Annotated in this window: 62 protein-coding genes (2 of these 62 only partly in view); 37 read left to right on the top strand and 25 right to left on the bottom strand. The window is 42.5% G+C overall.

The features are described from left to right. On the top strand, positions 1-1,068 hold the 3' end of the coding sequence (gene fdhF / locus HUS26_RS08100; protein WP_173916673.1) for a formate dehydrogenase subunit alpha. Its footprint begins 1,884 nt before the window's first position; the window shows 1,068 of its 2,952 coding nt (coding positions 1,885-2,952); the start codon falls outside the window, past its left edge; its stop codon occupies positions 1,066-1,068. Continuing rightward, positions 1,061-1,528, top strand: coding sequence for a DUF1641 domain-containing protein (locus HUS26_RS08095; protein ID WP_173916672.1), 468 nt, complete (start codon positions 1,061-1,063; stop codon positions 1,526-1,528). The genes fdhF and HUS26_RS08095 overlap by 8 nt, the downstream gene beginning before the upstream one ends. A gap of 225 nt (positions 1,529-1,753) precedes the next feature. Here HUS26_RS08095 and HUS26_RS08090 read toward each other — a convergent pair whose 3' ends face one another. The 4 genes from HUS26_RS08090 to nfsA form a co-directional block, all read right to left on the bottom strand. Then, complete coding sequence (locus HUS26_RS08090) at positions 1,754-2,236, bottom strand: DUF456 domain-containing protein (protein ID WP_173916671.1); 483 nt, start codon at positions 2,234-2,236, stop codon at positions 1,754-1,756. An 87-nt stretch (positions 2,237-2,323) separates the two neighbouring features. Next, on the bottom strand, positions 2,324-3,325 hold the full coding sequence (locus HUS26_RS08085) for an aldo/keto reductase (RefSeq protein ID WP_173916670.1): 1,002 nt from the start codon (positions 3,323-3,325) through the stop codon (positions 2,324-2,326). A gap of 75 nt (positions 3,326-3,400) precedes the next feature. Then, on the bottom strand, positions 3,401-4,132 hold the full coding sequence (locus HUS26_RS08080; protein WP_173916669.1) for an NAD-dependent protein deacylase: 732 nt from the start codon (positions 4,130-4,132) through the stop codon (positions 3,401-3,403). 15 nt (positions 4,133-4,147) lie between these two features. Next, complete coding sequence (nfsA, locus tag HUS26_RS08075) at positions 4,148-4,879, bottom strand: oxygen-insensitive NADPH nitroreductase (RefSeq protein ID WP_173916668.1); 732 nt, start codon at positions 4,877-4,879, stop codon at positions 4,148-4,150. A gap of 175 nt (positions 4,880-5,054) precedes the next feature. On the opposite strand from nfsA, the gene HUS26_RS08070 reads away from it, so the two are divergent. From HUS26_RS08070 to rsgA, 3 genes are all read left to right on the top strand, one after another. After that, the gene (locus HUS26_RS08070; RefSeq protein ID WP_173916667.1) at positions 5,055-5,402 is read left to right on the top strand and encodes a hypothetical protein; all 348 of its coding nucleotides are present in this window, start codon (positions 5,055-5,057) and stop codon (positions 5,400-5,402) included. A 100-nt stretch (positions 5,403-5,502) separates the two neighbouring features. After that, positions 5,503-7,521: a penicillin-binding transpeptidase domain-containing protein gene (locus tag HUS26_RS08065; RefSeq protein WP_173916666.1), complete on the top strand. Its 2,019-nt coding sequence runs from the start codon at positions 5,503-5,505 to the stop codon at positions 7,519-7,521. A gap of 239 nt (positions 7,522-7,760) precedes the next feature. Beyond that, on the top strand, positions 7,761-8,759 hold the full coding sequence (gene rsgA / locus HUS26_RS08060; protein ID WP_254434151.1) for a ribosome small subunit-dependent GTPase A: 999 nt from the start codon (positions 7,761-7,763) through the stop codon (positions 8,757-8,759). Between the two features lie 44 nt (positions 8,760-8,803). Here the strand turns inward: rsgA and HUS26_RS08055 are convergent, their stop codons facing one another. Then, a complete protein-coding gene (locus tag HUS26_RS08055; protein ID WP_173916665.1) occupies positions 8,804-9,940 on the bottom strand; it encodes an alcohol dehydrogenase catalytic domain-containing protein in 1,137 nt (378 codons plus the stop codon). A 165-nt stretch (positions 9,941-10,105) separates the two neighbouring features. Between HUS26_RS08055 and HUS26_RS08050 the strand changes: the two genes are divergently transcribed. Beyond that, positions 10,106-11,035 carry a manganese-dependent inorganic pyrophosphatase gene (locus tag HUS26_RS08050; protein ID WP_173916664.1) on the top strand — a complete coding sequence of 310 codons (930 nt, stop codon included), beginning with the start codon at positions 10,106-10,108 and terminating at the stop codon, positions 11,033-11,035. Between the two features lie 53 nt (positions 11,036-11,088). Here HUS26_RS08050 and HUS26_RS08045 read toward each other — a convergent pair whose 3' ends face one another. Continuing rightward, on the bottom strand, positions 11,089-11,694 hold the full coding sequence (locus HUS26_RS08045) for a GNAT family N-acetyltransferase (RefSeq protein WP_173916663.1): 606 nt from the start codon (positions 11,692-11,694) through the stop codon (positions 11,089-11,091). Positions 11,695-11,824: 130 nt separating this feature from the next. Between HUS26_RS08045 and corA the strand changes: the two genes are divergently transcribed. Continuing rightward, positions 11,825-12,775, top strand: a complete 951-nt coding sequence (gene corA, locus HUS26_RS08040; RefSeq protein ID WP_173916662.1) for a magnesium/cobalt transporter CorA — start codon at positions 11,825-11,827, stop codon at positions 12,773-12,775. 182 nt (positions 12,776-12,957) lie between these two features. Here the strand turns inward: corA and HUS26_RS08035 are convergent, their stop codons facing one another. From HUS26_RS08035 to HUS26_RS08025, 3 genes are all read right to left on the bottom strand, one after another. Continuing rightward, the gene (locus HUS26_RS08035; RefSeq protein ID WP_173916661.1) at positions 12,958-13,518 is read right to left on the bottom strand and encodes an FAD-dependent oxidoreductase; all 561 of its coding nucleotides are present in this window, start codon (positions 13,516-13,518) and stop codon (positions 12,958-12,960) included. Between the two features lie 111 nt (positions 13,519-13,629). After that, a complete protein-coding gene (locus tag HUS26_RS08030; protein WP_173916660.1) occupies positions 13,630-13,962 on the bottom strand; it encodes a hypothetical protein in 333 nt (110 codons plus the stop codon). 74 nt (positions 13,963-14,036) lie between these two features. Continuing rightward, positions 14,037-14,783, bottom strand: a complete 747-nt coding sequence (locus HUS26_RS08025; RefSeq protein WP_173916659.1) for an SDR family oxidoreductase — start codon at positions 14,781-14,783, stop codon at positions 14,037-14,039. Positions 14,784-14,917: 134 nt separating this feature from the next. On the opposite strand from HUS26_RS08025, the gene HUS26_RS08020 reads away from it, so the two are divergent. The 6 genes from HUS26_RS08020 to HUS26_RS07995 all read left to right on the top strand — a co-directional run bounded on the left by HUS26_RS08020 (position 14,918) and on the right by HUS26_RS07995 (position 20,021). After that, positions 14,918-15,436, top strand: coding sequence for an HD domain-containing protein (locus HUS26_RS08020; RefSeq protein WP_173916658.1), 519 nt, complete (start codon positions 14,918-14,920; stop codon positions 15,434-15,436). A gap of 93 nt (positions 15,437-15,529) precedes the next feature. Then, entirely contained in the window at positions 15,530-15,667 is a 138-nt protein-coding gene (locus tag HUS26_RS08015; RefSeq protein WP_173916657.1) for a hypothetical protein, read from the top strand. A gap of 107 nt (positions 15,668-15,774) precedes the next feature. Beyond that, positions 15,775-17,049: a gephyrin-like molybdotransferase Glp gene (glp, locus tag HUS26_RS08010; RefSeq protein WP_173916656.1), complete on the top strand. Its 1,275-nt coding sequence runs from the start codon at positions 15,775-15,777 to the stop codon at positions 17,047-17,049. 16 nt (positions 17,050-17,065) lie between these two features. After that, positions 17,066-18,076 (top strand): GTP 3',8-cyclase MoaA, encoded by a 1,011-nt coding sequence (gene moaA, locus HUS26_RS08005; RefSeq protein ID WP_173916655.1) that lies wholly within the window; start codon positions 17,066-17,068, stop codon positions 18,074-18,076. A 108-nt stretch (positions 18,077-18,184) separates the two neighbouring features. Then, positions 18,185-18,610: a YwpF-like family protein gene (locus HUS26_RS08000; protein WP_173916654.1), complete on the top strand. Its 426-nt coding sequence runs from the start codon at positions 18,185-18,187 to the stop codon at positions 18,608-18,610. 52 nt (positions 18,611-18,662) lie between these two features. After that, positions 18,663-20,021, top strand: a complete 1,359-nt coding sequence (locus HUS26_RS07995) for a TrkH family potassium uptake protein (protein ID WP_173916653.1) — start codon at positions 18,663-18,665, stop codon at positions 20,019-20,021. A 385-nt stretch (positions 20,022-20,406) separates the two neighbouring features. On the opposite strand, the gene HUS26_RS07990 is transcribed toward HUS26_RS07995, so the two are convergent. After that, the gene (locus tag HUS26_RS07990) at positions 20,407-20,526 is read right to left on the bottom strand and encodes a YjcZ family sporulation protein (RefSeq protein WP_173918784.1); all 120 of its coding nucleotides are present in this window, start codon (positions 20,524-20,526) and stop codon (positions 20,407-20,409) included. Positions 20,527-20,825: 299 nt separating this feature from the next. Here HUS26_RS07990 and HUS26_RS07985 point away from each other — a divergent pair, with 299 nt between their 5' ends. Genes HUS26_RS07985 through HUS26_RS07975 form a run of 3 tightly spaced genes read left to right on the top strand, consistent with a single transcriptional unit; the run spans position 20,826 to position 24,620 of the window. Continuing rightward, complete coding sequence (locus tag HUS26_RS07985; RefSeq protein WP_173916652.1) at positions 20,826-22,310, top strand: NAD(P)/FAD-dependent oxidoreductase; 1,485 nt, start codon at positions 20,826-20,828, stop codon at positions 22,308-22,310. Continuing rightward, on the top strand, positions 22,307-23,782 hold the full coding sequence (locus HUS26_RS07980; protein WP_173916651.1) for an NAD(P)/FAD-dependent oxidoreductase: 1,476 nt from the start codon (positions 22,307-22,309) through the stop codon (positions 23,780-23,782). The genes HUS26_RS07985 and HUS26_RS07980 overlap by 4 nt, the downstream gene beginning before the upstream one ends. A gap of 1 nt (position 23,783) precedes the next feature. Further along, entirely contained in the window at positions 23,784-24,620 is an 837-nt protein-coding gene (locus HUS26_RS07975; RefSeq protein ID WP_173916650.1) for a phytoene/squalene synthase family protein, read from the top strand. Between the two features lie 11 nt (positions 24,621-24,631). Here the strand turns inward: HUS26_RS07975 and HUS26_RS07970 are convergent, their stop codons facing one another. The 5 genes from HUS26_RS07970 to HUS26_RS07950 all read right to left on the bottom strand — a co-directional run bounded on the left by HUS26_RS07970 (position 24,632) and on the right by HUS26_RS07950 (position 29,360). Further along, positions 24,632-26,101 (bottom strand): NAD(P)/FAD-dependent oxidoreductase, encoded by a 1,470-nt coding sequence (locus HUS26_RS07970; RefSeq protein WP_173916649.1) that lies wholly within the window; start codon positions 26,099-26,101, stop codon positions 24,632-24,634. After that, entirely contained in the window at positions 26,098-27,213 is a 1,116-nt protein-coding gene (locus HUS26_RS07965; protein WP_173916648.1) for a glycosyltransferase family 2 protein, read from the bottom strand. Before HUS26_RS07965 ends, HUS26_RS07970 begins: the two co-directional genes overlap by 4 nt. Further along, complete coding sequence (locus tag HUS26_RS07960; protein WP_173916647.1) at positions 27,213-27,884, bottom strand: lysophospholipid acyltransferase family protein; 672 nt, start codon at positions 27,882-27,884, stop codon at positions 27,213-27,215. The genes HUS26_RS07965 and HUS26_RS07960 overlap by 1 nt, the downstream gene beginning before the upstream one ends. Next, entirely contained in the window at positions 27,862-28,638 is a 777-nt protein-coding gene (locus HUS26_RS07955; protein WP_173916646.1) for a carotenoid biosynthesis protein, read from the bottom strand. The genes HUS26_RS07960 and HUS26_RS07955 overlap by 23 nt, the downstream gene beginning before the upstream one ends. Before the next feature lie 221 nt (positions 28,639-28,859). Next, entirely contained in the window at positions 28,860-29,360 is a 501-nt protein-coding gene (locus tag HUS26_RS07950; protein WP_173916645.1) for a DoxX family membrane protein, read from the bottom strand. A 509-nt stretch (positions 29,361-29,869) separates the two neighbouring features. On the opposite strand from HUS26_RS07950, the gene HUS26_RS07945 reads away from it, so the two are divergent. From HUS26_RS07945 to HUS26_RS07935, 3 genes are all read left to right on the top strand, one after another. Next, on the top strand, positions 29,870-30,094 hold the full coding sequence (locus HUS26_RS07945) for a DUF1659 domain-containing protein (protein ID WP_173916644.1): 225 nt from the start codon (positions 29,870-29,872) through the stop codon (positions 30,092-30,094). A gap of 35 nt (positions 30,095-30,129) precedes the next feature. Beyond that, complete coding sequence (locus HUS26_RS07940; RefSeq protein WP_173916643.1) at positions 30,130-30,342, top strand: DUF2922 domain-containing protein; 213 nt, start codon at positions 30,130-30,132, stop codon at positions 30,340-30,342. A gap of 280 nt (positions 30,343-30,622) precedes the next feature. Further along, complete coding sequence (locus HUS26_RS07935; protein WP_082234349.1) at positions 30,623-30,754, top strand: YvrJ family protein; 132 nt, start codon at positions 30,623-30,625, stop codon at positions 30,752-30,754. Between the two features lie 39 nt (positions 30,755-30,793). Here the strand turns inward: HUS26_RS07935 and lepB are convergent, their stop codons facing one another. Continuing rightward, positions 30,794-31,315 carry a signal peptidase I gene (gene lepB, locus HUS26_RS07930; protein WP_173916642.1) on the bottom strand — a complete coding sequence of 174 codons (522 nt, stop codon included), beginning with the start codon at positions 31,313-31,315 and terminating at the stop codon, positions 30,794-30,796. 106 nt (positions 31,316-31,421) lie between these two features. Beyond that, positions 31,422-32,579 carry an aminotransferase A gene (locus HUS26_RS07925; RefSeq protein WP_173916641.1) on the bottom strand — a complete coding sequence of 386 codons (1,158 nt, stop codon included), beginning with the start codon at positions 32,577-32,579 and terminating at the stop codon, positions 31,422-31,424. Positions 32,580-32,681: 102 nt separating this feature from the next. On the opposite strand from HUS26_RS07925, the gene HUS26_RS07920 reads away from it, so the two are divergent. From HUS26_RS07920 to HUS26_RS07905, 4 genes are all read left to right on the top strand, one after another. Then, positions 32,682-32,828 (top strand): FbpB family small basic protein, encoded by a 147-nt coding sequence (locus HUS26_RS07920; protein ID WP_173916640.1) that lies wholly within the window; start codon positions 32,682-32,684, stop codon positions 32,826-32,828. Positions 32,829-33,146: 318 nt separating this feature from the next. After that, positions 33,147-33,290: a DNA alkylation repair protein gene (locus tag HUS26_RS07915; RefSeq protein ID WP_173916639.1), complete on the top strand. Its 144-nt coding sequence runs from the start codon at positions 33,147-33,149 to the stop codon at positions 33,288-33,290. Between the two features lie 53 nt (positions 33,291-33,343). Continuing rightward, positions 33,344-33,478 carry a DNA alkylation repair protein gene (locus HUS26_RS20205; RefSeq protein WP_173918783.1) on the top strand — a complete coding sequence of 45 codons (135 nt, stop codon included), beginning with the start codon at positions 33,344-33,346 and terminating at the stop codon, positions 33,476-33,478. 99 nt (positions 33,479-33,577) lie between these two features. Further along, entirely contained in the window at positions 33,578-33,970 is a 393-nt protein-coding gene (locus HUS26_RS07905; RefSeq protein ID WP_173916638.1) for a hypothetical protein, read from the top strand. Positions 33,971-34,062: 92 nt separating this feature from the next. Here HUS26_RS07905 and HUS26_RS07900 read toward each other — a convergent pair whose 3' ends face one another. The 4 genes from HUS26_RS07900 to HUS26_RS07885 form a co-directional block, all read right to left on the bottom strand. Beyond that, positions 34,063-34,278, bottom strand: a complete 216-nt coding sequence (locus HUS26_RS07900) for a hypothetical protein (protein ID WP_173916637.1) — start codon at positions 34,276-34,278, stop codon at positions 34,063-34,065. A 64-nt stretch (positions 34,279-34,342) separates the two neighbouring features. Further along, a complete protein-coding gene (locus tag HUS26_RS07895) occupies positions 34,343-34,810 on the bottom strand; it encodes a YkyB family protein (protein WP_173916636.1) in 468 nt (155 codons plus the stop codon). 72 nt (positions 34,811-34,882) lie between these two features. Continuing rightward, positions 34,883-35,452, bottom strand: a complete 570-nt coding sequence (locus HUS26_RS07890) for an SCO family protein (protein ID WP_173916635.1) — start codon at positions 35,450-35,452, stop codon at positions 34,883-34,885. Positions 35,453-35,537: 85 nt separating this feature from the next. Further along, positions 35,538-36,395: a metallophosphoesterase gene (locus HUS26_RS07885; protein ID WP_173916634.1), complete on the bottom strand. Its 858-nt coding sequence runs from the start codon at positions 36,393-36,395 to the stop codon at positions 35,538-35,540. Between the two features lie 234 nt (positions 36,396-36,629). Between HUS26_RS07885 and fadH the strand changes: the two genes are divergently transcribed. After that, positions 36,630-37,397, top strand: coding sequence for a 2,4-dienoyl-CoA reductase (fadH, locus tag HUS26_RS07880; protein ID WP_173916633.1), 768 nt, complete (start codon positions 36,630-36,632; stop codon positions 37,395-37,397). 244 nt (positions 37,398-37,641) lie between these two features. Here fadH and HUS26_RS07875 read toward each other — a convergent pair whose 3' ends face one another. Next, complete coding sequence (locus HUS26_RS07875) at positions 37,642-38,277, bottom strand: hemolysin III family protein (protein ID WP_173916632.1); 636 nt, start codon at positions 38,275-38,277, stop codon at positions 37,642-37,644. Between the two features lie 252 nt (positions 38,278-38,529). Between HUS26_RS07875 and cbpB the strand changes: the two genes are divergently transcribed. From cbpB to HUS26_RS07855, 4 genes are all read left to right on the top strand, one after another. Next, complete coding sequence (cbpB, locus tag HUS26_RS07870) at positions 38,530-38,979, top strand: cyclic-di-AMP-binding protein CbpB (protein ID WP_173918782.1); 450 nt, start codon at positions 38,530-38,532, stop codon at positions 38,977-38,979. A 172-nt stretch (positions 38,980-39,151) separates the two neighbouring features. Beyond that, positions 39,152-40,606 carry an MDR family MFS transporter gene (locus HUS26_RS07865; RefSeq protein WP_173916631.1) on the top strand — a complete coding sequence of 485 codons (1,455 nt, stop codon included), beginning with the start codon at positions 39,152-39,154 and terminating at the stop codon, positions 40,604-40,606. Positions 40,607-40,671: 65 nt separating this feature from the next. After that, positions 40,672-41,391, top strand: a complete 720-nt coding sequence (gene dapD / locus HUS26_RS07860) for a 2,3,4,5-tetrahydropyridine-2,6-dicarboxylate N-acetyltransferase (protein WP_173916630.1) — start codon at positions 40,672-40,674, stop codon at positions 41,389-41,391. Between the two features lie 62 nt (positions 41,392-41,453). Next, positions 41,454-42,569, top strand: coding sequence for an N-acetyldiaminopimelate deacetylase (locus HUS26_RS07855; RefSeq protein WP_173916629.1), 1,116 nt, complete (start codon positions 41,454-41,456; stop codon positions 42,567-42,569). Between the two features lie 38 nt (positions 42,570-42,607). Here the strand turns inward: HUS26_RS07855 and HUS26_RS07850 are convergent, their stop codons facing one another. After that, positions 42,608-43,450 carry a mechanosensitive ion channel family protein gene (locus HUS26_RS07850; protein ID WP_173916628.1) on the bottom strand — a complete coding sequence of 281 codons (843 nt, stop codon included), beginning with the start codon at positions 43,448-43,450 and terminating at the stop codon, positions 42,608-42,610. A gap of 407 nt (positions 43,451-43,857) precedes the next feature. Here HUS26_RS07850 and HUS26_RS07845 point away from each other — a divergent pair, with 407 nt between their 5' ends. From HUS26_RS07845 to HUS26_RS07810, 8 genes are all read left to right on the top strand, one after another. After that, the gene (locus HUS26_RS07845) at positions 43,858-44,400 is read left to right on the top strand and encodes a peroxiredoxin (RefSeq protein ID WP_173916627.1); all 543 of its coding nucleotides are present in this window, start codon (positions 43,858-43,860) and stop codon (positions 44,398-44,400) included. Between the two features lie 91 nt (positions 44,401-44,491). Next, a complete protein-coding gene (locus tag HUS26_RS07840; protein WP_173916626.1) occupies positions 44,492-44,944 on the top strand; it encodes a redoxin domain-containing protein in 453 nt (150 codons plus the stop codon). 332 nt (positions 44,945-45,276) lie between these two features. Further along, positions 45,277-47,031 carry an ABC transporter ATP-binding protein gene (locus HUS26_RS07835; protein WP_173916625.1) on the top strand — a complete coding sequence of 585 codons (1,755 nt, stop codon included), beginning with the start codon at positions 45,277-45,279 and terminating at the stop codon, positions 47,029-47,031. A gap of 18 nt (positions 47,032-47,049) precedes the next feature. Continuing rightward, positions 47,050-48,882 carry an ABC transporter ATP-binding protein gene (locus HUS26_RS07830; RefSeq protein WP_173916624.1) on the top strand — a complete coding sequence of 611 codons (1,833 nt, stop codon included), beginning with the start codon at positions 47,050-47,052 and terminating at the stop codon, positions 48,880-48,882. A gap of 228 nt (positions 48,883-49,110) precedes the next feature. Beyond that, positions 49,111-50,472, top strand: a complete 1,362-nt coding sequence (locus HUS26_RS07825) for a cytochrome ubiquinol oxidase subunit I (RefSeq protein ID WP_173916623.1) — start codon at positions 49,111-49,113, stop codon at positions 50,470-50,472. Beyond that, positions 50,472-51,485 carry a cytochrome d ubiquinol oxidase subunit II gene (locus HUS26_RS07820; RefSeq protein ID WP_173916622.1) on the top strand — a complete coding sequence of 338 codons (1,014 nt, stop codon included), beginning with the start codon at positions 50,472-50,474 and terminating at the stop codon, positions 51,483-51,485. The genes HUS26_RS07825 and HUS26_RS07820 overlap by 1 nt, the downstream gene beginning before the upstream one ends. A gap of 101 nt (positions 51,486-51,586) precedes the next feature. Next, the gene (locus HUS26_RS07815; RefSeq protein ID WP_173916621.1) at positions 51,587-52,252 is read left to right on the top strand and encodes a TrkA family potassium uptake protein; all 666 of its coding nucleotides are present in this window, start codon (positions 51,587-51,589) and stop codon (positions 52,250-52,252) included. Between the two features lie 486 nt (positions 52,253-52,738). Beyond that, positions 52,739-54,460, top strand: coding sequence for a pyruvate oxidase (locus HUS26_RS07810; RefSeq protein ID WP_173916620.1), 1,722 nt, complete (start codon positions 52,739-52,741; stop codon positions 54,458-54,460). Between the two features lie 49 nt (positions 54,461-54,509). Here HUS26_RS07810 and rnjA read toward each other — a convergent pair whose 3' ends face one another. Continuing rightward, positions 54,510-56,177, bottom strand: a complete 1,668-nt coding sequence (gene rnjA, locus HUS26_RS07805) for a ribonuclease J1 (protein ID WP_173916619.1) — start codon at positions 56,175-56,177, stop codon at positions 54,510-54,512. A gap of 3 nt (positions 56,178-56,180) precedes the next feature. Continuing rightward, the gene (locus HUS26_RS07800; protein WP_173916618.1) at positions 56,181-56,390 is read right to left on the bottom strand and encodes a DNA-dependent RNA polymerase subunit epsilon; all 210 of its coding nucleotides are present in this window, start codon (positions 56,388-56,390) and stop codon (positions 56,181-56,183) included. A 420-nt stretch (positions 56,391-56,810) separates the two neighbouring features. Between HUS26_RS07800 and HUS26_RS07795 the strand changes: the two genes are divergently transcribed. Then, positions 56,811-57,000, top strand: the beginning of a protein-coding gene (locus HUS26_RS07795) for a Cof-type HAD-IIB family hydrolase (protein WP_173916617.1). It continues 584 nt past the right edge of the window; only the first 190 of its 774 coding nucleotides appear in the window; its start codon is at positions 56,811-56,813; its stop codon lies beyond the right edge, outside the window.

Here is a 57,000-nt window from a genome sequence, read left to right as displayed (position 1 = left end):
CCAAAAGAGCCCGGTAAAGATAATCACCAGATGATTGAAGCCATTCATGCGGGCAACTTGAGTGCTATGTATGTGAAAGGCGAAGATACAGGAATTGTAGATGCCAATATTAATTATGTTACAGACGCCCTGGCAAAACTTGAGTTCTTTGTCGTTCAGGATTTATTTTTAACAAGAACTGCTCAATTTGCAGATGTTGTGCTTCCGGCTTCTCCGGCTTTAGAGAAGGAAGGAACGTTTACTAATACGGAACGGCGTTTTCAAAGGCTTTATAGAGCGCTTGACCCGCTTCCTGGAACGAAGCCGGACTGGGAGATCATTCAGTTAATTGCCCAGGAAATGGGAGCTGGCTGGAATTATCGTCACCCTGGAGAAATCATGAAGGAAGCTGCAGAGCTGACGCCATTATTTGCGGGTGTTACGTATGAAAGACTAGAAGGCTATGAGTCCCTTCAATGGCCGGTTGCTGAAGATGGAACCGATACGCCGCTGCTGTTTGTAGATGGATTTCCTTTTAAAGATGGGAAGGCCAAATTCTTCCCGCTGGAGTTTGAACTTGAATATGATACGTCTGAAGAATACGATTTGCACGTAAACAATGGTCGTCTGCTTGAGCACTTCCACGAAGGAAATATGACCTACAAAGTGGAGGGAATTAAAAGAAAAACTCCTTATCCATTTGTCGAAGTTTCTAAAGAACTTGCTAAAGAACGAGGAATTAGCGAAGGTGCTAAAATTAAGTTAATTTCAGAAGCTGGTGAGGCCGATGGAACAGTAAACGTTTCTGATAGAGTAAGAGGCAAAGAACTGTTCATACCGATGAGTGCTGACGGGAAATCCGCCGTTAACTTATTGACAGATAACCGGGTTGATAAGGATACCAATACCCCGGCGTTTAAAGAAGTCGCCGTCCGCATGGAGGTCGTTAAAAAAGAAGGGAAGTCTCCTATCCCTCCGAACAACCACCGAAGAGGGAACCCAGTCCCGCAGGCTGGTGTATTTGTTGAAGGAAAATGGCAGAGAGATGATTACGAATTCCCAGGAGATCAGGTGAGAAAAGATGGGTAAAGCGATAACGAATATTAAAAGGCTGGAAGTCTCTAAAGAGGAACAGTTGGAAAAAGATTATCAGGAAGTGAAGCAGGCTCTCGCAGAGAATAAAGACGCAATCATAAAAGGAATTGACCTGCTAAAAGCGCTCGAGGAAGGCGGGACTTTGAACACCCTTCAGGCCGTTTCCCGCTCTAAAAAGAAGGCGCTTGGTTACTTTGTAAATGAAATCAGCAAAGAGACATATAGTCCTTTGCTGGAGAATCTGCCACAGCTTTTCTTCCTTTTAGTCGAGCTTGATGTAAAATCCATCAGGGAAGTCACTTCAAGATTAAACGAAGGAGTGAAGCAGATGAACGAAGCGGACGTTCATGATAAAACCTCAGTATTTGATATGGCTAAAGCTTTAAAAGATCCGGAAATCAACCGAAGTATTACGATGCTTATGCAGTTCCTAAAAGGAATGGGAAGAGAATAATAAAAAGGACTGGCGTAACATAATTTAATTCTTAATTTTTATTAGAAAGGCGGGAAAACAACTCGCTTTTTCGCGGATGACCGGCCGAGCCTTATGATCAACAAATGGCTGAAACCACTTCCTGCTATAAAAAAATCCCCCGGAGCATTTATTTTATCCGGGGGATTACTAACGTTATAAAGTCTTTTAGGACAGTCCTTTTTTTGTTATCGGGCTGTTTACTATTTAAGCCAAAACTTCGACTAAGAACCAGATGATCATAAACAGCTGGATAATTATTTTAGCAGCCGTTCCGCTTAAAAAGCCGAGAAGTGAGCCAACTGCTGCCAGCAGAGCTTTATCCGGTGAGCGTTTTTGGAACAATTCAACGGAAAGAACAATCATAAAAGGAATGATGATGATGCCAAAAGGCGGAATGAGGAATGATCCGACAATCACGCCAATGGCGGCTGACCGCTCTCCCCATTTGCTGCCACCGTATTTTTTTACCCAATAACTGTTCGCTATTACATCTGCGACAAAAAGAGAGAGGGTTAGAATAATCATAACTCCCCAAAAGAAGATCGTTAATTCTGTATGGTCGAGTATAAAATGATACGCTAAAAATCCGAGCCAAAGCACGAGGGCGCCCGGTATGATCGGAAATATCAAACTAGCAAAGCTTGCAATAAATAAAAGAATAATAAGAATCCACACTAAAATATCCACTTTGTATTCCTCCCAGTCAGATTCTGCTTTTTATAGTGTAGCAAAAAAATAAGAACCGGGCTTCTTTTATGCACCCGGTTCTTACAATTAAATTCCCAAAGACTGTTTATCAGGGGGTGCCATAAAATCCGGTCCTACGGGTTCTCTCACATTTCTAGCTAAAATTTCATCAATTTCTTTCATCGACTCCTCATCGATTTCAAAATCGTGAACCTCCTTTACAGCGTTGAGCTGCTCCGGACGTCTGCCCCCCATTAAAGCAATGCCTGATCCTGGCTGCTGAAGCACCCATCGAATGGCTAAATGGATTACACCCTTATCAAACTTATCCTGTGCCAGCTCATCAAGCTCTTTCACAGCTGCTAAATATTGATCAATTCGCGGCTGCTGGAACTTCGGATCATCTTTTCGCAGATCGTCATCGTTAAACGAGCGGTCCGCTGTCATTTTACCGGATAATAACCCGCGGCATAACGCTCCGTAGGTAATGGAAGTCAGTTCATGTTTCTGAGAATAGGGCAGCACGTCATTTTCGGCTTCGCGTTCGAACAAATTATAGGGTGGCTGAACGGTATGAAGCGGTGCTGCTTCGCGGAAGCTGTCCATTTGCTCCGGGGAAAAATTGCTTACCCCAATGGCGCGGATTTTGCCTTGATTATATAAATAGTTTAATGCTTCTGCAGTTTCATGAAGCGGAGTTATAGGATCCGGCCAGTGGACTTGATAAACGTCGATATAATCAGTTTTAAGCCTCGTTAAGGAATCCTCAACCTCTTTATGAATTCTTTCTTTCGTGCCGTTTCGAAAAGGCTGTTCACCTTTCCAGTCGAGCGCTGACTTAGTAGCTAATATCAAATCTTCCCGCTTTCCGGACTGTTCCACTGCTTTACCGACAATTTCCTCCGAGCGGCCAAATCCGTAAACAGGTGCGGTATCTATAAAATTAATGCCCTGATCGATGGCAGCGTGAATCGTTTTCAACGACTGTTTTTCATCGGTTCCGCCCCATTTCCAGCCGCCGATGGCCCATGTCCCAAGACCAATGCGGCTTGCGTTTAAACCGGTCGAACTTATTTTAACTTTTTCCATCATATACACCTCCAACTACTCCTCTGTGTACCCGGGATTATTTTCGGTTAATCTTCTGAAAATGCTAAACGTATTTCAGCGGGCTATACGGCTTTTTAAATCTTTGACGACGGCTGATAAATCTCCCAGGATTACCTCATCAAAAAGGTAGTCTTTAATAGTCGGTTCATTATTAATGAGAACAGAGTAAATGTCACGGCTTACGGCGTATTCCGGCAGAAAGTTAAATGGTGTTACTTGAAGGGAAGTCCCAAGAACCAGTAGTAATTCCGCACGGTCAATCGCTGCTTCGGCTGCATCGTGTTCTGTTATCAAATCGCCAAAAAGTACGACATTTGGCTTGATTGGGGAGGAGCAGTCGATGCACGAAGGAACCTCATGTTGTAAAACGTATTCGATATCATAAGAACGTCCGCAGCTTGGACAGTCGGCTTTATCAAGAGAACCGTGATATTCAATAATGGAGCTGCTTCCGGCTTTTTCATGAAGGCCGTCGACATTCTGGGTGATGACAGATACTTTTTTCTTAACTGCTTCTAATTCCTGAATAAATTTGTGGACTTCATTAGGTTCATATTGCTGTAACAGCTTGATCCTAAAAATGTCCTTATACTTTTTCCAAAAGTCTTCTGGGTTTGCAGAAAAATAGTGATTGGACATGTATTCTTCTCGGGAACGGTCTTCAGTCCATACCCCTTCGCTTGAACGGAAGTCTGGGATGCCGCTGGCAGTCGATACACCGGCTCCTGTAAGAACCACGATATGTTCTGCATTTTCAATTTGCTTTGCCACATTCTTAAGCTGCATCGTCCTTCTCACTCCTCAGCGTTTGTTGTACCCTTTTTTCTGAACAAGATCGGTGACGTCCATACGAATGGTCTTTGAAAATCTTCTGTGCATCTGCTCTGTCCATGTGTCCGCGCGGCTGTTTGAAGAACGGGATTGATAGTAATCTGCGATTTCTTTGTCAAATGCTTCAACAGCTTTCTCATGCTTCTTATATTCGTTTTCAAAGTAAACAGCTTCAAGGGGAAGGCGCGGCTTTCGCTCGGGCTGGTGGGCCGGTTCGCCAATCGCCATTCCAAATAACGGGATCACGTGCTGTGGCAGGGCAAGTAGCTCGTCCACTTTGGCCAGGTTATTGCGCAAGCTTCCTAAATAACAGATCCCAAGACCAAGTGATTCAGCTGCAATGGCCGCATTTTGCGCAGCAAGCGCCGCATCTATTGCAGATGCGAGAAAGTGTTCGCTATTTCCTAGATTCTCTTTCATCTCTTCGAAGTTTTCGGACGTGTGTGTCGGCCGGTGAAGATCAGCACAAAAAACGAGTAAATGCCCGTTATCTTTTACATATGGCTGACCGCTGATTTCTGCCAGGGCTGCCTTTTTCTCTTCATCAGTTATTCCAATTATTGTGTAAGCCATCATATAGCTTGAAGTTGACGCCTGCTGGGCGGATTGTAAGATCGTGCGAAGCTGTTCGTTTGTCAGCTTCGTATCTTTAAACTTTCGAATGCTTCTATGATTTAAAATCGTTTCGATAGTTGAGTTCATAAGCTTCCTCCTAAGTCCACTATAATTTGTAGTTAGAATAACATACCTCTTCATAAAATGACCCGGACCATGCTTGCACCTCTTTAGTAAAATATTTAGAAAAATGCTGAAAAAGGAAAGGGATATGTCGATAGCTGTAGAATTATTAAATAAAAGATTATAAGGGAGGAGTTATATGACGGATGTATTTGATTTCAGAAGCTACAAAACGAGAAAGGAAATAAAGCAGATCAGCCAGAGAAACAGAATTTATGAGATTTACCTGACTACGATTGAATATGTCCACAAACATCGTTCCCCCGACTACACCCCGCCCGGAGACTACTTGAGTACATCAGCCGATTTACATGCAGTTTTCAATGGAGAAAGCTGCCGGTTTGCCAGAGCTTTTTCTGAGCTTGTCGAGTACTGGAATATTGAGATTAATCCTGTCGAAGACTATCCACTAGGAAGTGAGTTCGAACATTTTCCTACTGTCGGTCATTTATGTGAATTTATAGAAAGAAGATTACGCCGCTCTTAAAAGCCGCTTACATTCTCTCTTTCACCAATATTTGATATAATTTTAGACACACGGTCCTAATAATGGGATCACAGTTTATGAAGTAATAGGAGAGGTGAAAATGAAACAGCTCAGTGTCATCCTATCTTTGATCCTGCTTGGTCTTATAGCAGGATGTTCAAATCAACCAAAACCGGAATCTGCCATGGAAAAATATGTAGAAGCCTGGCAGAATGAAAATTTTGAAGAAATGTACAGCTTGCTTAGTGAAAGTTCAAAAGAAGTGATCAGCGAAGAAGAATTTAAAGAAAGATATACTGCTATTTATGATGGTATTCAAATGAGTGACTTGGAAGTTACATATGATGCCCCAGAGGAAGATCAGGAATACGTAGAAGACGATCGTCCCTCCTTTGGTTATCAGATAAAAATGAATACGCTGGCTGGAGAGATTGAGGACGGGAATGAAGCTGAATTTGTCTTTGAAGAAACAGAAGACAGCGGCCGCTGGGCACTGCGCTGGAATTCATCAATGATCTTCTCTGAAATGGAGGAAGGAGATACAGTTAGAGCTCAGACTCTTCCTGCTGAAAGAGGAGAAATTTTTGATGTTAATGGAAATGAGCTAGCCATTAATGGAATCGTCCAGCAAGTAGGATTAGTACCGGTGAGAATGCCTGAAGATCCAGAGGAAGTAAAAGAAACCTTAGCTAAAAAGCTGAATATATCCGTCGAGTATATTGACGAACAGTTAAATCAGTCTTGGGTAGAGGAAAGTTCCTTTGTTCCGCTTGCTTCTGTTGCCGATGACGACGAAGAAAGGATTGAGACAATCAGAGACTTAAACGGCACTCAGTTCCAGGATAAAAAAGCACGTGTTTATCCGCTGGGAGAAGCTGCTGCGCATCTTACCGGCTATGTAGGAGCAATTACCGCTGAACAGCTCGAAGAATTAGGCGGTCAAGGGTACTCGGCATCCTCAGTGATCGGGCAGACTGGTCTTGAGAATGTACTAGAAGAAGAACTTAGAGGACAGCCAGGTGGAAAAGTTGCGATTCTGGACGCAGATGGCAATGAAAAAGCCGTACTAGCTGAGAGAGAGGCACAGGAAGGTCAGAATTTCAATCTTACGGTTAATGCTGACGTTCAAAAGACCATGTATGAACAGATGGAAGACGATGCAGGAGCAGCGGCTGCCATTAACCCATCAACCGGCGAAGTCAGTGCGCTTGTAAGCTCACCTGCATACGACCCGAACGAATTTATTTTAGGTATGAGCAGTGAACGAAGAAATGAACTGCAGGAAAACGAAAAACGCCCGCTTACTAATAAATTTACGGCCAATTATTCTCCGGGTTCCACCTTTAAGCCGATAACAGCAGCGATCGGATTAGAGACAGGAGACATTAATCCAGAGGAAGAAATGTCAATTCCAGAGAAAACTTATACAAAAGACGGATGGGGAGACTATTCGGTAACAAGAGTGGACGGTGCGAATGAAGATAAATCGGTAAATCTAAGAGATGCGCTCGTCCGTTCTGATAATATTTACTTTGCCCGGACAATTTTAGAAATCGGCGGCGAAACTTTCTTGGAAAAAGCTGCGGATTTTGGCTTTTCTGAAGAAATTCCATTTCCTTATCCAATCAGCAGTTCACAGATTTTAAATGACGAAGAATTCGGAGATCAGGAAGTCCTGCTGGCGGATACGGGTTATGGGCAGGGACAGGTGCAGATGAGCCCGCTTCACCTTGCCATGACATATACACCTTTTATAACTAACGGTACAATGCTTGAGCCTGTACTATATAAAGATCAGAAAACAGGCAAAGCGTGGCACAAAGATGTAGTCAGTGAAGAGACGGCTGCAATCATACGCGAGGATTTAACTGCCGTTGTAGAAGACCCGGCAGGCTCTGCTCATGAACCACAGCTTGAAGGAATTCAGCTGGCAGGTAAGACAGGAACCGCCGAATTAAAACAGTCCCTGGATGATGAAAATGCCCAGGAAAACGGATGGTTCATCGGCTGGGATACAGAAGAAGAGGACCTGCTCGTCTCAATGATGATCGAGGACGTAGAGGAAGGAAGTTCCTATGTCGTAGAGAAAGTAAAAAATGTATTTCAAGAATTGGAGTAAATGAGTAAAATAGACTGTCAGAAGCTTCACAATTCCAGAGACAAGGATGAGAATGCACTGATCTTACAAAAATAAAGTTACCAGCCGCATATTTTTAAGATATAATAAAAGGACTAATCATTAAGGAGCTGATGTCTTATGGCAAAATATAATAATAAGATCCAATCCACCCATATACAATCAACTGGAGGATCCATCAGCTAGTTCGGTATCCTCCGCAAATTTTGAGGAGGAATTCAGTGAAAAACAGTGAACAGTTAATTATTAATGAAGAAAAACGGGTGGGACGTGTTGCGCGTTCAGCATCAGACCAATTTTTAATCTGGGGCGAGGACAAAGTTTATCAGGCACAGGCTGCCGGAAAGCTCCGCTACAGCTCGACGTTATGGCCGGCTACTGGAGACTGGGTCGTCTATGAGCCTTATGATGAAGTGAAAGCGATCATACATCAGGTGCTGGAACGAAAGACGGTATTATCGCGAAAAGAAGCAGGAACTCGTCACCAGGAACAAGTGATTGCGGCTAATATTCATACCGTATTTATCATAACTTCACTTACAGATGAGCTTAATATCCCGCGGTTAGAACGTTATGTAACACAGGTGTACGACAGTGGAGCCAGCCCGGTTATTATTTGTACGAAAAAGGATTTATGTGATGATCCAGCGGAACTTGTGTGGAGGGTGGAGAATCATATTCCTGCCGTTCCTGTTTATACAGTAAGCAGTATTTCCGGAGAAGGAATGGATGCCATTATCGAGCGTCTGGATGAGAATGAAACGATAGCATTCGTTGGCTCTTCAGGAGTTGGGAAGTCCACCCTTATAAACCGTCTGCTAGGCAGAGACCTTCAGGAAACGAAGCAAGTCAGGGAACAGGACGGAAAAGGACGTCATACGACGACGCATAGGGAAATGTTCAAACTGCCTAACGGAACAATCGTCATCGATACGCCAGGGATAAGGGAATTGCAGCTGTGGGGAGATGCTTCAAGTTTGGAAGGTGCTTTCTCAGATATTGAAGAAAAAGCCGCATCCTGTAAATTCCGCGACTGCCGGCATGAGCAGGAACCTGGATGTGCCGTTCAAAAAGCGATAAATGAAGGAATGATTCCCAGCGAGCGTTTGAGAAACTATAAGAAATTGCTGAGGGAATTAGAAAGGCTTGATTTAAAAGACAAATATGGCACACACCGGACCAACCGGCTGCTGCACAGTCCAAATACTAAGCTCTATTAAATGAAAAACCTGTGATCGATTTTCGATCACAGGTTTTTATTCATTTATGGCTTTAACACAACTTTAATATTGCCGTCTTCTTTTTTATCAAAAATATCATAGCCTCGTGCGGCATCTTCCAGGTTAATGGAATGAGTAATAATATCGGTCGGATCGAATTCCTGATTTTCTATCATATCGTACAGCTTCGGCATTAAATGAATAACAGGAGCCTGACCCATTTTCAAGGAAACATTCCGGCTGAAGAAATCACCGAGCGGGAATGCATTTGCTTCTGTGCCGTATACACCGGTCAATTGTACTGTCCCGAATTTACGGACAGACTGGGAAGCTGTGATGATCGGGCTGATCGTGCCGAATTGGTTGTCGTGTTCAGATCCGAACTCTTCTCCAGGGGACACGGTGCCGTCCATTCCGACACAGTCGATCACAACATCAGCGCCGCCGTTCGTTTCATCAAAAAGCACGGAGCCGATCTCACTGTTGTTGTTAAAATTAAATGTTTCTACATTGTTTGTTTTCTTCCCGTGTTTTAAACGGTGCTCTACCTGGTCGCAAGCGATGACCCTTTTAGCGCCTTTCATCCAGGCGAACTTCTGCGTCATAAGGCCGATCGGACCGCTGCCAAGGACAATAACCGTATCTCCCTCTTTCATACCGCTGTGCTCTACACTCCAGTAAGCGGTAGGAACGACATCGGATAAAAAGAGGACACTTTCATCTTTTAACTCGCTTGAGTCGGGGACTTTAAAAGAAGTGAAGTCGGCATAAGGAACCCTTAAGTATTCCGCTTGTCCTCCTGGGTAGCCTCCGAAGGGTTCTGTAAATCCAAATAAGCCTCCAGCATCACTGTGGGGATTGGAGTTGTCGCACTGGCTTTCCATCTGGTTGCTGCAAAAAAAGCAATCCCCACAGCCGATATTAAACGGAATCACGACTCGATCGCCTTTTTTAAGGCTTTTGACCTCAGGACCGACTTCTTCTACAATCCCCATCGGTTCGTGTCCGACAATATAATCTTCCTGCTGCGGCTCAAGGCCGCCTTTGTATAAGTGAAGATCAGACCCGCAGATCCCGCTCGCTGTAATGCGGACAATCATATCATCATTCTTTTGAATCGACGGTGCTTCTACATCTTTAACGACCATTCTTTCTTTTCCCTGATATGTTACAGCTTTCATGATATCCCATCCTTTAGTCTCGATTACAAGACTATTTCCAATATTTTGCTATGTTAAACTAACAAATCGTCCGGTCCCTTGCAGCCAGTGATAGACGTATAGTGTTATATCCCTTATAATCGGTACTGAAGTCCATTACATACTAGTAAAGAAGGAGAGAATAACATGGCGAAAAAGTTAGTATTCGGGCATAAGAATCCTGATACGGATACGATTTGTTCAGCTATTGTCTATGCTGAGCTTAAGATTAAGCTTGGAGAAGAAGCGGAAGCTGTTCGTCTTGGCGAAGTAGGCAGCGAAACTCAGTACGCGCTGGATTACTTTAACGTAGAGGCGCCAAGGTTCGTAGAAAAGGTTGCCGCTGAAGCAGACCAGGTCATCCTTGTTGACCATAACGAGCGTCAGCAGAGTGCGAACGATATTGAGGATGTACAAGTAACAGAGGTTATTGACCATCACCGTATTGCGAATTTTGAAACAAGCGGCCCGCTTTATTACCGTGCGGAACCGGTTGGATGTACGGCAACTATTTTAACGAAGATGTTCAAAGAAAAGAATCAGGAAATTACGAAACCTCTGGCTGGCCTTATGCTTTCTTCCATAATTTCAGATTCTCTATTATTTAAATCACCAACCTGCACGGATGAAGATGTACAAGCAGCAAATGAGCTTGCAGAGATTGCTGGCGTCGACGCGGAATCTTACGGCCTTGAAATGTTAAAAGCCGGTGCAGATATCAGCGGCCTGACTGCTGATGAGCTTCTCACTTTAGATGCAAAAGAATTCTCAATGGGAGATTCCAAAGTGGTGATTGCTCAGGTTAATACCGTCGATACGGATGAAGTTCTTGAGCGTAAAGCAGAGATTCTTCAAGCGATCGACAATACAGTGTCAGAGCGAAGTCTTGATTTGTTTGTTTTCGTCATCACAGATATCCTGACTAATGACTCCACAGCGCTTACTGCAGGAACGAAAGCGGATGCTGTATCTGAAGCCTTTAATGTAAAAGTTGAAGACAATCAAGCGGTGCTTAAAGGTGTTGTTTCCCGTAAGAAACAAATCGTACCTCCACTTACCGAGCAGTTATCCAAATAAAAAGTGTTTATTTTTAAATATTGAACTGTATCGAAAAAAGGGATCTTGCCGAGTTAATGGTAAGATCCCTTTTTTACTGGTGTTCTATTTCTTTTCAACTGCCATTCTTCTCTAAGAATTCCCATTCGGATGGAATCATAATATTTCCCTTCGTAAATCCGGCATTTTCTCATTCTGCCCTCTAGCTTCATCCCCAGTTTTTTTCCGACTTTCATCATTCGTTCATTCTTAGACCATGTGGTTAAGCCTACTCGGGCTAAAGGAAGTTCATGAAACAGATGATCAATCCACAGCTCAAGCGCTTCAGACCCATAGCCTCCACCCCAGTACTCTTTAGAATAAATACCGATTCCTACTTCAAGCCAGAGGGAGGCCTTATGCTCCCAGTAGTAGGAGACGGTACCGATAATTTCACCGTCTACTTCGATAAGTAACCGGGAGTCCGGCTCTGTTTCCTTCAACCTTTCTTTTCTTGCGCTCTCATGACTGCGGTACGTATCAACCGTATGAGGTTCTAGTGGATAATAAGGAGCATCCCACTTCTTCCATTCAGGATCTTTCGGTTTATATATCAGTTCCCAAAGCCGGGGAATATCGTCGTCCTTAATACTTCTTAAGACGACATGGTCACCTGTCAGCCGTGTTTCAAGTGCGCTCATTGGAAGTCACCTCGCTATTTTTTCCTGCTACTTTTTCATACTATCACAGGTTTATATCTTTCATACGTTTTAGAAGAATATTACAGGGTATTTGAAAGAGAGAAAGTGATGAAGGTTAGGGTGATGCAGGATGCTTAGAATTTATGGCTCTTCTAAAAAATACGGTATAGAGAAGTTCGACAGGGTAGAAGAGTTAGCCGGCCGGTCCTTTGACTGGTACTGGGTGGACTTTGGGTCTCCTTCAGAGGAAGAAGCCCAATACTTAGATACTTTTTTTCAGTTTCATCCGCTGGCCATAGAAGATTGTTTACATGAACTGCAGCGGCCGAAGCTCGATTATTATGATGACCACACCTTCTTTGTCTTTCATTCGATCGATCCAGACACTTTGAAAAAAAGAGAAAAGAATTTATTTCTTGGAGATGGATATGTGGTTACGTATCATAAAGAGCCTTCTAAAGAAATTGATGCGGTTGAAGCAGCTATTAAAAACGCGAAGAACATAGAGGAATTGGATGAGTTTTTCGTGCTCTATGAGCTGCTCGATCAAGTCGTCGATCGATATTTTCCAATTGTTTATGAAATCGAAGACCATATCAATCAAATTGAAGACAATACGAGAGACTTGTCGATGGAACAGCTATTGGATGAGCTGTTTGACAGGCGCGGCGAACTGCTGAGGATCAGGCAGACTGTGCATCCGATGAGAGATCTGCTGTACCGGATATTGAATACACATCATCTCGATGGTGTGAGAGAGCGGAGGGAGTACTTTGCTGATATTTATGACCATCTCCTTAAGGTTGCTGAAATGGTAGCATCCAATAGGGAGATGACTCAGGACATCAGAGACAGCTACTTATCCTTAAACTCACATCAGACCAACCGGACGATGCAGATTCTTACCGTTATTTCCGTAATTTTTATGCCGCTGACATTTATTGTTGGAGTTTATGGCATGAACTTTGTTAATATGCCGGAGCTTGAAACACAATATGGATATTTTCTTGTCTGGTTTATTATGATTGGGATGGTGGTCAGCATGTACCTGTGGTTTAAGTCTAAAGGATGGTTCGATTGAACATTTGAAGGCTGTCGAGAAAATATCTCGACAGCTTTATTAGTGTTGATTTACGTATGAAATAGAAAAGTTGAGCGTAGCTGTGCTCATTTATCATATTCCACTGGAAAGAGAAGGGTATTCTCTAAAGCAAGGGGTTCTCTGCAATCTGTGAAAAAACCTGAAGCACGTGTTCTTTAGCTTTATTTTAGGATATCGTGGTCTACATACCGCTTGCCATTTAATTCACTAATGATATTAACAGCTACTCTTGCACCATCTCCAGCTGTAATAATGGTATGAACACTTACACCGGCAACAGTTCCGGCCGCCCATACACCAGGTTTTTCTGTCCGGCCCTCTTCATTGGTTTGAATAATTTTAGCAACCCGAGGCTCGGTGCCGTCAACCACGTTTAATTCAAAAGCTTCAGCAAGTTTCGTAGACATCCCAGTTGCAAATAAAATATGCTGAGCCTCAAATTTTCCTTCATTCGTCTTTATGGAATAGCCGCTGTCAGTCTGTTCCATAGAGGAAACCTCTGTTTTTACAAGCTGTGCCCCGTGTTCAACTGCCTGTTTCTGTCCGGTGTTTAATAAATCAGGTCCTTTAATGCCTTCAACTCCGTAGTGGTTTTCCACCCAGGCTTTTGAGGTGATACTTTTGTCATGGTCAAAGAACACAACATTTTTGCCTGCTTTCGCTGCAAACAGTGCAGCGCTTGCGCCGGCAGGGCCGGCTCCAATAATTGCTAAATCAAACAATCTAACACCCTCCTAATATCTAATACTAATTATTATACTGAAAATTGTGAACATAAACAAAGAAAGCCGCAACTGTTAGGCTGGGCTTTCTACTAATAGCTATAGAATTTTCTACACAGAAATGGAAGTGTTGCGGCTGATCTGTCCCTCATTGTAGGAAGAACGTTCACTAACCTCTACAATGCAGTCGCCGCAGTCGTCTTGTATCGACTGAAGCATTTCCTCAACGTTCTTTCCATCAATGATCATAAGTATAGGTTCTTCCGTATTCACAAAAAGGAAGAAGGATAATAGCTTTGTCAGATGACTGGCATCTGCAATTAAGTGATTTTGATGCAGGTAGATTTGGTGGTCTGATTTCGAAGACTGTTTATTAATTTTTAAGATTTGAGTTGTAGATAATGGCTGTTTAAAAGTGATATGAAAAGAAGATAGCTGTGTCATCCTTTTCACCCCCGTTTTTCTTTGTATTAATAAACCACTACCCTTATTAAAAAAAAACTAAACCATACCTGTCCTTAGTGATGATAAATCATCTTACGGGTCATTCCTCCATCTACAGTTATATTTTCACCCGTCACAAAGCCGTTCTCTTTATCTGTTAAATAAAAACAGGCTTTCGCAACATCTTCTGGAAAACCGACTCTGTTAGATAGGTGCTGCTCATGGTCCTTAGGGCGGAGGCTTTCATAATTTTTTGCTGCAATCCAGCCTGGGCTGATAGCATTCACCCGCACGTCATACTGGGAAAGGGAGGCTGCAAGCGCATGAGTTAGACTGATGATGCCGCCTTTGCTTGCCGCATAAGCCTCTGAATCTGGTTCAGACATAAAAGCCCGTGTTGATGCAATATTTACGATTCTTCCTGGAGTCTTGTTTTCTCTCCAAATTTCAGCAATAGCTTTAGAGAATAGAAAAACACTTCGCAAGTTCGTATTGATCACTTCATCCCAGGCTTCAACAGTCAGTTCATCAAGCGGCGTAAATTTACTGATGCCGGCATTGTTGATTAAAATTGTCACCTGGTGGGTATCTTTTATTTGGGAAAATAACTGGACGATAGCTTCATGGCTGCTGACATCACATTCATAAAAGAAGGCTTCAGCCCCTTCATTATGAAGTTCACCCAGCAGCTGTCTGCCATGTTCGGCGTCGACATCTGTGAGAATAACTTCGGCGCCTTGACTAGCATACGTCTTAGCTAAGTGGCGGCCGATTCCTCTGCTTGCTCCTGTAATAAGTACCGTATCGTTCCTAAAATCCATTAGAATTCCTCCTATTTCTTTTCTTTAAAAGCGTTCCTTTTCCTGCGGTCTGTCAAACCTATAAAGCGGCAGAACAACAGTAAACTTGAGCCTTGTCATTTGTAATGATATATTTTTTTGAAAGAGGTGGTAGGATGCGCGTAACGTTAGTAGAGATTTTTAAACATAGAATTACCCAGAAATACTTGGCAAGATCAGGAGTGAATCACGCGGTATCGGTTGCAGATAACGCTTTTGATTTGGCGGTAAAAGCTTCCGTCTGCCCGGAGCTGGCAACGAAGGCCGCCTTGCTCCATGATATGGGACACTATGAATGGTATCGTGACGGCAAGTGGGATTATGATGAATACCGTCGTCATGATATTCATGCGATCAAAGGCGCAGAGCGGGCCCACAAACTGCTGATCAGGCTGGGAGAAGACCGCTTAGTTGCCAAAGAAGTGTCCCTTGCTGTACTGCTGCATACGGACAGTTACCTTCCATTTTCGCTTGAAGGGAAAAGAACACCGCTGCAGGCCGTTGTAGAAGAAGCCGATAGAATGGATGAACAGCCGGGCGGACTGCACCATTACAAGGAGATGCAACATAGAACAGCAATTAAAATTTTAAGCAGGCTTGACGAAAAAATATCAGACTATTACGACAATAAATAAATGATTGATTCGCACACATATCGGCCTGATAAGCTGCATATTGTAATCTTGTGGCTTTTTTAGCTAAAGGAAAGGAAGAAAGGAAGATATGTGATGACGATTCATTTTTTAATGTTTACGGTCGATATTAAGGTTAATAAAAGCAATCATAGAGGACGTAATGGGAAGACACAGGATGACATGAAGGAGCAGCTTCTTAATAGAAAAGCGGCTTATCGTTATTTATACTAAGAACCCCGCGGCAAAAAAAAGCCGGGGGTTTTTATTTTTGAATTTTTGTTATTTTTTCGTTATGGTCAATGCAATAGGTAAAAAAATGCAGAAGGTAGGTTAATCCATTGAATTTACATAGAAATCCGATTCCAGTTACAGAAGCTGTCTCCCGTATTATGGAGATTAACGCCGACAAACAAATCGAAACAGTCTCTATACCTAACAGTCATGATCGTATACTGGCTGAAGATTTAGTCGCTGTCCACGCTATTCCGCCTTTTCCGAAATCCCCATATGACGGTTATGCTTTTATAGCTTCCGATACAGATCAGGCATCACGGGATCATCCGGTTGAATTTCGTGTTATAGAAGAAATAGGAGCGGGCCAGCGGGCTTCCCGACCGATTGAAAGCGGGGAGGCGGTCCGCATCATGACAGGTGCAGAAATCCCCAAAGGAGCTACGTGCGTGGCCATGTTTGAAATTTGCCAGACGTATGAGCAGGACGGTCAGGCATTTATGACGATAAAAAGGAAAATGACAGAGGGCCAAAACATTATGGCCAAAGGATCAGAAACTGAAAAAGGGCAGCTTCTTGTCAGCAAAGGAACTAAGATTAATCCAGGTGTTGAAGCGCTGCTGGCTACGTTTGGCTACCATGAGGTAAAAGTCTACAGACAGCCTAAAGTCGGAGTGTTTGCTACAGGAACAGAGCTGTTAGAGGTACATGAGCAGCTAGAACCAGGAAAAATCCGAAATTCTAATGCCTACATGATACTCTCCCAGATCGAGAGAAGCGGTGCGATCCCGGTGTATCTTGGAAAGCTGGCTGATGACTTTGACACTTGTTATGATTCAGTGGTTTCTGCTTTAAAAGAAGTCGATATTTTAATTACAACAGGAGGAGTATCCGTTGGGGATTATGACTTAATGCCAGCTGTTTACGAGAAGCTTGGTGCAGAGGTGCTGTTTAACAAAATTGCTATGCGCCCAGGAAGTGTAACGACAGTTGCCCAGCTGAACGGCCAGCTGTTATTCGGCCTCTCAGGCAATCCTTCTGCCTGCTATGTCGGTTTTGAATTATTTGCCTTTCCTTTTACTCAAAAGATCCTGGGGAACGGAAAACCTTACCATAAAGTGATTGAGGCAGTCCTCGGCCATGATATAATGAAGCCGAACCCATTTCATCGCTTTATGAGAGGGTATATAGAATATGAGGACAATCAGGTAACCGTACATCCGGCGGGCATTGACAAGTCAGGTGTCGTGACCTCACTGGCCCGTACGAATCTGTTTATTATATTACGCGGAGGCACGAGAGGCTATAAGAAGGGAGATCGTGTCCAAGCCGTTTTGTTAGAAGGACATCAGGGAGCTGATGATTTTATCATCAAATCATAATATTGGAGGGTAAGTCGTGGCTGAATATGTACTAGATAAATATGACCGCCCGATGAAAGATCTGCGCATTTCTGTAATCGACCAATGCAATTTCCGCTGCACGTACTGTATGCCGAAGGAAATCTTTGGAGATGATTATTCATTTATGCCTGAAAGTGAATTGCTCAGCTTTGACGAAATTGTCAGGCTTGTTGAGATCTTTGCCAGGTTTGGAACAGAGAAAGTGAGATTAACCGGCGGAGAGCCGTTAATGAGAAAGAATATCGATGAGCTGATTTACCGGATCAAGCAGATAAACGGCATAAAAGATGTAGCTATAACAACAAATGCTGTCTTTCTCGTAAGGCAGGCAGAAAAGCTGAAACAAGCCGGACTGGACAGGGTAAATATCAGTCTTGATGCTATCGAAGACGATGTATTTAAAGAGACGAACGGACGCGGAATTAAAACCAAACCTGTTTTAAGAGGAATTGAAGCGGCAAGAGATGCCGGCCTCCCAATAAAAATAAATATGGTCGTTAAAAAGGGAATGAATGAAAGTCAGATTCTACCGATGGCCCGGTACTTTAAAGAAACAGGAGACACGCTTCGTTTTATTGAATTCATGGATGTAGGCAATCATAACGGCTGGAACCTGGATGCTGTTGTATCAAAAAAAGATATCGTCCAGCAGATTAATGAAGAAATGCCGGTTGAACCAGTCGATCCGAATTATTTTGGCGAGGTGGCCGATCGTTACCGTTACAAAGACGGTGCAGGCGAAATTGGCATTATTTCTTCCGTGACTGAAGCATTTTGCAGTTCATGTACGAGAGTGCGTTTATCGGCAGATGGGAAATTATTCACCTGCCTGTTTGCTTCAGAAGGATATGACATTCGTGAGATGTTGAGAACGGACTGCAGCAATGAGCAAATCATCTCCTATCTCATAAAAATATGGACAAAACGCGACGACCAATATTCGATAGACCGTGCAAAAGGAAAACCGGTTGATAAGAAAATCGAAATGTCGTATATTGGCGGATGATAAAAAAACGAGCTGCGTTCAGCTCGTTTTTTTATCTGGACTTTGCTCTATGACGGTTCGTCCTCTATAATAATATTGATAGAATTCACTTAGGAGGGAGCCCGACCAGTGAAAACATTTAAACTTGTGTCTCTGGATATTGTAGAAGAAAAAAATGACGATATTACGCAAAGACGTATTAAATTGAACGACGGGCTGATTATAAACAGAGAAGATGAGCGAGGACGCTGGGTCGTTGAGGCTTATGTAGACAGCAGCTACAAAGATTATTTTCAGCCGATTATGACCAACTCCGACGAATTAATGATTCAGGTTAAAATCACTAAGAGTTCCAACCAGCCGGCTACTTTTCTGGCCAAAATTATTGATACCAATATCATCGGCGATGAGATGAATGTTATATTTATGGGTACAATGATCGACAGACGGCGGGAACAGATTGAAAAGATTTTAAAGGCTTTATTGGATGATGGTTATCAAGGAGACGATCTTCTGGAAGAGTTTAAGCGAAGAGGCAAGGAAGCCGGTACTTAAAAAGATACATAACAACTATGAAATTTTTGCAGGATAAAGGGGCATTTCAAACATGTGGGCGAGAAGAAAAAGTCTTAGGTGGCTTAACCACTTATCACCATTTCAGCTTATTGCATTGTACTATTTTATCGCCGTTACTATATCCTCTATTTTAATCGCCCTCCCAATTGCACACCGGCCGGGAGTAGAATTAGAATTTATCGATATATTGTTTACAGCGGTAAGTGCAGTCAGCGTTACTGGGCTTACGACCGTTTCTATTACGGAAACCTTTAGTACGACAGGATACTTTATCATAGCTTTTGTGCTCCAGTTTGGGGGCATTGGCGTTATGACAGTAGGAACGATGATCTGGCTGATTATAGGAAAGAAAATCGGCCTGAAAGAACGCCGTTTAATTATGGCTGATCATAATCAGACATCTTTTGAAGGGATTGTAAGGATGGTTAAACAAATCATCCTGGTTGTTCTTTTGATAGAATTTATAGGATTTCTTACATTAGGAACATACTTCTTGCAATACTATGAGCCTGGAGAAGCTTATCTGCAAGGCTTTTTTGGTGCTATCAGCGCGATGACTAACGGCGGGTTTGATATAACGGGTGCTTCTCTTATACCATTTCGAGGCGACTATTTCGTCCAATTCGTTAATATGATACTGATTATTTCAGGCGCCATAGGTTTCCCTGTGCTGATTGAGGTGAAGCAGTATTTGTTTAACAGGCAGGATTTAAGAACGATTCAATTCTCATTATTCGCCAAACTGACCACCTTTACATTTTTTGCTCTCATTATTTTTGGTACAATCATGATTTTTCTGCTGGAGATCAATAACTTCTTCGCAGGGAAATCATGGCACGAGATTCTGTTTTATTCATTGTTCCAATCTGTAACAACTCGAAGCGGTGGACTGTCTACAATGGATATTACTGAGTTTTCAGAACACACACAGCTCTTTATGTCCTCGCTTATGTTTATCGGGGCTTCTCCGAGCAGTGTAGGGGGCGGAATACGAACAACTACTTTCGCGCTTGTTGTCATCTTTATTTTAACTTTTGCGAGAGGGCAGAAGAACATCCGCATTTTCAGAAGAGAAATCCACCATGAGGATTTAAACCGTGCCGTGGTCGTGACGATGATGGCTTTGCTGGTCGTATTTATTTCAGTACTTTTATTAAGTATTTCAGAAAACGCCATGCTGCACGAAGTTATTTTTGAAGTGTGTTCTGCTTTTGGAACCGTGGGCTTGTCTTTAGGAATCACCTCAGAATTAACGGTTTTCGGGAAGTTCGTCCTTATGTTTCTGATGTTTCTAGGACGGATAGGGATACTCACATTCTTATTTTCATTCCATAAACCACATACGACAGCTAAATATTCACTGCCAAAAGAACGCATTCTTATTGGCTGATTAAATTAAAAGCTATTTAAAATTTTGAGATTGACCTGATTAATAAAAAGAGCGACATCCAGCTTCAGCGCCCAGACACTCGCGTCATAAGCAACCCGTCCTGCGGAAGGGAAGGCCACCTTCCACCGGCCGTTTTGCTTATGCGTTTCGTGTCTACCAGGGCGCTTGCGCCTTTGTTCCTAGTAAAATATTGCATTCCAGCTAACCGAGATGGGATCGTTTAAAAATTGCGGAAAGCGATCCGTTTCCCTGAGCCCTGTGCCGTATCCGATCCTTTGAAAGTAAAATCCGTCGTCTGAAAAGCATGAGGTTTCTCTCTACAAGCTGATAAAAAAGCTGTTTCCCAATAGAGGGAAACAGCTTTTTTTATTCAGTGATTAAATCATTAGCAGTAGAAAGCGGCTCCCACAATAATGAGAAGGATAAATAACACCACGATCAATGCAAATGTACTGCCTGGTCTATGACACCTGCGGCCGTAGTAAGGACTAACTCCATAAGGCATGTTAGCTCCCTGAACCTGGTAAGGACTGTTTCCGTACATAATGTCACCTCCTGTTATCTTACATTCTCAGACTATGTTAGGTACAAGCGGAGGGTATGGGGATTCACCCAGATTTCATTCTTTTATTAAATAAATGTAGTTTAGGTGTATAAAGAGGAGGCTTATTTGCTAAAAGTGGAGGGTATGGTATGACATGGAAATTAAACAGGAACACATTGGAAGCTAGTGATTAATTGCAACTTACATATATCCTTTGTATAATTTTTGTATAACATTTGTATAGGTTAAGAGGTGGCTGAATGAAGAAGATTAATGTAATAGGAGCAGGGCCGGGAGGGTTAGCTGCAGCCATGCTGATGGCAGCAGATGGATACGACGTGCAAGTATTTGAAAAGCAAAATTATGTAGGCGGCAGAAACGGCCACTTCCGTCTCGGTTCTTATACCTTTGATATCGGCCCTACCTTTTTAAGCATGGTGCATATCGCTGAAGAAATTTTTCAACAGACTGGGAAAAACCTGCATGATTATATAGATTTAGTGGAGCTTTCACCAATGTATGAGCTTCAGTTTGAAAATGAAAGAGTACCGATGTATCGCGATAAAGAAAAGATGCTTGAAGTGATTAGAAAACATTTCCCGGGCAATGAAGAGGGGTACCTTCGTTTTATGAAGGATACACGCAAGAAAATGAACACCCTGCTTCCGCTATTACAAACGAGACATCACCGTCTCATGGATTATATCAGTCCAAGGGCATTAAAAGCACTGCCGCAGCTGTCGATTGGTAAATCTGTATATGATGTTCTCTCTGAATACTTTACTGATGAACAATTAAAGATCGCGTTTACTTTTCAGGCGAAGTATTTAGGAATGTCACCGTGGGAATGTCCGGGTGCTTTTTCTATCCTATCGTATATGGAACATGAATATGGCGTTTTCCACCCTATTGGGGGTGTCAATCAATTATCCAAGTCGATGGCAAAAGCCGTTGAAGAACTCGGAGGAAAGATCCACTTGAATAAAGGGGTGGAAGAGTTCCTGCTTGATGGCAGGAAAGTAACCGGCGTTAAATTTGAGAATGGAGAAATTGCAGAAGCTGATGAAGTTATTGTAAATGCAGATTTTGCCCATTCGATGAACAGGTTCGTAAAAGATGGCGTCCTCAAGAAATTTTCAAAAGAAAAACTCGATAAACGTAAATTCTCCTGTTCCACGTTTATGATTTATCTCGGAGTTAACCGCAAGTATGATATGCCGCACCATACGATTTTGTTTGCTAAAGATTACAAGAAGAACGTAGAAGAAATGACGAAAGATATGGTCCTTTCAAAAGAGCCTTCCATCTATATTCATAATGCGAGCGTCACAGACCCTACGCTGGCTCCAGAAGGCCACTCAGCATTATACATTCTTGCTCCTGTCCCAAACAACTATGCGGAGATTGACTGGGAGGATAAAGAAGCGGCCTTTAGAGACTTGGTGTTAGATGAAGTGGAAGAGAAAACAGGATTTAAAGATTTAAGAAGCCACATCGTTGAAGAAAAAGTGTTAACGCCTATGCAGTGGGAAACAGATCATTATGTTCATAAAGGAGCGACTTTCAGTATGGGGCATCAGCTGTCACAAATGATGTACTTTCGTCCCCATAACCGCTTCGAGGAGCTCGGCAACTGCTGGTTAGTAGGAGGAGGAACCCATCCAGGGAGCGGCCTTCCGACAATACTCGAATCTGCACGAATTACGACGAATTGGATGAAAGAAAGAAAAGAGGCGGCATTATGAAGTCAGAAGTAACGGTTGTTGGAGGAGGGATCGGCGGCCTGGTCACTGCTTTAATTCTTTCCAGGCGTGGAGAAAGTGTCAGGATCTTAGAAAAAAACGGCCACTTAGGCGGAAGGCTCACCTATGAAAAACAGGGAGACTATAAAATCGACCAAGGCCCGACGATCGTGCTTCTCCCTGAAATGCTTCTTTCAATTCTTGAAGAAGGAGGAATAAGCCGCAGCCAGATTCCTATCGTTCCGTGTGACCCTCTTTATCACATTCACTTTAAAGACGGATATAGCTTTACGAAATACGCTGACATAGAAAAGCAGATCGACGAAATCAGCAGAAAATTTCCCGGTAATGAAGCCGGTTACTATCGATTTCTTGAAGACATGAAGCTGCGTTTTATGCAGGGCAAAGAACAGTTCCTAGAGAAATCATTTGTAAATAAAAAAACGTTTTTTACGACAAAGAACCTGCAGACACTTATGAGGTTGAGAGCTTATCAAAACGTTAAAAAAATGATGAAGAATTATTTCCAAGATGAGCGGTTAATTGAGGCCTACACACTGCAGACGCTATATATCGGCGGACATCCTGAGCAGTCGCCTGCAATGTATTCTTTAGTTTCCTATAGTGAGCATAAACACGGCATCTGGTACCTGATGGGAGGATACGCTAAACTTGTCGAAATTATTGTCGAGGAATTAAAGAAGCGCGGCGTTCAAATTGAAACCAACTGTGAAGTGGAAAGCATTCATACTGAAAAGCGAAAGGTTACCAGTCTTAAGGCGGGCGGCAGCACTTTCCCTGTGGATCGTGTCGTATTAAATGGAGACTTTCCCCTTATGGATCGTTTATTTCCAGTTCATAAACAAATTCGCCGCCGGTATACACCTTCTTCCGGATGTCTGTTAATTTACATGGGATTAAATAAAATTTATGAAAGAGAAACGATTCACCAGTTCTTTATGTCTGATGATTTTGACCGCCATATGCAGCAGGTCTTTTTAGAAAAGACACTGCCGGACGATCCATCCTTCTACACGTTTCATCCGTCGATCATCGACTCCTCCTTAGCTCCAGAAGGCAAAGGAGTTTTATATACATTAGTTCCTGTTCCTGCAAGTGAACATGTGGACTGGTCTAAAAAAGATGAGCTTGTTGAACTAGTGATTGATCAGATGGAAAAGAGAGGATTCCCGGATTTAAGGAAGCATATTGAATGGATGAGAATTCGTACACCAGAAGATGCGCAAAGAGATGGTTTGTTTCAAGGAGGCAGCTTCGGGATCGCCCCTACACTGTTTCAGTCAGGTGTCTTTCGCCCCCAGCTGCAGCCATACCCTTTAGATAACGTTTTTGCAGCAGGCGCCTCGATCCATCCAGGCGGCGGCATACCAATCGTTATGCAAGGGGCAAAACTCTTGGCGGATCACTTGCAGCTTTTAATAGAGCATAGGCATAATTATAAGCGAGGTGGATAGAATGAGCGAATTAAACGCAGCTTATCAATATTGCAGAGATGTCATATACAAACATTCCAAAACGTTCTCCAAAGCTTTTTCAATGCTCCCTAAAGACCAGAAGAGAGCGGTATGGGCGATTTATACTTTCTGCCGCCAGGTCGATGATATAGTTGATGAAGGAGAAAACCCTAAAGAAGAGTTAACCCAATTTACCCTCCAATTCGATCAGTTCGTTCAAGGGAAATTACAAAGCCGGCACCCGGCATGGACAGCCTTAGCTGACGTTTTTGAAAAATTCCCGATGGACCCCACACCTTTTTACGAGCAGATTGAGGGACAGTGGATGGATCTTGAACCAAGAACGATCAGGACGAAAGAAGATCTATTATCTTACTGTTACCACGTGGCCAGCACGGTTGGTCTAATGCTCCTGCCTGTGATTGCCCCGGGGCGTGAAAAAGAGCTTCGACAGGGAGCCGTTGATCTCGGTTATGCGATGCAGATCACAAACATCCTTCGTGATATTGGGGAAGACTTAGACAGAGAACGTGTCTATCTTCCAAAGGATTTACTTGAAAATCATCAATATTCTTGTGAGGATCTAAGAGCGGGCATCATTAACTCTTCATTTATAAACCTTTGGGAAGAACTTGCAGAAGAGGCAGAATATTATTATAAAAGAGGAATTGCTACTCTCCCTATGTACCCCTCATATTCGAGGACACCGGTAAAAGGAGCGGCCTATCTTTACCGGGCGATTTTACCTTCCGTTCGTGATAACAATTATGAAGTCTTTCGTCGTAGAAACTATGTCTCCGACCAGCAGAAAAAGCAAATTATTGCCGATATGCAATAATTTGCTTTTTTCTATTCCATGGATAATCTCTTTCCGATGAGGTGATGGGCAACGTTTTGTCCACTGAGGACGACCATCGGAGATCCGCCTCCAGGGTGCGTGCTCCCTCCACAGAAATAAAGGTTTGAATAATCCTGTGACTGGTTATACGGCCTTCTAAATGCTTGTACTTTCGTATTTGAAGAGGGGCCGTATAGAGCACCTTTAAATGAATAAAATTGAGATTCTATATCCTCGGGGCCAATGACTTTTTCAAACGATACATGCTTCTTAATTTCAATATGATTTCTGTGTAATTTGTCATAGATCACTTTTTTATAGGCTTCTTTTTCGATGCTGCTGCTTTGAACAGGAGGTGCATTGACAAGAATAAAACAATTATCACCGCGGGGAGATACTTCGGCGTCCGATTTAGAGGACGTACAAATATAAACGGTAGGGTCACTGCTGTACTGTCCGTGGGTCAGTTCCTTAAATTCCTTCTCATAATCAGAAGAAAAAAAGACATGATGGTGATGGAGCTCGCTGATTTTTGTATTAAGGCCCGCCATTATGACAAAAGCAGAAACGGAAGGATCATAACGTTCAATCGAACGGTCACTTAACGAGCGCCTTTCCTTCTTGTTTAGCAGCCGTGGAAGTGTATGTAAGAGGTCCCCGTTTAAAATGACGTGGTCAGCATGTATTTTCTCTCCATTTGACAGCTGGACGCCCGTGATTTTATTTTTTGATGTAAGCAGGCGGGTGACTTCTGTCCCTGAATGCAGTTTCGCCCCTTGATTTCTTGCTGCTTTTACAAAAGCAGCTGCAATCCGGGTGTTTCCTCCTTTCACGTAGTAAACACCATCATTTAATTCCAGGTGGGCAATCATGGCAAATGTAGCAGGGCAGCGATATGGACTGGATCCTATGTACGTGGCATAACGATTTAAGGATTGAACAATTCCCTGATGAGAAAAATACTTGGAAAAGAAGCTGTTCATCGACTGAAAAGGGCGGACCTTCATCGTATTAACGGCCAGTTCCAGCGATATATAATCCTTGAACGATAAAAATGAGCGATTTATAAAATGACGGTTCGATAAATCATAAAGACGTTCGGCTTCTTTCAGGAAGTCGTCATAAGTCGATTCCGCTTTAGGATCCAGCTTCTGAAGCTGCTGTTTTATATAGGAACGATCGGTTGAAAGGTCAAAAACGGTTCCATCTTCCCACTGATTTCGAGTATGGTTTGTCAGTTTATGAAAAACGGGCTGTTCGCTGCGCGGGAGTCTTCCTTCATCCATCACGTTTTGAAATACGTGCGGCATCGTAATCGTATTAGGGCCAAAGTCAAAGTGATAGCCCCCTTCATCGACAGGCATCATCTTACCGCCAAAGTGATCATTTTTTTCAAAAAGCTCGACCTCCACGCCTTCCTTAGCCAGTGAAACGGCTGCGGACAGCCCTCCTAATCCGCCGCCGACAATAACTGTTTTCATTTGTATAACCTCCCTTTCCATTGATAGGTTTTACCCTTCAAGCTGACAAACATTGAAGCCATAAGTATCGCAATCAGGCAGACAATTGATACAGGCAGCAGCCAGGCGAGCCATAAAGGATGTTTTGTGCGAATATCTATATACATTTTAAAAGAGACGGTTAATAAAAAAGGGAGTACATATACCCACTGGCTGGTGACTAATCCGTAGACAGCAAGAAATGCCGGATGGAGAAACAGTAAAAAGTAGAGTGCCATTAAGCCAAAGGCCAGAAGACTTGAACGCCCGATGCCTGTAAATATATTTTTCTTAAACCCTTCCCACGTTTCCTTTGAAGAGTCATACATAAAAGAAATAACAGAATCCGAAATATTGCACAGGATCATTTTAAATCCGTGGTTTTTTACTTCACGGGCAATATGGACATCTTCAACAAGCGAAGATTGAACAGATTCATGACCCCCTATGGCTTGATAAGCTTGCTTTTCAATGAAGATAAAAATACCGCAGGCCGCTGTGAAAGCTGGACGAGTTGTAAAATTAGCCATCATTAATGGAAGGTGCAGCCAGACGACCATGTGCTGCAGGGGAACGAGCATGTGTGATAAGAAATGACGGCTCGGATAGTTCGGAAAGCCGCTCAGCATTGATGCGTCATGTTTCCATAAAGTCAGCAGGCTCCGCTCAATAATAGCAGGAGCCACACGGGCATCTGCATCTAAAAACAAATAATAGTCTCCATTTGCTTTTAAGGAGAGCTGGTGACAGGCATGGACTTTTCCATTCCAGCCTGAAGGCAGCGGGTCTCCCTGCCATACCGTAAACCGTTGATCTGAGCGTATGTATTTTTGCAGCAGTTCAGGTGTGCGATCCTCCGAATGGTCATCTATAATGAGAAATTCCACATTATTATAAGTCACTTGTTTCAATGATTCAATGAGTCCTTTAACTTGATCTTCTTCATTACGCATAGGAATTAAAAAAGACACTAGCGGCTTTTTTTTTATAGGTTTAGAGCGTTCAAGAGACGGAAGAAAGCAGCTGTTAATGATCGTCCATAAGTTAAGAATTAGTGTGAGAACCAGCGCAATCGTTAAAATCAATGTACTCATCAGCTCCTTCCATAATTAACAAATTCGTCATGCTGTTCCTTTACAGCCGCTGATTTCAAAAGATCTAACTGCTCAGTTGCGACTGTTTCCAAGTGATCTGTGATCTTTTTTCTAGACAGCTGTTGGAAGGTTCCGTTTTCTAGCGGCCGCCCTACCTGAATATATACATCCGGCTTTTTCGTGTGGCCAAATGAATAGTAAAGCGATACAGGCACCACATCGACTGCGTCTGTTTTTTGTACGATATAGGAAATGCCGCTTGAGAATTCAAGCGGGCGCTTTTCTAAATGCTGTTCTTTTCCTTGAGGGAATATCCAGACTGTTTTATCATTATTGAGCAGTTCACAGCTGTATTGCAGGGATTCGATTAAGTGGCTGCTGTCATTGGCATCCATCGAATATACTCCAATCCCGCGGAAAAAAGGGAACCTCTCCATTCCTTCTTTGTGCATCATTCCATAAGCGTCTGATTTGATGACCTGCTCATTTAAAAAGAAGATAATGAGCGAGTCCCACCAGCTGGAATGATTAACGATAAACATTTTTCGCATATTGAGAGGACGTTCACTTTCCCTGCGAATGTATATGTTTTGGAAGTTCCTTCTAATAAATTGCCGGTTAAAACGTGTAAAACCCCACATCAGCCATTTATTTTTCTTCGCTTTTATCATGACGCCCCCCCCAGAAATATAAACCATACCAGATGAAACTCAGCACGACGACGAGTAGTGCTGCGCCTCCTACCCCGCCAATTACAGCGAGCAGGCCGAACATAAATATAATTGCACCGTATATAAATGCCATTCTTCCATACCATAGCTTTGAAATTAGAGTGGTATCCCTATTAAATAGCACGAGAGAAATCAGGTGAAAAAGTAATGAAAGTACAAACCAGCCAAAAAAATTAGAAAGAGGGATATCATAATAAACCCCAGGCTCGTCCCATATCCAATATTGCTGAACTTTATAGGCTACAGGATCGAGTATTAAATCCATCGTGACGGCAATCAGACTGCCTGTAAGCACAAACAGTACTGTACGGGGGAAGAAATCAAAACGCCGGGTAATGCCCCGCGCCAGTTCATGAGAACATCCGATGACGAGCAGCCAGGCGAAGCCTATCGTCACAGGCGTATCGACGATTTTTAAGCCGAAATTCTCTCCGTAGCTGTAATCACCAAAAAGAAAGCCGGACTGTACCCCTAAATGTTCCACATAGATGCTGACAGCCATAACGATAAAGCTGTAAAGAATACCTCTCAACCAGCCGTAAAGCTGCGTAAAATAAATGCCTCCGATCACACCGGCTGTAATTAGAAAAACACTGTTCGCCCATTCAAGCCAGGGCGGCAATAGATCAAAGCTTAATAAAAAAACGCCGCATATGTACCAAATAATAAAAAAACGAAAGATTGCCGTTAACATGAACATTGCCCCTCTATAAATGATCTTTAGGTTAATGAAATGGTGTGATGAATAGCAGTAAGGTGAGAAGGTAAACAATCAGGATTCTCTATCATCATACCTCAAAAAGAAGCAGCACAAACAAAGATATGCACAGTCAAAGCGGGTACCAGGTACCGGTAGAGAGAAAACCGGTACCTGGTACCCAAAAAAAGAAAAAAGCACAGCTGCGATCAGCTGTGCTAAGAGGCTTTTTGGTGTTCTTCTGTAAAAATGTTCTGTTTATAGAGGTATGGTTTAACATAAGGTTCAATACCTATGCGGCTTGCATTCATTCCGCCGGCGAGAATCAAGCCAGCCATAATGACCATTTCAGGGTTGGTACTGATCGTTCCACTTAAAAGAAAAGCTACATTCATCACGATTCCAAAGAAGGCGCCTGTTTTTGTAAATAGCCCTAAGAGAAGCGCAAGTCCGACGAGCACTTCGCCCCACATGACGAGGAAGCTGAAGACTTCGCTGTAAGGAAGAGCGAAGTTTTTGAGAAATGCGGCCCACCAGCCTTGAACAATGGCATCCTGCCCTTGAGATTTAGCGATCGCTCCCTGTAGATAACCACTGGCATCAAAGTCCCCTGTTACTTTTCCAACTCCGGAACTAATCCATATATACCCTAAATAAAAGCGAATTAAAGTTAAAAGGATGGCTGAACTAAAGTGTTCCTGAAACCATTTGCGTAACATGAAATTTCCTCCTCTTTTTATTGTTCAATATTTCACAATATTTATTACACTTATAATATATTCGTTTTTTATAAAAAAGGGAATGACTTGATCAGTATTTCACAATTAGTTCACGACTTTATGTCTAAATTGTGACCGAGCCGCTATATGTATAATTTTCCTTATATCTGATACGAAAAATATATAAAAATTGAAGCTATTCTTTTATATTTTTGATAAACTAGAAGAAGAATGAGGAGGTGAGCGTATGGCAGAAATTGTTATGTTTCTTGTCTTGCTGGGTACGTTGTTTACGCTTATGGGGTTATGTATCTTCGACCGGGGCTAAGCAGCCGGACATAGGAAAAATCACATACTATACATGATGAAAAGTGAGCATCTTTAAAAGGTGCTCACTTTTTTATGTGTGTGGATTTAAGATGTAGGAGAAAAAATCTTAAAAGTTTTTATTTTTAAGGACACCTCCTGGTCATTTCTTTCGATTATAGAAGTGAAAGGAGGTGATCAACATGGCCGTATCAGCAGACAAAATAAATACTCAATTGCAGCTCGTTTTTGAAGATGGTTTAGATGGTAAAGGCAATGTGAAGTACCGCCGCAAAACTTTTGGAAACGTAAAAATGGAAGCCACTGAAGAACAGCTTTACCAAGTGGCCGTTGCGCTGGAGTCCTTGCAGCAAGATCTTCTTTCCACCATTGAGAAAACGGACCGATCTGTTTTAGTTGATCTTTAACCAAGTAAATATTATGCAGGAAGGAGGGGGAAGACTTGAAAAAGCTGGAGCTGAAATTTCTAAATGAAGAAGGCAAGATCGTAACGGTTTCTTTGGACAACCCAATTGAGCCGCCGGCAGAAGCAGACATCATTGCCGCTATGGACTCGATCATTGCCCAAAATTGTCTCTATTCAAGCGGTGGAGATTTAGTCGAAAAGAAGGAAGCACGAATTGTTGAAAGAAACGTAACGAATATTGAAATTTAATCCTAAAGCCGCTGCGACAGCGGCTTTTTCTTAAGGCTATGCTGCCTGGGGAATCTGCCGGACTCCTGCTTAAAAAAACGGTCGGCCTCCCGACCCCTAGAGAGGTCACGAGCGAGGAGAGTTTAATAAAGATGAAGTACGGTACGTTGTGTCCAACATTGAACGATCAAGCGTTTTGAGTGGCCGCTAAAAAGCGAACAGGAACCCTTGCTTTATTGGAACACCAATGCAGATACCAGTACTTTTCTATCAATTATAGAAAAAAAGAGGGGGTGTTGATGTGGAACAGTGGCTGCCGTTAATTACTGATCTGGGATTCCCTGCTGCTGTGACTTTTTATTTACTTCACCGCATTGAAGGGAAACTGGACGTATTAATAGAAGCTTTAAACCAAATTCCAAACAAGCTGTAAAAAAAGCCACCACAGCCTTTAGCAGCTGCGGTGGCTGATTTATTTTGTAAGTTCTACTTCATTAAAAGGAAAGATTACAAGTTCTGTTCGCCCGATAATTTCTTCTTCGGCTACAAACCCTAAACCATTTCGGCTGTCTTTACTGACGGAACGGTTATCTCCCATTACAAAGTAGCGTCCTTTTGGAACTTCAATTGGTCCAAAATCGCGGGTGTTCATTATTGCACCCTCATCAAGATAAGGCTGGTCGTGCTGCTGCCCATTTACATACAAATGGCTGTTGCGGATCTCAACGGTATCTCCGGGCTGTCCAATGACTCGTTTTACATAATTTTTAGTCGGTTTTTCAATAATGACAATATCATTATAAGAAGGTTCGTCTATATAATAAATGATTTTGTTAAACATTACGCGTTCTCCGCTTTCTAAAGTCGGATTCATACTGGCTCCTTCGACAATGGATGTGGCGAAGAAAAAAGTTCTCAGTATAAAAGCTAGAATGACTGCAATTAAGATCGCTTTAATCCATTCTATCCATTCATTTTTAGTGTTTTCAGACACTCTTAATCTTCCTCTCTAACTTAAACCAGGGTGCATATCGTTCCTTCTTCATTCTAGCATACTAAACGTATGAGCGTGGATGAAGAAGCAATAATGTCATAAAAAGTTAATTTGTTTGTTGTAAATATTTTTCCAGACGATCGAGACCGATTTTGAGTATTTTTTCACTATAAGCGTAGGAGAGGCGCATATAGCCTTCGCCGTAATTTGAGAAAGCATCTCCGGGAACGAGAGCTACTCCGGCCGTTTTCACAAGATCTACAGCCGCTTCAAAGGTCGTTTTCCCGTTGAGAGGAAACTTTGGGAAAATGTAAAAGGCTCCATCAGGAATTACATATTCTAATTCCATCTTATCCAGTCGCCTCGTCACATATTCCCTTCTCTTTTTATAGTCCTCTTTCATAGATTCGGGATCAAGCTTTCCGTTTTGGATCGCTTCAAGCGCCGCATATTGACTGACCGATGTAGCACAGGAAACATTGTACTGGTGAACTTTTAAAATATGCTTCGTCAGCCACTCAGGAGCTAGCAGGTAACCGATGCGGAACCCTGTCATCGAGTGGGATTTGGAAACGCCATTTACGACGATTACCTGGTCTCTCACTTTAGAAAAAGAAGCGATGGACGTATGGGACTGTTCATAAACGAGTTCACTGTAGATTTCATCAGCAATCATAAAGATGCCGTGCCGGTCAATCACTTCTGCTATGGCTTCAAGCTCACCATTTGTTAAAGATACGCCCGTTGGATTTGACGGATAGGGAAGGATGACACACTTTGTGTCCTTTGTGATCGATTGTTCCAGAAGGTCTGCAGTAAGCTTGAAATGGTTAGCCGATGTATCAATATGTGTCACTTTGGCTCCGGCTAGCTTGGCTAAAGGCTCATACCCCGGGTATACGGGGCCGGGAAGCAGGACTTCATCACCTTGTTCGATAATTGTCCTTAGAGTAATATCAATCGCCTGGGAAGCTCCGACGGTTACGATAATTTCATTGGCAGGATCATACTCAAGGTCGTATTTCTGAGAGACATGTTCACTGATCGCTTTTCTTAGTTCGAAAATTCCAGCATTATGTGTATACGTTGTATGGTTGTTTTCAATTGCTTTCACCGCCGCTGCTTTGACGTGAGCAGGTGTCGGGAAGTCTGGCTGGCCGATTGTTAACGATACCACATCATCATAATCGCTGATCATATTAAAAAATTGGCGGATGCCGGAGATTTGAATAGTAGACAAATTTTTATTGATTTTATGTTCCATAATGACCTCCATTAATTGTTAACAAAATGTTCAAACAATTTAGATTTATCTTTCAATTAATCGGGTATACTATAAATGTACAACTGCGAAAGGAGTTTGATCATGAGACCAAACCGGCCTACATTTGAAGAGCTTGTCAGCCAGAACAAGGAAGAGTTGTTAAAAGACCAGCAAGCTTTAGATAAAATAGATGACCTGATCGATAAAAAAAGGCTGAACCCAAAAGAAAAAAATAGAATGATAAACTGATCATATCACAGGAGAAAAGCAACCGCATAGCGTGGTTGCTTTATTTTAATGGGAGAAGCTACTAAAAAGGAAGTGTGCCTATGAAACGGAGCTGAGACCTTCATCAAGCTATTATTAAAGCTTTTTCAGAAAAGAGGCAGGCATTCAACAGAAAACCGATGGAGCAGCAAATGAGAAATCAGTATCCCTTCTTCAAAATTAAGAGACCTGAGGGCCTAAAGATCCTGCGGGAAATTTTAAAGAAATATAAGAACCATACTTTTACTAAAAGAAGTGCAGCCGCTTTTCTTCTATATAAAGAAGAGGAAAGAGAGTGCTATGACCGCACTGGCTGTCTTAGACCGGGATGAGAAAAAGGTTCTTCTTTCCGGAATCGGAGTCTATAAGAAGCTGCTGTATCTTCACCCCTGGTGGGATATCGTAGATATGATCGCATCAAAGGTTGTTCAGAGAATATTATAAAAAGTATCCCGAGCTGTTAGTTCCCATAACGAAAAAATGGGTAAGGTCTTGTAATCTATGGGTTCACCGCACGAGTATTCTCAAGCAGCATTGAGAATGCGGTTGGCTGGGCATTAAGAGAGTACAGCAAGACAATTCCTAGTACTGTGGATACTTACATAGAAAACAACGAACTTCGGCCTCTGTAACCGAACGGAAGGATTGAAGTGGGATTGGAAAGGTCTGTATAAAAACCAGAACAGGCGTCTAAACTGATGGAAAACAAAGGGAAAGGGATTTTTTAAGTCATGTTTAATTTCTCATTCATGGATTCTTTATTTCAATGGTTTGACCCCAATCTTCTGCAAATATTTGGACTGCAAGCCTGGCAGTTTTTATTTGCGTTAGTCTTCTTATTAGTAGCGGCCTGTATGTGGGTGTTTCGTCCTTTTCTCGAATGGGCGATGGCCAAGAACTGGAGTACGCTGCTCAGTTATTTAGGAAGCCTGTTACTGGCCGTAGTATTTTTGCAGTTTATTGACCGTTATGCGATGGTAAATCAGCAGTCTGTCCTGCCTGATTATTTCTGGTCGATCAGCCTGCTTGCGATCAGTTCCTATGGAGCAGGTATAGTGCTCTTTAGAAGCTTCCGTAAAGTTACACAAAAACTATTCAAAAGAAATAAGCGAAAAGTGGCTTAACTACCATTCTAAGAATGGCAGTTTTTCCCTCGTCTTTAATACTGTGGATTAGGCACATTAAATAAACAAGGAGCCCGTTAAAGGCTCCTTGTTTATTTAGTCGTTTTATCCATTTTGTCAAATAAGGTGTCATGCCACTTATATACATCCTTCGAAATATCTTCCGGACTTCTCCCAAATGGATGGGCTTCTTTCACACGTTCTTTTTCTGCTGCTGTTAAATGCTCATATGAAGATCTCATTTCTGTGCCGGCTTCTACATATTTGTGTAAGTGGTAGAGAAAGTCTTCCATTGCATTCATCGTCATGCTATCACCCTCCTGATAGCTGTTTACCTTTTTTATCCTGTTCTAAAACCTTTGCAAGCGTGTCCTACCTTCTTTTCTGCCTTTGGTTCCATGGAGTGATGTGCTGCTGGCCTAAAAAGGATGGCGGGCTTTGACGGGCTCCTGCAGCCACTGTGTTTCGCTGCGGGTTCCAGCCTAGATAGCTGTATAAGATTTTTTTGGCTCGCGATAGGGAGAGTTTCGGTTTAGGGTTTCGGTAAGACTGGTCGACACGGCCTAAATGCTCCAGCTGCTCAAAATCTTTCTTTTCTGCGGGGATGTGAAAGTAGTATCCTCCCACCTCGATAAGAAGTGTGGAGTGCTGTTTACTATATTTCGGATGGTCTGAATAATGCAGACCAATCTTTTTGGCTTTATTTTCTTTGAGAAGCTTTGATATGGCTTTCTTCTTTATTTCATACAGATGCTGAGGCTCCGGGGCTGTCTTTGCATGACGGTTGACGATAAAAAGGGACTCGGCAAGCTCTCGATTGGAAACATCCATATTTTTCATGGCCAGACTCCTTTCTTGAATTTTATTCCATCCTACCGAAGAAGGGAAATTTTTGCAAAGGAAAAATGTATTTTATTGTAATTTTTTCAAGTCTTCGACAATACTAGTCATTTCCGCTGCTTTTGTGCCATCATAACTTTTAATCACTTTTCCTTTAGGTGTTACTAAATAGAACGCAGTTCCATGAGCTACTTGATTGGTTCCTTCTAATTTTTTTAAAGGGGACTGAAAGGATTTAATCGATAATTCTTTGACATCTTTAAAGGCGTAGCCTGTTAAGAAGTCCCAATTATCAAAGTCGGCATTAAACTGCTTCGCAAACTCTGTCAGCCGATTTTCCGTATCATATTCCGGGTCAACAGAAAAGGATACGAGGTGGACTTCTACATCCTCTTCTTTTGCCAGCTGCTGCAGGCGGGCCATATTGTTCGTCATCGGCGGGCAGACCGTGTCACACTGTGTGAAAATGTGATTAGCCACCCAATACTTGCCTTCGAGATCATCCGGAAGGTTCACCACCTCACGTGATTGATTGGTAGCTGTAAATGGATCGACCTCGCGGGACATGTTCTCTTCGATTGGTGAGCCGCATCCGCTAAGCAGGGCCAGGCTTAATAGAATAATTGCTGCATATAATTTCATAAATCTTCCTCCGATGTAAGCCTTTAAGTTAGTGTATCACGGTTTAAAGTAAGAAGCCCTTAACATTTCTGTGACAGATGAAATGTTAAGGGGTGGATTGTAATGTAAATACAGAGAATTCAGGCTGGCATAAAAAGCGGTAAGGCATTCGAGTGGTTCCAATTCCGCGGCTGATGTAGAGCGTTAATTGATCACTGATCGCATGTTTACCGTCCACATACTTTTCTCCATAAGGCGGGGTAATCATTGAGCCGATCAAAGGGAGCCGCACCTGTCCGCCATGGCTGTGCCCGGAAAGCTGAACATCGACCGGGTATTTCTTAATCACATCAGCGATATCTGGTTCGTGGACGAGTAAAAGAGTGAATTGGTTTACATCTATGTTTCCGAGCGTTCCATTGATATCAGGTGAGCCAAGCATAATATCATCCAAGCCGGCTAATACAAATTGTTCTCCGTTTTTCTCTATCGCCTTCACGTCATTTTTCAACACCGTAAAACCGCCATCCGTCATTACGGCTTGAAGGGTTTCTGTTCCATAGCCGCCATGGTCGTGATTTCCATAGATCCAATACTTGCCCAGAGGTGCACTGAGCTCGTTTAAAATAGCCGGGAGTTCCCCGGAAAAATGATAGGTTTGCGGCTCATCCACTAGATCTCCCGTAAACAGGATTAGATCAGGAGATTCAGCCTGGATTTTTCTCGCAAGCTCTCGAAACTGCTCGAGACTGTAATTAAAGCCTAAATGCAAATCAGAGAACTGTACGATTTTCAATTGGTCAAAGGAGGAAGGAATCTTCGGATGTTTTAGTATGTAACTTTGTTTCCTCAGCATATCCGGCTCGATATAACGGGCATAGTAATAACCACCGCCTGATAAACCAAGAAGACCCAGCCCGCTGTAGAGCATCTTCTTCAAAAAGCTGCGCCTAGTCAGAATCATAATGGTGTTCCTCCCTTTTCTGGCTGTTTTATTTGGATTTTTCATAAAAAAAGAAGGGAGAAGCGCTCGTTCGCAGAACTCCTTACTTTTCTATAATTATCAAAATGGTAGTTTAACAGAGTCTTTCTGATCAAAGCTATTATATCATCTTTATCTTTTTTTATTAATATTTTGAAAAATGAACAGGAATTCAGTTTTTTTTATGGAATTTTAATAAAAGGGAGGAATGATATTATGAAAGATCAAGTCATCATCGTAACAGGAGGTTCAAGCGGAATGGGTCTGCATATGGCCGAGAGGTTCCTTAATGAAGGGGCGAAAGTTGCCATTACCGGCCGCAGTCTTGAACGATTGCAGCAGGCAAGGGAACAAATTGCAAAAGACAGGGAAGATCGCCTTCTCCTGATCGATATGGATGTAAGAGAACCAGAACAAGTGCAGAGAATGGTTGAACAAACCGTACATACATACGGAACGATTGATCATTTAGTAAACAATGCGGCAGGTAATTTCATCGTGCCGGCTGAAGAACTTTCACCAAACGGATGGAACTCTGTCATTAATATTGTATTAAATGGTACGTTTTACTGCAGCCAGGCTGTAGGGAAGTATTGGATCGACAATAATATTAAAGGATCAATCTTAAATATGGTGGCGACGTATGCCTGGGGAGCCGGCGCAGGAGTCGTTCATTCAGCATCCGCTAAGGCCGGAGTGCTTACAATGAGCCGTACGCTCGCTGTGGAGTGGGGAAGTAAATACGGAATTCGGGTAAACGCGATTGCCCCAGGCCCAATAGAACGAACAGGAGGGGCCGATAAGCTGTTCCAGTCAGAAGCTGCAGCCAAGCGGACGCTGAATTCTGTTCCGCTTAGAAGGTTAGGAACTCCGGAAGAAATTGCCGGATTAGCGCGCTTCATATTGTCTGAGGAAGCGGCGTATATGAATGGCGAAGTTGTGACACTCGACGGGGGCCAATGGCTGAACAAATTTCCTTTTTAGATTTCTCTTATTAAAATAGAGGACGGTGTCAGTTGCATTGTTATTGACTAAAAAAGCATGGAAAACGGCGATCCGAGACTCCGCAGCTAGTTTTCGCGAGGAAGCTCTGTCGTTCGTCCGCGACAAAGGGATACGTTTTCCATGCCTCTCTTATTAGATATCAACAATAGTTTCCATTTAATGAGCTTTAACAATAAAAAGCTGCCCCGACAAGTCAGTGGTTAGACTTTTAGGACAGCCTTGCTTAAATAACGTAGAAAAATATAGTGAAAAAATGAAATATTGATCCGCCTAATACGAACAAGTGCCAGACCATATGATGATAAGTGAAGCTTCGCCATACATAAAAAACAGCCCCAATCGAATATAAAACTCCGCCGACCACTAAATAAGTAATTCCAGCCGCAGGCACCTCAGCTGTCAGCGGCCCCCACGCTAAAATAATTAACCAGCCCATCAGTACATAAAAAACGGTCGATAAGACGACAAACCTTTTTACGAAAAACACTTTAAAGATAACCCCGAGAATGGCCATTCCCCAAACTATCCCAAACAGTGTCCAGCCAAGCGTTCCGCGTAAAGGGATTAACAGCATCGGCGTATAGGTTCCGGCGATAAATAAGTAAATGGCCGAATGGTCAAAGATTTCAAACAGGTCCTTTGCTTTACCGGCAGGAAAGCTGTGAACGAGCGTTGAGGACACATAGAGCAGCACCATCGTTCCTCCGTAAATAGATACTGAAACAATATGCCATGCTGTTCCTTCTAAGCTGGCGTAGACGATCAATAATACGAGCATTGCAATACTTAAGAGGACTCCAATACCATGCGTAACGGCATTGGCTATTTCTTCTCTTTTGGAAAAAGTGTGCGTCATCATTTATTATCAGCCCCAAACTTTTCATTAGAAACAGTATAGACCTAATCGGCAAATTTATAAAGAAATCGACGATAATAGTGGTTTAATTACTATATTAATATGGGTAGAAAAAGGTGAACGAAGGATGATGAAGCAAGAAAATTTTGGAGAATACATTTCTATGGACAATGAAAGTATGTTACTATAGGAATGTATGTGTTCGAGCGTTTCTTAGCTCCTTCAGCAATGGATTTAAAGGAGTGTGAATGAGTGATGATAAGCGTACAGAGTGAAGAATTGGACTTTCCAAAGGTAGAAGAATTAATGATACCTGCGGAGAAAGTTGCTCATGTACAAATAGGGAATCCACTAGATCATGCGTTGCTCGTATTGTTGAAATCAGGATATTCCGCAGTGCCCGTTTTAGATGCTAAATTTAAGTTTCAAGGAGTTATTAGTAAATCAATGATCCTGGAAGAGACCCTCGGGATTGAGCAATTTGAATTAAACCATTTAAACGATATGACTGTAGAAAAAGTTATGGATAATAGCGTACCTTGTTTACAAAGAGAGCATTCAATGATTGATGCATTGCACAAATTGATTGACCACCCGTTTATCTGTGTCGCAAATGATGAAGGTGAATTTGACGGGATTATTACAAGACGCACGATTTTAAAACAGTTCAGTAAGTATTATCACGAAATCTGGAAGCGAGCGTAAGAGAAACGGTCATTTCTTGATAGAATCAAAAATGGCGCCTGTAGCGGGCGCCATTTCTTTATTTTTGGCTTTAAATATGGCACAGGGCTGCGAGATGAGCGAAAGAGATCAGATTCGCTCTTCTTTTAGCGTAAGCCTATGTCTTTAAACGGGGAAGTTTAGAGGTGATGGAATGAAGCGGGGTTTTGTATTGGGATCGATAATGCTGGCTATGTTTTTAGCAGCGATGGAAGCTACGATTGTATCAACAGCCATGCCGAGTATTGTAGCTGACCTCGGAGGCTTTCGTTTTTACAGCTGGGTCTTTTCGGCTTACTTATTAACGAATGCGGCTACCGTGCTCATGTTTGGAAAACTATCTGATAAATTCGGGAGAAAACCGATTTTTATGATAGGCATATCGCTTTTTTTAATAGGATCAGTGCTCGCTGCTCTCTCTCCATCGATGGCTGTGCTGATTAGCGCACGTTTTGTCCAGGGATTAGGAGCTGGTGCTCTTATGCCGATTGCAACAACGATTGTAGGAGATATTTATACGAAAGAAGAGCGGGCGAAAATTCAAGGATATTTATCAAGCGTGTGGGGGATATCCGCAGTAGCAGGACCTTTAATTGGCGGCTTGTTTGTGGATGTGCTCAGCTGGCCGTACGTTTTTTGGATTAATATTCCCTTAGGGCTGCTGGCGCTGTTCGGCATTTTAATCTTTTTTAAAGAAAACAAAAACAGAGAAACAAACACGGTGGATATCAAAGGGTCGCTCTATTTAACGTTAACCGTAAGTGTCTTAATGTTTATTTTAGTCGAAGGCGGCGTAAGAGTGCCGTGGACTTCGCTGGCTATGTCCGCCCTTCTTGGTGTTGTTACGGTAAGTCTCGGTTTATTTATCCATTCTCAGCGCCGTACTGAATCACCTATGATACCGCTTCGCTTATGGAGCAGTCCGGCCATTCGCTATGCGAACTTAACCTCACTGACGACCGGGATGATATTGATTGGAGTATCCAGCTATCTGCCGGCATTTGTCCAGGGTGTTATGGAACAATCTGCAACAGTGGCAGGCTTCACCTTAACGACTATGTCGATTGGCTGGCCGATTGCCGCTACTCTCGCAGGACGGCTGCTGCTTAGGATCGGCTTTCGGCTCACTTCTATCTTCGGCGGCCTCTCGTTAATCATCGGAGCGCTCCTTTTTACAATGCTCTCTCCGGAAAAAGGCCCCCTGTTTGCTGCAGCCGGCTCTTTATTTATCGGGATAGGAATGGGGCTTTCAAGCACGTCGTTTATCGTTTCCATCCAGCAGTCGGTCGACTGGAAAATACGCGGAATTGCGACTGCAACGAATATGTTTATGCGCACTCTTGGCAGTGCTGTCGGTGCAGCATTGTTTGGTGGAATTCTTAACAATAGAATTCAGGCAAAAATTGAAGATGCAAATGTAGACGGGGACTATACCGTTGATTCCGTGAATCTTCTATTAGATGAGAATACGAGAAGCGAATTAACTGAAACGACGATGGACGTGTTTAAAGATGGTTTAACATCAGGGCTTCATAATGTCTATATTGGCTTACTTATTTTAGCAATAATAAGCCTGCTGCTAATTTTTCGGCTTCCTAGAGGGTCGTAGCTTGTCACATATTATCGGCTTTGATAAAGTAAAGGTGGTAACTTAACTTGTAGAGGAGGATACATATGAAACAAATGGATGCAAACGAGATTATTTCTTTTATCTCAAACAGTGAAAAGTCAACACCTGTGAAGGTTTATATAAAAGGAAAGGACCTTTCTGGAATTGATTTCGGGGAAGGGGTTCAAGATTTCATCACTGAAGATACAGGTGTTATTTTCGGTGAGTGGAAAGTCATCGAACCGCTTTTAGAGAAATACAGCAATCAAATTGAGGATTATGTACTGGAAAATGACCGCAGAAACTCCGCGATTCCATTGCTTGATCTTAAAAAAGTAAATGCACGTATTGAGCCGGGTGCCATCATCCGTGACCAAGTAGAAATCGGTGACGGTGCTGTTATCATGCTTGGAGCAAGCATTAATATCGGTTCTGTTATTGGAGAAGGCACTATGATCGATATGAACGTTGTGCTTGGAGGACGTGCAACTGTAGGTAAAAACTGCCACATCGGTGCTGGAGCTGTCCTTGCCGGCGTGATTGAGCCGCCATCTGCCAAGCCTGTCGTTGTTAAAGACGGAGTTGTCATTGGAGCGAACGCTGTTATTCTTGAAGGAGTAACAGTTGGAGAAGGTGCCGTGGTAGCTGCAGGAGCGATCGTTACAGCAGACGTGCCAGCCAACACACTTGTTGCCGGAACTCCTGCTAAAGTGATCAAAGAGATTGATGATCAGACGAAATCCAAAACAGAAATCAAACAAGAATTAAGAAAACTAGATAACTAAATAGAAATGCAATAAGACCTTGCTTACTTTTAGCAAGGTCTTTATTGCACACGGAGGATCCAATGAAATTAGAACAGCTGACTCAAATTAGAAGAGATTTGCACAGGATACCTGAGCTCGGGTTTCAGGAAGTAAAAACACAGGCGTATCTGCTTCAATTTATTGAAGACCTCCCGCAAACGCACCTGACTGTTGAGACGTGGAGAACCGGAATATTTGTCTATATAAAAGGAACAAATCCCAAAAAAACAATTGGCTACCGGGCAGATATGGACGGCCTTCCTCTTACCGAAAATACGGGATACGACTTCGCTTCTGAGCACCAAGGAAGGATGCACGCGTGCGGGCATGATTTTCATATGACGATTGCGCTAGCTGCTCTTAAGGAACTGGCAAGTCGTCCGGCCGAAAACAACGTGCTGTTTTTATTTCAGCCGGCTGAAGAGGGGCCTGGGGGTGCAGAGCCGATGCTTGCTTCAGAGCCTATGAAACGCTGGAAGCCCGATACGATTTTTGCCTTGCACATTGCCCCGGAACTCCCAGTAGGTACGGTTTCATCAAAACCAGGCCTGCTGTTCGCTAACACAAGCGAACTATTTATTGATTTAAAAGGAAAAGGCGGTCATGCAGCCTATCCGCACCATACGAAGGACATGGTTTTAGCTGCAAGCTCGTTAGTTACACAGCTGCAGCAAATTGTCGCGAGAAGGGTTAATCCATTAGACAGTGCGGTGATCACAGTTGGTAAGATTACGGGAGGTACTGTACAGAATATTATCGCCGAAGAAGCAAGGCTTGAAGGTACCATCCGTACGATGTCGCCTAAAGCGATGGAGGAAGTTAAACAGGAGATTGAAAAGATTACTCGAGGCGTTGAAATTGCCAATGACTGTGAGATTTCTATTGACTACGGAGCGAACTATTACCAAGTATTTAATGACAAACACGCGGTAGAGAAGTTTTCATTCATTGCCAAAGAGGAAGGATATCACTATAAACAAGCAGACGCAGCGATGACCGGTGAAGATTTTGGATATATATTAAGGGACATACCAGGTTTTATGTTCTGGCTCGGTGTAGACTCAGCTGCCGGGTTACACCACTCGCAGCTTAAGCCGGACGAAGGAGCGTTGCAGGTAGGAGCCGATCTTGTAGCAGCAGCTCTTCACAAGCTGTAATATAAAAAAGTCCAGCGAAAATAGCTGGACTTTTTGTATTATTCTTCTGTTTTACTTACGAATATTTGGTGAGGGTATGGAATCTCAATTCCAGCTTCCTCCAACGCTTCCTTCATTGCTTTTCTCAAATCTCTCTCAACGCCCCACTGCTCCATGTTCTTCGTTTTTCCAAGAATACGAATAACCACTTCAGATTCACCGAGACTTTGAACCCCAAGTACGTCAGGTCCTTCAACGAATCGAGGATCCGTTTGGAAACGGTCAGCTACCCCTTTAAGGACGGTCATAGCTTCGTCGATATTTTCATCATAGGCAATTCCAATATCCACAAGGGCCTGCATATTGCCTCGAGAGTGGTTGCTCACGCCTTCAATATAGCGGTTTGGCACAAAATTTAAAGTGCCATCAAAACTTCTAATTTTTGTTGTCCTGATTCCTACTTCTTCAACAATTCCGTCATACCCTGCGGTAGTTACGTAATCGTCGACCTCTACCTGGCGTTCAAGAAGAATAAAGAATCCCGTTACAATATCTGATACTAAGCCTTGAGCACCAAAGCCAATAGCAAGTCCCACGATACCTGCGCCGGCGAGCAGTGGTCCGATGTTAATATTGACAGCTCCAAGCAGCATTATGATAAGAACAAATATAAGGGTATAAGCGAAAATATTTACCGATAATTTCTCTAACGTTTTGGTGCGCCCTTCTGAAAGTTTACGCTGTTTTCCCATTCGAATAAGGGCGGCGCTGATTGCTTTTTTGCCGAGCGGCCCGATAATTGCGAAGGCTATTAAAATCACAAGGATCTTTAACCCAGCAGTAATCATCCATTCCACTAGTACCGTGATATTAAATTCAAATCCTTCTTCAAATAAATTCATAAACGAACTCCTTTCAACAATGTTTCCTTCACATCATAGCGGAAAGGTGAAGGTAGTTTCAATAATTTGCTGGTTTTTGCAAAAAGAAGTCGATTCGAAATAACGGTACCAGGTACCGAGAGAAAAAGAGAGAAAAAGTAACGGTACCTGGTACCAAGAAAAATAAGAAAAAAACAACAGCTGCCGTTTCCTGTCGAAATTGATAAAAGCATATCATTTTACATTAGCTTTTTGATCATGTTTAATAGGACGTGACATTGCCCATATTAGTAACGAGGTATTTAAATTAACCTAGATTAAACTAATTGTAATTTAACATTGACTATAATTAAAATTCTCGTTATACTATTGGGTGTGATGGTTGATCAATGTTGAACAATGTTTAAAAACATATGGAGGGATTCTTAATGGCAGAACGTATGGTAGCAAAACAAGCACCACGCTTTGAAATGGACGCAGTGCTTCCTAACAAAGAATTTGGTAAAGTATCTCTAGAAGAGAACATGAAAAATGATAAGTGGACAGTATTATTCTTCTATCCAATGGACTTCACTTTTGTATGTCCAACGGAAATTACTTCACTATCTGACCGCTTCGATGAATTCGAAGATTTAGATGCAGAAGTAATTGGAGTATCTACTGATACAATCCACACTCACTTAGCCTGGATCAATACTTCCCGTGAAGATAACGGTCTAGGTGACCTTCAGTATTCTCTAGCGGCTGATACAAACCACCAAGTAGCTAAAGACTACGGTGTACTAATCGAAGATGAAGGTGTTGCACTACGCGGACTATTCATCATCAGCCCTGAAGGTGAGCTTCAGTATCAAGTAGTTAACCACAATAACATTGGACGTGACGTAGACGAAACACTACGTGTACTTCAAGCACTTCAAACTGGCGGGCTTTGCCCAGCAAACTGGAAGCCAGGTCAAGAAACTCTATAATAGCTTCCTTAAATAAATAGGTATGAAATGGTCTAACTTTCACGTTAGACCATTTTTTCCATTGAAATGGATGATACGAGGAGGAAATAGAATGAAGTTAAGATCACCTATGCCAGAATTGCCAGAAGCTACGAAATGGTTGAACAGTGAACCTTTAACTAAAGAAGATTTAGTAGGCGGCAAGCCGACTCTTATTCATTTCTGGTCTGTCAGCTGCGGGCTCTGTAAAGAAGCGATGCCTAACGTTAACGAGTTCAGAGATGAATACAGTGACGAATTAAACGTAATTGCCGTTCACATGCCTCGTTCTGAAAAAGATTTAGATCTTGATCAGATTAAAGAAGTAGCTGAGGAACACGGCATTACTCAGCCAATCTACGTGGACAACGCACATGCTTTGACAGATGCATTTGAAAACCAGTACGTGCCTGCTTATTATGTATTTGATGAAGAGGGAAATCTTCGTCACTTCCAAGCCGGCGGCGGCGGTATGAAAATGCTTCGCAAGCGTGTAAACCGTGTGCTCGGTGTTAACACAAAATAATGAACGATACAAAAAGCTGTCGAGATTTACTCGTCAGCTTTTTTTCTGTTTTTAGATTTTTTCAGTTTGCCCATGGAGAGCGAATCGTTTCCCCAGACCCTATCTCCATTTTCCGTAAACGGAACGCTAGTACTTTCGCATACATAGGTATAACTGTTTTGCGTTATCTAAAAAGAGCTGCGTTTCATGCATTAAAAACTCAAATTTTCGCAGATGAAGATAAATTTTGCTTTTCCTTCAAATTTTTTAAAAATTTCAGTCAAATGGGTGGTAATTTATTTCGATACCCGATATATTAATAATTACGTTAAAAGAAAGGGAGGGAAACCTAAATGGATGTATTTAAAAGATTGAAATCGTTTTACTGGCCTTTTAAATCGTATTTTTTCTGGTCACTGTTTGCTTTGCTTTTTGTAACAGGGATCACGGTCACATACCCAGTGGTGCTCAAAATTACGATCGATGATGTGATTGGCCAGGAAAGGTATAACTTGATTCCATACATCAGCGCTGTTTTTATCATACTTATGATTATTAAAGGAATCGCTACTTATTTTCATCAGTATTTAGGGGAATTCTTTGGTATTAAATCTGTTTACACGCTGCGCGATGAGCTTTATAAGAAGCTCCAAAGACTTCCTTTTAAATATTATGATAATGCGAAGACAGGCGATATAATGTCCCGGCTCACGGCAGATGTAGAAGGTTTTCGCTTCTTTCTTGCCATGGGTTTTTCGGAGCTTATTCGTATCACGCTGCTGATTGTAATCAGTTTATCCGTCATGTTTTACTATTCCATCCCGCTCGCACTAGTAACGATGGCAGCGATGCCGTTTTTAGGGGCTGTCGTTTTTCAGTTTGACCGCCGTGTCCATCCGGCTTTCCGTAAAATAAGAAAATCGTTTGGAAAGCTTAACACACGGGTTCAGGAAAACATCAGCGGAATGAATACTGTAAAGTCCTTATCGCGTGAAGATTTTGAAGTGGGACGTTTTCTTGACCGCAGTGCGCATTACCGTACGAACTACATTAATACCTCAAATATATGGGCGAAATATTTTCCGCTCATGGAGTTTATAGGCAATGTTTGTGTCGTCGCACTGCTTGCCTACGGAGGTTATCTGGTAGTCGATGGATCTCTTCTGTTAGGGGAGTTAGTCGCCTTCTTCAGTCTAGTCTGGTATATCCTCGGGCCTCTGATGAACTTAGGGTTTGTCATCAACTTATTCTCCCAGTCTAAAGCTTCAGGTGAGCGTTTACTCGAAATATTAGATGCTCCTGAAGATATTCAGGAGAAAGAAGGGGCCATCGTACAGGATCGGCTTTTGGGGCATGTTACTTTTGAAAATGTCACGCTTACTTATACAGAAAATGATGACTCGGCTTTAAATGATATCAGCTTTGATGCCCCGCCAGGGAAAACAGTAGGCTTGATCGGTGCTACCGGTGCTGGTAAAACGAGTATTACTCAGCTGATCACAAGGTTCTACGAGCCGGAAAAAGGCAGAGTATTGGTTGATGGAAAGCCTGTAGCTGACTATGGTCTTAAAACACTGAGAAAAAATATTGGATTCGTTCTACAGGAGTCGTTTTTATTTTCAACTACGATTAAAGAAAATATTGCTTATGGAAACCCTGATGCCACAATAGAAGATGTGAAACAGGCAGCCAAGAGGGCTCAGGCCCATGAGTTTATCATGGATATGCCTGACGGTTACGATACGCTGCTTGGAGAACGGGGTATGGGGCTTTCCGGCGGGCAAAAGCAGAGAATTGCGATTGCACGCGCTATTTTAATAGATCCTGCGATATTAGTGCTGGATGATGCGACTTCAGCTGTAGATATGGAAACTGAATTTAAGATCCAGACTGCTTTAAAAGAGGTCATGAAAGGAAGAACGACGTTTATTATCGCTCACCGGATTTCTTCATTAAAGCACGCTGATGAAATTCTTGTTTTAGAAGATGGCAGAGTCCTAGAAAGGGGCCGTCATGATCAGCTTCTTCATAATGGCGGACCTTATCAGAGAATTTATGATATTCAGTACCAGGATAAAGAGAAAATCATGAATTCAGCTAATATTTAATGTAAGGAGGGAGAGCCAATGGCCCGAAAACCAAAACATGTGCCTGAAACAAATAAGCACTTAAACCGTTTTAAATACACCCAGGACCAGGCGATTGAAAAACCATTCAACTGGGCACAGATGCTTCGGCTTCTAAAATATGTAAAACCGTATGCCAAAACACTGATACCGGTATCGATTATTGCAATGCTCATATCCACGCTCGTTCGGCTGGTTGTTCCAATTTTAATCGGTAAGGTGGCAATTGATATAGCCATCGCCGATGGAAACAATAACCTGCTCATACAGCTCGTTATAGGCATAGCGGTTCTATACTTGTTAAGCTATGTGGCCAATGTACTGCGCATCAAATATGTAAACATTCTCGGTCAAAACGTTATTTACGATTTGCGCCAGCATTTATTTTCTCACGTGCAGCGCTTGAGCCATAACTTTTTCGATAAGCGGTCGGCAGGATCGATTCTTGTGAGGATTATGAATGATATCAATTCCCTGCAGGAGCTTTTCACAAATGGTATTATTAATGTCCTGATGGATATCGTTATGCTGACAGGAATTATCATGATTCTGTTTGCGCTAAGTCCAAAGCTTGCGATCGCAATTCTTGTGATTATGCCAATTATGTTTTATATCTCTACAAAGCTGCGCCGGAACATCAGGCGTTCCTGGCAGCAGGTTCGTATCCAGCAGTCGCGGCTGAACTCCCATTTAAATGAAAGTTTGCAGGGAGTTAGAATCACTCAATCCTTTTCACAGGAAAGAGAGAATTCCGAGTACTTTGACGGAGTGAATACAGATAACTTCCAGTCATGGAATGTAGCGACTAGAAAAAGTGCGATGTTTCGTCCGTTTGTTGAAATGTGCAATGCTGTCGGTACGGTAATTTTAATATCCTACGGTGCTTTTCTAATTTTACAGGGAGACATTACAAACGGTACCTTTGTTACTTTTGCTTTTTTCCTCGGCATGTTCTGGGAGCCAATTTCACGACTGGGACAGATGTATAATCAGCTGCTCATGGCAATGGCGGCTTCTGAGAGGATCTTTGAATTCTTAGATGAAAAGCCTAACGTTGAAGAGAAAGAAAATGCGGAAGAGTTAAAAGACATGCAAGGCCATATTGAGTTTGAAGGTGTGCAGTTTGCTTATGATGATAAGCGGATTGCCCTGCATAACATCAACATTGACATTCCATCAGGCGAAACAGTGGCTCTCGTTGGGCATACTGGATCTGGCAAATCAACGATTGCTAATTTGATCAGCCGTTTCTATGACCCGACAAAGGGTGCGGTTAAGATCGACGGCCATAATTTACAAGATGTCACGATTGATAGTGTGCGCCAGCAGATTAGTGTCGTACTTCAGGACACATTTATATTTTCAGGTACGATTATGGAGAATATCCGTTTTGGGAGGCCGACCGCATCAGATCAGGAAGTTATGGAAGCCGCCAAAGTTGTCGGTGCCGATGATTTTATAAAGAGACTGAATAAAGGCTATGAAACAGAAGTGGAAGAGAGGGGCAGCATCCTTTCAGCTGGAGAACGGCAGCTGCTTTCATTCGCAAGAGCATTGCTTGCAGATCCGCGAATATTAATCTTAGATGAAGCAACAGCAAGCATAGATACAGAAACAGAAATGAAGATTCAGGATGCGCTTAGACGCCTGCTTAAAGGAAGGACGGCGATTATTATCGCTCACAGGCTTTCAACCATTAGGGAAGCCGACACGATTTATGTTCTTGAGCAGGGAAAAATACTTGAACACGGATCTCACGATGATTTGATGGAACAAAAAGGAGAATACTTTGAATTAGTAAAAGCCCAATTTCAGATGCTTGATGCGATTTAATAGCCGCTGTGTTTAAACAGCGGCATTTTTTTGTGCGGATTGTGGTATAGGTCTATAGTACAGGTCGATTTAATCGACATTTTTCTTATTATTAGGTAAGATTACATTAAATCTTGACTTTGTGAAGTTTGTCACAAAATCGTCATGTCTCTGGGGAAAAGGAACCGTTATCACGTTTTATAATTGGTGATGAGTATTTCAGCTTGTTATGTAATTGGGGGAATAATTATGTTCTTTGACGATCCGGTATTAATGAGCCGGCTTCTTACTTCCTTAACACTCGTTTTTCACATTATCTTTGCTACGGTAGGCGTAGGAATTCCTGTAATGATTTCTATTGCCGAACTTATTGGTATTAAAAAGAAAGATCAGCATTTGCAGCTGCTGGCACGGCGCTGGACCCGCGGTATGACAGTAACTATCGCTGTGGGAGTTGTAACAGGTACAGCAATCGGTCTTCAGCTTTCCCTGTTGTGGCCTAACTTTATGCAGATTGCAGGTAATGTGATTGCCCTGCCTCTGTTTATGGAAGTTTTTGCATTCTTTTTTGAAGCTATCTTCCTGGGGATCTACTTATATACGTGGGATCGGTTTAAAAAGCCGATTTATCACTGGCTGCTGTCAATTCCTATTATTCTCGGTTCAACGATGTCCGCATTTTTCATTACGACTGTAAATGGTTTTATGAACACTCCTCAGGGCTTTGAGCTAGATGGGGATACGGTATCAGCGATTAGTCCGCTGGCTGCAATGTTTAACCCGGCTACTCCGACTAAAGTTTTTCACGTCGTATCCTCGGCTTACTTAACATCGGCTGCCATTTTAGCGACGATTTCCGCAGTTATGATTCTTAAGAAAAAAGGCTCTGCATACCACAAGAAAGCCTTGAAACTAACTGTAACGGCTACGTTTATCTTTGCCCTGCTGACAGCGGTAGCGGGTGATTTATCCGCGAAATTTCTCGCTGAATACCAGCCGGAGAAACTGGCTGCCGGGGAATGGCATTTTGAAACAGAAGAAGGAGCAGATCTGGTTCTGTTCGGCTATCTGGATGAGAATAATGAGCCCCAGGCAGCTTTAAAATTGCCGGGAGCTTTAAGCTTTTTAGCACATGGGGACTTTAACGCGGAAGTCGAAGGACTAAATGAAACACCAGTGGATGAGCAGCCGCCGTTATGGATTCACTACATGTTTGATTTAATGGTATCCATCGGCTTTTATCTACTCGGGATATCTGCTTTATTTCTCCTATTCTGGAAGGTGAAAAAATGGAATGAAGAAAATAGATGGCTGCTCTGGGGAATTGCCGTAAGCGGACCGCTGGCCATGCTAGCGATCGAATTTGGCTGGATTTTTGCTGAAGAAGGCCGTCAGCCGTGGATTTTAAGAGGATTCATGACAGTCTCTGAAGCGGCAACAACCTCTGACCATGTCGGTCTTATGTTCATTCTGTTCATCGGTTTATATACTATCCTTGGTTCAGGATGTATTACTGTCCTCCGTAAAATGTTTAAAAACCATCCGGCAGAGGCAGAGTTTGAAAACCGTTATCCTGATGAAGCTGCCGCTTTAAAGGAGGGTGATCAATAATGGGCTATGAATATATTGGCATAACTGTGCTCTGGTTCTTCCTTTATGGCTATTTAATTGTAGCTTCGGTCGATTTTGGCGCAGGTTTTTATGCGTATTATGCTAAAGTGACAAAGAAAGATCATATTATGAATCAGTTAATCTCAAGGTATCTATCCCCGGTGTGGGAAGTAACGAACGTATTTTTCGTCTTTTTCTTTGTCGGGATTGTCGGTTTCTTTCCGGACTCTGCCTATTATTACGGTCAGGCCTTGTTAATACCAGGAAGCATCGCGATCGTTCTGCTAGCTATTCGAGGGTCGTTTTACGCGTTTGAAAACTATGGTTCAAAAGATAACCATTTGTATATGTTTTTATATGGGGCAACGGGCTTGTTAATTCCTGCCTCTCTTTCTACAACTTTAACGATTTCTGAAGGCGGCTTTATAGAAGAATCGGCCAATGGTGTGAGGCTTTTGTATGGAGAACTTTTTACAAGCCCTTATTCCTGGAGTGTTGTGGTTCTTGCGATCGTTTCCGTGCTGTATATTAGTTCAATGTTCCTTACGTATTATGCTTCAAAAGCGAATGACCAGCCGGCTTTAGAGCAGGTAAGGAAATATGCCCTGTTCTGGAGTTCTCCAACGATTATTGCCAGTTTAACTACGTTTATCGCACTCAGTCAGCACAACCCTGAGCACTACCAAAAGGCGATTGACTTATGGTGGGTGTTCGGTCTATCTGTCGCATTCTTTATAATTGCGGTACTCTTAATATATGTTAAGAGATTCTATGGCTGGGCTTTTGTGGCGGTAATGCTTCAATTCTTTTTTGCCTTTTTCGGCTATGGAGCGTCTCACCTGCCGTACATTCTTCAGCCTTACATTACGCTCACGAGCGGAGCGACAAATGAAACAATGGGGATAACGCTGATCATTGCCTTTATCGGCGGCCTGTGTTTACTCATCCCATCATTGTATCTGCTGATGCGTCTCTTCTTATTCGACGCTGATTACGTAAAGGGAAACAAATAGAGGGAACGGCTGATCAGCCGTTTCCTTTTTTCTTTTTGGAGTTTTCTATAAAGAGTGTGATAAAATAACGATAGATTTTATAGAATGTTGGAGGCGGACATATGAAGAGAGATTTTGCTGTAATCGGCTTAGGACGCTTTGGCGGAAGCATCTGCCGAGAGCTCAGCCGCGAAGGCATGGAAGTTCTGGCTATTGACTTAGATGAAGATAAGGTAAATGAATTTAGAGATATAGCCGCCCATGCGGTAATTGCTGATTCGACAGATGAACATGTGTTAAAAGAGCTGGGGATCAGAAACATTGACCACGTGATCGTAGCGATCGGTGATAATATTCAAGCGAGTATGCTGACCACGTTAATGCTTAAAGAATTAGGGATCAAAACGATTACTGTGAAAGCTCAAAATGATTATCATGAAAAAATATTAAATAAAATCGGCGCCGACCACGTTGTCCACCCGGAAAGAGACATGGGAAAGCGGATTGCCCACAACATTATTTCTAATAACATTCTCGATTATATTGAGTTATCAGACGATCATAGCGTAGTGGAAGTAAAAGCAGGAGACAAGATGAGCGGCCAGACGCTTGTGGAACTTGATATCCGCGCGGAATACGGCTGTAACGTCGTAGCTATTAAGCGTGCCAAAGATATTATCGTATCCCCTATGGCCACAGAAAGAATACAAGAGAATGATGTGTTGATCGTTATTGGAGCGGATAAAGACATCAGCCGTTTTGAGAAAAATCTAGTCGTAGAAGATTAGAGCCTTATCTCAGGAAATCGAAAGCCCGTGCTGCGATGTCTCGGATCGCTCGTTTTTTAGCTGGTGTTGCAATATTCACTCCCATGCCACGTAATCGTTTAAGACTTATTACTGCCCGGCAAGGTGGTAATAAGTCTTTTTTTATTGTCGAGGAAATTATAAAATTCCAAGCTGTTTATATAGGTTTAAAAGAGCGACATCCAGCTCCAGCATCCAGATACTCGCGTCATAAGCCATCCGCCCTGCGGAAAGGGAAGGCCACCTTCCTCCGGCCGTTTTGCTTATGCGTTTCGTGTCTACCAGGGCACTTTTAGCCTTTGTTCTAAACGATTATCAGCAGAAACCTCACTAAGTCTTTGCTTGTTCTGTCAAATAACATCGTCTTTTAATAATAAAGAATGCTTGGTAATAGGAAGGTTTAGAGCGGCTTGTTTAAGGAAATTAATTGAGGAAGTGATATTTTTAGAAATGAGAGGGTGGACGTCATTGAGTGATAAAAGAACAGGTCAAATCTTAATCGATTTACTTATAAATTGGGGAGTAGATCATGTCTACGGCCTTCCGGGTGATTCTGTTAATGAATTGGTAGAAGATTTAAGAAAAAGACAGGAAGAGATTAGATTTGTGCAGGTCAGGCACGAAGAGACTGGAGCCTTGGCGGCTTCTTCCTACGCGAAGCTGACAGGAAATTTAGGTGTCTGCCTTTCTATAGCAGGACCTGGCGGTATTCACCTTTTAAACGGGCTGTACGACGCAAAAGCTGACAGTGCCCCCGTATTAGCCATTGTCGGACAAGTGGATAGTGAACTGGTAGGCACCGGAGCTTTTCAGGAAATAAACTTAGAAAAAATGTTTGATGATGTGGCAGTGTATTGCAAGAGAGCCCAGACAGAGGAGCAGCTGCCTGACTTGCTAAACCAGGCGATCAGAGAAGCTTACGCTCAAAAAGGTGTTTCTGTATTGGTTGTGCCCGACGATCTGTTCAGTAAGATCAATAACAATCAAGTGAAACTGAGATCAGGTGACTACTATGAGCCGGGAATACAGCCCAAAAATGCCCATATAGAAGAAGCCGCCGAGCTTTTGGAACAGGCGGAGAAGCCATTAATTCTAGCCGGCCAGGGAGCTGTTAACGCGAGGGAAGAGCTTATCTCTTTTGCAGAAAAAATGAAATCTCCCATTATCCTCAGCCTGCTCGGTAAAGGAATACTGCCAGACCACCATCCTTACGTTCTAGGGCAGACAGGACAGCTTGGGACAAAGCCGGCTTATCACGCGATGAAGGAATGCGATCTGCTTATCTTAATCGGCACTCAGTTTCCTTACCGTGATTTTCTCCCTGATAATGTTAAAGCGATTCAGATTGACAATAAACCGGCCCATTTAGGCAAGTACTATCCTATAAATATCGGACTTGCCGGCGACGCAAAAGAAACGTTAATTGAATTGACACAAAAAGTTACAAGGCCTCATTCCGATGAGTTTCTAGCCAAGTATCAGGAGAAGATGAAAAGATGGAGCATCGCGCTTCAGGAAGAAAAGAGATCAACTGAGGATCCCCTGCGCGCGCCTCAAGTCTTATATCATTTAGAAAAAGTCATGGAGCCGAAAGCGATCATTTCTGCAGATGTCGGAAATAACACGGTATGGGTCTCCCGCTATTTACCTTTAGTCGATCAGAAGTTTATTATTTCCGGCTGGCTGGCAACGATGGGCAGTGGACTGCCGGGTGCGATCGCAAGCCAGATTGCATATCCCGACCGCCAAGTCATTGGAATCAGCGGAGATGGCGGATTTTCCATGGTCATGCAGGACTTTTCGACAGCGGTTAAGTATAAATTGCCGATAAAAATGATTGTGCTTAACAATAGTAAAATTGGATTGATCAAATATGAACAGGCTCAGATGGGGCACCTTGAATATGAAACGGAGCTTGGCGGTATGGATTTTGCCGAATTTGCCGAATCGTGCGGAGGAGAAGGATATCGAATACAGTCCTATGATGAATTAAGTACAAAAATGAAACAGGCGTTTCTATCTGATAAGCCGGCGATTATCGATGTCGTAGTCGAAGATCAAGCTCCGCTGCCGGGACACATTGACTATCAATCTGCGGCGAATTACTCGAAGTATATTATTAAAAATTTCTTTGAACATGGCGACCTAGATCTCCCTGACATGAAGGAATCGATCAAACGATTATGGTAGAAAAATAAAAAAATCTCGCTCGATCATCGAGCGAGATTTTTTCTATTTATCACACTTCCATAATGATTGGAAGGATCATTGGGCGGCGCTTCGTCTTTTCAAATAAGAACGGAGCAATCGTATCCGTAATTTCATTTTTAATTTCAGACCACTGGGTCGTCTTGCGCTGCATTACTTTATCAACGTGGGAGCTGACAAGCTTCTGAGCTTCTTTAATTAAGTCTTCAGATTCTCTCATGTAAACAAATCCTCTGGAAATAATGTCTGGTCCTGAAGCAATCTTAAATTCTTTCATATTAATGCTTACGACAACAATAACGAGACCTTCTTCAGACAGGATACGTCGGTCTCTTAATACGATATTTCCTATATCGCCAATACCGCTTCCATCGACGTAAACAGATCCAGAAGGAACTTTACCTGCAATCATCGCTTCATCTTTGCCTAATGCGAGCACATCACCGTTATCCATAACGAAACAGTTTTCCGGATCAAGGCCGCAGTCTTCACTTAAGTTCACATGTTCTTTTAACATGCGGTACTCTCCGTGAATCGGCATGAAATATTTCGGCTGAATCAGGCGAAGCATTAATTTCATTTCTTCCTGGCTGCCGTGTCCGGAAGTATGAATATCGTTTAACGGTCCGTGAATGACTTCAGCACCGGCACGGTACAGCTTATTAATTGTACGGCTGACACTAATCGTGTTACCAGGGATTGGGGAAGAGGAAAACACGACTGTATCTTTTGGCTGAATTTGAATCTGACGGTGGGTGCCGTTAGCGATTCTTGATAAGGCCGCCATCGGTTCACCTTGAGAACCTGTACATAAAATCGTTACTTCGTGGGCAGGAAGACGGTTAATCTGATTCGCTTCGATAAACGTATCTTTAGGAGCTTTAATATAGCCTAATTCCTGTCCGATACGGATAGAAGACTCCATGCTTCTGCCAAACACCGCGACTTTACGATTGAATTTTACGGCTGATTCAACGACTTGCTGTAAACGGTAAATGTTAGATGCAAATGTCGCGAAAATCAAGCGGCCGTCCACTCGTGAAAAGATATCATTAATGCTTTGGCCGACTACACGTTCAGACTTTGTAAAGCCTGGCACTTCACTATTAGTACTGTCAGACAATAGTGCAAGAACGCCTTCTTTTCCAATTTCCGCCATGCGCGCAATGTTCGCTGGTTCTCCAACAGGGGTGAAATCGAATTTAAAGTCACCTGTATGAACGACGTTTCCAGGTGGTGTTTTAACAACGATTCCAAAAGAATCAGGGATACTATGCGTTGTACGGAAGAAAGAAACCGATGTTTTGCGGAATTTAATCACATCGTCTTCGTCAAAAGTATGCATTTTTGTATTACGCAATAAACCATGTTCATCAAGCTTATTACGAATAAGTCCGGCAGCTAGCTTACCGGCATAGATCGGAATATTGATCTCTCGAAGCAGGTAGGGAATACCGCCGATGTGATCTTCGTGGCCGTGTGTAATAAAGAGGCCTTTAATTTTGTCTACATTTTGAACTAAATAAGTGTAGTCAGGAATGACATAGTCAATTCCTAATAATTCGTCTTCTGGAAATTTAATCCCAGCATCAATGAGGATAATTTCATCTTGGAATTGAACGGCGTATGTGTTTTTACCAATTTCACCGAGTCCGCCTAGTGCGAAGACGGCCGTTTGGTCATTTTTAACAAACTTCATACGTTAAACGTTCTCCACTTGAAAATCTTCATTTTGTTTTTCGTATTCTAAGTGTTCCTCATTTAACACCTGAATATATTCAATATTGATATTCTTTTCTACTAATTTAGTTCGTACTTCTTGCTCGGATTCTGCTTCTACGTACAAAGCTTTTGTACGTTCACGTACAGGAACTTCTTGTGCAAGCTCCTGATACAAAACCTTAAAAACCATTCATCAATCTCTCCTTACTAGATATAAATTCCATTTTTCATTACTGACAATAGTATGACTTAGTTTTTGTTTAAATTGCAAAGGTGAAATAGTCATTTTCCGCTAAATGACAATACTTTTCAAGCATAGCTTCTACGTTCCATGATTTTTTTCCAACGTTTTCTAAGCTTCCTTCTTAGACGCTTCATCATGCGCATCCATCTCCTTTCACCGATGAAGAAAGACACTAAAAACGTTAAACCGCCCAATCCCTGTTATCTATAGTATAATACGGATTGTGCCAGAAAGAAACAATTAGCTATTATCAATTTATATTATCTTTCGTAAAACTTCTCAAATATATCCACTCGTGCTACAGTATATCCAAAGTTAGATGCAGCCAAATAGAGAATGGATAATTTTTTGACTGGGGGAATAAAAATGACAGAAAAAATAGCATTTTTTGATATTGATGGAACGTTGTTAAACCACCGGAAAAAGCTGCCGGCATCAACGATACAAGCGGTTAAGGAACTCCAAAAAAACGGGGTATATTGTGCAATTGCAACAGGGAGAGCTCCCTTTATGTATGAAGACATCAGGGAGACTCTTGGAATCGATTCCTATGTAA

It is taken from the genome of Halobacillus sp. Marseille-Q1614 (genome assembly GCF_902809865.1).
In the GTDB taxonomy this organism is placed as follows: domain Bacteria; phylum Bacillota; class Bacilli; order Bacillales; family Halobacillaceae; genus Halobacillus_A.
This window is presented reverse-complemented; position numbering and strand designations above follow the sequence as displayed.

Excerpts from the sequence above, each read along its gene's own strand:
- HUS26_RS07900 (WP_173916637.1), bottom strand. The coding sequence starts at position 34,278 with ATGACGATGAATGCAATGGAAGACTTTCTCTACCACTTACACAAATAT.
- HUS26_RS07945 (WP_173916644.1), top strand. The coding sequence starts at position 29,870 with ATGGCCGTATCAGCAGACAAAATAAATACTCAATTGCAGCTCGTTTTT.
- HUS26_RS08015 (WP_173916657.1), top strand. The coding sequence starts at position 15,530 with ATGACGATTCATTTTTTAATGTTTACGGTCGATATTAAGGTTAATAAA.
- HUS26_RS08025 (WP_173916659.1), bottom strand. The coding sequence starts at position 14,783 with ATGGATTTTAGGAACGATACGGTACTTATTACAGGAGCAAGCAGAGGA.
- HUS26_RS07915 (WP_173916639.1), top strand. The coding sequence starts at position 33,147 with ATGACCGCACTGGCTGTCTTAGACCGGGATGAGAAAAAGGTTCTTCTT.
- HUS26_RS07845 (WP_173916627.1), top strand. The coding sequence starts at position 43,858 with ATGGCAGAACGTATGGTAGCAAAACAAGCACCACGCTTTGAAATGGAC.
- HUS26_RS07950 (WP_173916645.1), bottom strand. The coding sequence starts at position 29,360 with ATGTTACGCAAATGGTTTCAGGAACACTTTAGTTCAGCCATCCTTTTA.
- nfsA (WP_173916668.1), bottom strand. The coding sequence starts at position 4,879 with ATGAACTCAACTATCGAAACGATTTTAAATCATAGAAGCATTCGAAAG.
- HUS26_RS07970 (WP_173916649.1), bottom strand. The coding sequence starts at position 26,101 with ATGAAAACAGTTATTGTCGGCGGCGGATTAGGAGGGCTGTCCGCAGCC.
- HUS26_RS07830 (WP_173916624.1), top strand. The coding sequence starts at position 47,050 with ATGGCCCGAAAACCAAAACATGTGCCTGAAACAAATAAGCACTTAAAC.
- HUS26_RS07980 (WP_173916651.1), top strand. The coding sequence starts at position 22,307 with ATGAAGTCAGAAGTAACGGTTGTTGGAGGAGGGATCGGCGGCCTGGTC.
- HUS26_RS07895 (WP_173916636.1), bottom strand. The coding sequence starts at position 34,810 with ATGAAAAATATGGATGTTTCCAATCGAGAGCTTGCCGAGTCCCTTTTT.
- HUS26_RS07800 (WP_173916618.1), bottom strand. The coding sequence starts at position 56,390 with ATGGTTTTTAAGGTTTTGTATCAGGAGCTTGCACAAGAAGTTCCTGTA.
- HUS26_RS07985 (WP_173916652.1), top strand. The coding sequence starts at position 20,826 with ATGAAGAAGATTAATGTAATAGGAGCAGGGCCGGGAGGGTTAGCTGCA.
- HUS26_RS07815 (WP_173916621.1), top strand. The coding sequence starts at position 51,587 with ATGAAGAGAGATTTTGCTGTAATCGGCTTAGGACGCTTTGGCGGAAGC.
- HUS26_RS07850 (WP_173916628.1), bottom strand. The coding sequence starts at position 43,450 with ATGAATTTATTTGAAGAAGGATTTGAATTTAATATCACGGTACTAGTG.
- HUS26_RS08045 (WP_173916663.1), bottom strand. The coding sequence starts at position 11,694 with ATGAGCGCACTTGAAACACGGCTGACAGGTGACCATGTCGTCTTAAGA.
- HUS26_RS08080 (WP_173916669.1), bottom strand. The coding sequence starts at position 4,132 with ATGCAGCTTAAGAATGTGGCAAAGCAAATTGAAAATGCAGAACATATC.
- HUS26_RS07975 (WP_173916650.1), top strand. The coding sequence starts at position 23,784 with ATGAGCGAATTAAACGCAGCTTATCAATATTGCAGAGATGTCATATAC.
- HUS26_RS07825 (WP_173916623.1), top strand. The coding sequence starts at position 49,111 with ATGTTCTTTGACGATCCGGTATTAATGAGCCGGCTTCTTACTTCCTTA.
- HUS26_RS07925 (WP_173916641.1), bottom strand. The coding sequence starts at position 32,579 with ATGGAACATAAAATCAATAAAAATTTGTCTACTATTCAAATCTCCGGC.
- HUS26_RS08055 (WP_173916665.1), bottom strand. The coding sequence starts at position 9,940 with ATGAAAGCTGTAACATATCAGGGAAAAGAAAGAATGGTCGTTAAAGAT.
- corA (WP_173916662.1), top strand. The coding sequence starts at position 11,825 with ATGCTTAGAATTTATGGCTCTTCTAAAAAATACGGTATAGAGAAGTTC.
- HUS26_RS08030 (WP_173916660.1), bottom strand. The coding sequence starts at position 13,962 with ATGACACAGCTATCTTCTTTTCATATCACTTTTAAACAGCCATTATCT.
- HUS26_RS07885 (WP_173916634.1), bottom strand. The coding sequence starts at position 36,395 with ATGATTCTGACTAGGCGCAGCTTTTTGAAGAAGATGCTCTACAGCGGG.
- HUS26_RS08070 (WP_173916667.1), top strand. The coding sequence starts at position 5,055 with ATGACGGATGTATTTGATTTCAGAAGCTACAAAACGAGAAAGGAAATA.
- HUS26_RS08085 (WP_173916670.1), bottom strand. The coding sequence starts at position 3,325 with ATGGAAAAAGTTAAAATAAGTTCGACCGGTTTAAACGCAAGCCGCATT.
- HUS26_RS07905 (WP_173916638.1), top strand. The coding sequence starts at position 33,578 with ATGTTTAATTTCTCATTCATGGATTCTTTATTTCAATGGTTTGACCCC.
- HUS26_RS08020 (WP_173916658.1), top strand. The coding sequence starts at position 14,918 with ATGCGCGTAACGTTAGTAGAGATTTTTAAACATAGAATTACCCAGAAA.
- cbpB (WP_173918782.1), top strand. The coding sequence starts at position 38,530 with ATGATAAGCGTACAGAGTGAAGAATTGGACTTTCCAAAGGTAGAAGAA.
- HUS26_RS08095 (WP_173916672.1), top strand. The coding sequence starts at position 1,061 with ATGGGTAAAGCGATAACGAATATTAAAAGGCTGGAAGTCTCTAAAGAG.
- HUS26_RS07920 (WP_173916640.1), top strand. The coding sequence starts at position 32,682 with ATGAGACCAAACCGGCCTACATTTGAAGAGCTTGTCAGCCAGAACAAG.
- HUS26_RS07875 (WP_173916632.1), bottom strand. The coding sequence starts at position 38,277 with ATGATGACGCACACTTTTTCCAAAAGAGAAGAAATAGCCAATGCCGTT.
- HUS26_RS07840 (WP_173916626.1), top strand. The coding sequence starts at position 44,492 with ATGAAGTTAAGATCACCTATGCCAGAATTGCCAGAAGCTACGAAATGG.
- HUS26_RS07990 (WP_173918784.1), bottom strand. The coding sequence starts at position 20,526 with ATGCCTTATGGAGTTAGTCCTTACTACGGCCGCAGGTGTCATAGACCA.
- HUS26_RS07865 (WP_173916631.1), top strand. The coding sequence starts at position 39,152 with ATGAAGCGGGGTTTTGTATTGGGATCGATAATGCTGGCTATGTTTTTA.
- HUS26_RS07820 (WP_173916622.1), top strand. The coding sequence starts at position 50,472 with ATGGGCTATGAATATATTGGCATAACTGTGCTCTGGTTCTTCCTTTAT.
- HUS26_RS07835 (WP_173916625.1), top strand. The coding sequence starts at position 45,277 with ATGGATGTATTTAAAAGATTGAAATCGTTTTACTGGCCTTTTAAATCG.
- fadH (WP_173916633.1), top strand. The coding sequence starts at position 36,630 with ATGAAAGATCAAGTCATCATCGTAACAGGAGGTTCAAGCGGAATGGGT.
- HUS26_RS08065 (WP_173916666.1), top strand. The coding sequence starts at position 5,503 with ATGAAACAGCTCAGTGTCATCCTATCTTTGATCCTGCTTGGTCTTATA.
- HUS26_RS07890 (WP_173916635.1), bottom strand. The coding sequence starts at position 35,452 with ATGAAATTATATGCAGCAATTATTCTATTAAGCCTGGCCCTGCTTAGC.
- HUS26_RS07995 (WP_173916653.1), top strand. The coding sequence starts at position 18,663 with ATGTGGGCGAGAAGAAAAAGTCTTAGGTGGCTTAACCACTTATCACCA.
- HUS26_RS07960 (WP_173916647.1), bottom strand. The coding sequence starts at position 27,884 with ATGATAAAAGCGAAGAAAAATAAATGGCTGATGTGGGGTTTTACACGT.
- dapD (WP_173916630.1), top strand. The coding sequence starts at position 40,672 with ATGAAACAAATGGATGCAAACGAGATTATTTCTTTTATCTCAAACAGT.
- HUS26_RS08050 (WP_173916664.1), top strand. The coding sequence starts at position 10,106 with ATGGCGAAAAAGTTAGTATTCGGGCATAAGAATCCTGATACGGATACG.
- HUS26_RS07855 (WP_173916629.1), top strand. The coding sequence starts at position 41,454 with ATGAAATTAGAACAGCTGACTCAAATTAGAAGAGATTTGCACAGGATA.
- HUS26_RS07955 (WP_173916646.1), bottom strand. The coding sequence starts at position 28,638 with ATGTTAACGGCAATCTTTCGTTTTTTTATTATTTGGTACATATGCGGC.
- rnjA (WP_173916619.1), bottom strand. The coding sequence starts at position 56,177 with ATGAAGTTTGTTAAAAATGACCAAACGGCCGTCTTCGCACTAGGCGGA.
- HUS26_RS07965 (WP_173916648.1), bottom strand. The coding sequence starts at position 27,213 with ATGAGTACATTGATTTTAACGATTGCGCTGGTTCTCACACTAATTCTT.